The 55,626-nt window shown below is 67.3% G+C and carries 56 protein-coding genes and 3 pseudogenes (1 of these 59 only partly in view); 37 read left to right on the top strand and 22 right to left on the bottom strand.

What is annotated here, in order from left to right:
- Positions 1 to 403 carry the final stretch of an ATP-dependent Clp protease ATP-binding subunit gene (locus AB4Z47_RS09775; protein WP_441949667.1) on the top strand. 2,153 nt of this gene lie to the left of the window's left edge, so only the last 403 of its 2,556 coding nucleotides appear in the window; the start codon falls outside the window, past its left edge; its stop codon occupies positions 401 to 403.
- A gap of 536 nt (positions 404 to 939) precedes the next feature.
- On the opposite strand, the gene AB4Z47_RS09770 is transcribed toward AB4Z47_RS09775, so the two are convergent.
- Entirely contained in the window at positions 940 to 1,626 is a 687-nt protein-coding gene (locus AB4Z47_RS09770) for a response regulator transcription factor (RefSeq protein ID WP_441949764.1), read from the bottom strand.
- Between the two features lie 50 nt (positions 1,627 to 1,676).
- Positions 1,677 to 3,089: a histidine kinase gene (locus tag AB4Z47_RS09765; protein ID WP_441949666.1), complete on the bottom strand. Its 1,413-nt coding sequence runs from the start codon at positions 3,087 to 3,089 to the stop codon at positions 1,677 to 1,679.
- Between the two features lie 260 nt (positions 3,090 to 3,349).
- Here AB4Z47_RS09765 and AB4Z47_RS09760 point away from each other — a divergent pair, with 260 nt between their 5' ends.
- The 3 genes from AB4Z47_RS09760 (at position 3,350) to AB4Z47_RS09750 (ending at position 5,847) form a co-directional block, all read left to right on the top strand.
- Positions 3,350 to 4,252: an ABC transporter ATP-binding protein gene (locus tag AB4Z47_RS09760; protein ID WP_441949664.1), complete on the top strand. Its 903-nt coding sequence runs from the start codon at positions 3,350 to 3,352 to the stop codon at positions 4,250 to 4,252.
- Positions 4,253 to 4,275: 23 nt separating this feature from the next.
- The gene (locus AB4Z47_RS09755) at positions 4,276 to 5,112 is read left to right on the top strand and encodes an ABC transporter permease (RefSeq protein WP_441949662.1); all 837 of its coding nucleotides are present in this window, start codon (positions 4,276 to 4,278) and stop codon (positions 5,110 to 5,112) included.
- Positions 5,113 to 5,406: 294 nt separating this feature from the next.
- Positions 5,407 to 5,847 (top strand): OsmC family peroxiredoxin, encoded by a 441-nt coding sequence (locus tag AB4Z47_RS09750; protein ID WP_441949661.1) that lies wholly within the window; start codon positions 5,407 to 5,409, stop codon positions 5,845 to 5,847.
- A 73-nt stretch (positions 5,848 to 5,920) separates the two neighbouring features.
- On the opposite strand, the gene AB4Z47_RS09745 is transcribed toward AB4Z47_RS09750, so the two are convergent.
- The 4 genes from AB4Z47_RS09745 to AB4Z47_RS09730 all read right to left on the bottom strand — a co-directional run bounded on the left by AB4Z47_RS09745 (position 5,921) and on the right by AB4Z47_RS09730 (position 7,983).
- Positions 5,921 to 6,400 carry a hypothetical protein gene (locus AB4Z47_RS09745; RefSeq protein WP_441949659.1) on the bottom strand — a complete coding sequence of 160 codons (480 nt, stop codon included), beginning with the start codon at positions 6,398 to 6,400 and terminating at the stop codon, positions 5,921 to 5,923.
- A 36-nt stretch (positions 6,401 to 6,436) separates the two neighbouring features.
- The gene (locus AB4Z47_RS09740; protein ID WP_441949657.1) at positions 6,437 to 7,219 is read right to left on the bottom strand and encodes a CbtA family protein; all 783 of its coding nucleotides are present in this window, start codon (positions 7,217 to 7,219) and stop codon (positions 6,437 to 6,439) included.
- Positions 7,210 to 7,404, bottom strand: coding sequence for a CbtB domain-containing protein (locus AB4Z47_RS09735; protein ID WP_039794710.1), 195 nt, complete (start codon positions 7,402 to 7,404; stop codon positions 7,210 to 7,212). Before AB4Z47_RS09735 ends, AB4Z47_RS09740 begins: the two co-directional genes overlap by 10 nt.
- Before the next feature lie 264 nt (positions 7,405 to 7,668).
- Complete coding sequence (locus AB4Z47_RS09730; protein WP_441949655.1) at positions 7,669 to 7,983, bottom strand: antibiotic biosynthesis monooxygenase family protein; 315 nt, start codon at positions 7,981 to 7,983, stop codon at positions 7,669 to 7,671.
- 59 nt (positions 7,984 to 8,042) lie between these two features.
- On the opposite strand from AB4Z47_RS09730, the gene AB4Z47_RS09725 reads away from it, so the two are divergent.
- Positions 8,043 to 8,789: an alpha/beta fold hydrolase gene (locus tag AB4Z47_RS09725; RefSeq protein WP_441949654.1), complete on the top strand. Its 747-nt coding sequence runs from the start codon at positions 8,043 to 8,045 to the stop codon at positions 8,787 to 8,789.
- Between the two features lie 90 nt (positions 8,790 to 8,879).
- Here the strand turns inward: AB4Z47_RS09725 and AB4Z47_RS09720 are convergent, their stop codons facing one another.
- On the bottom strand, positions 8,880 to 9,776 hold the full coding sequence (locus tag AB4Z47_RS09720) for an A/G-specific adenine glycosylase (RefSeq protein ID WP_441949653.1): 897 nt from the start codon (positions 9,774 to 9,776) through the stop codon (positions 8,880 to 8,882).
- Positions 9,777 to 9,875: 99 nt separating this feature from the next.
- On the opposite strand from AB4Z47_RS09720, the gene AB4Z47_RS09715 reads away from it, so the two are divergent.
- On the top strand, positions 9,876 to 10,499 hold the full coding sequence (locus tag AB4Z47_RS09715) for a carbonic anhydrase (RefSeq protein ID WP_441949651.1): 624 nt from the start codon (positions 9,876 to 9,878) through the stop codon (positions 10,497 to 10,499).
- Between the two features lie 123 nt (positions 10,500 to 10,622).
- A complete protein-coding gene (locus AB4Z47_RS09710; RefSeq protein ID WP_441949650.1) occupies positions 10,623 to 11,297 on the top strand; it encodes a hypothetical protein in 675 nt (224 codons plus the stop codon).
- A gap of 370 nt (positions 11,298 to 11,667) precedes the next feature.
- On the opposite strand, the gene radA is transcribed toward AB4Z47_RS09710, so the two are convergent.
- Positions 11,668 to 13,068 carry a DNA repair protein RadA gene (gene radA, locus AB4Z47_RS09705; RefSeq protein ID WP_441949649.1) on the bottom strand — a complete coding sequence of 467 codons (1,401 nt, stop codon included), beginning with the start codon at positions 13,066 to 13,068 and terminating at the stop codon, positions 11,668 to 11,670.
- Positions 13,069 to 13,134: 66 nt separating this feature from the next.
- Positions 13,135 to 13,770, bottom strand: coding sequence for a hypothetical protein (locus tag AB4Z47_RS09700; protein WP_441949648.1), 636 nt, complete (start codon positions 13,768 to 13,770; stop codon positions 13,135 to 13,137).
- A 417-nt stretch (positions 13,771 to 14,187) separates the two neighbouring features.
- Here AB4Z47_RS09700 and carD point away from each other — a divergent pair, with 417 nt between their 5' ends.
- The 6 genes from carD (at position 14,188) to AB4Z47_RS09670 (ending at position 18,979) form a co-directional block, all read left to right on the top strand.
- Complete coding sequence (gene carD / locus AB4Z47_RS09695) at positions 14,188 to 14,676, top strand: RNA polymerase-binding transcription factor CarD (RefSeq protein ID WP_011206964.1); 489 nt, start codon at positions 14,188 to 14,190, stop codon at positions 14,674 to 14,676.
- 2 nt (positions 14,677 to 14,678) lie between these two features.
- Positions 14,679 to 15,404, top strand: coding sequence for a 2-C-methyl-D-erythritol 4-phosphate cytidylyltransferase (gene ispD / locus AB4Z47_RS09690; RefSeq protein WP_441949646.1), 726 nt, complete (start codon positions 14,679 to 14,681; stop codon positions 15,402 to 15,404).
- A 79-nt stretch (positions 15,405 to 15,483) separates the two neighbouring features.
- Positions 15,484 to 15,951, top strand: a complete 468-nt coding sequence (gene ispF / locus AB4Z47_RS09685) for a 2-C-methyl-D-erythritol 2,4-cyclodiphosphate synthase (RefSeq protein WP_441949762.1) — start codon at positions 15,484 to 15,486, stop codon at positions 15,949 to 15,951.
- Positions 15,952 to 16,015: 64 nt separating this feature from the next.
- A complete protein-coding gene (gene cysS / locus AB4Z47_RS09680) occupies positions 16,016 to 17,422 on the top strand; it encodes a cysteine--tRNA ligase (RefSeq protein WP_441949645.1) in 1,407 nt (468 codons plus the stop codon).
- Positions 17,422 to 18,402, top strand: coding sequence for a 23S rRNA (guanosine(2251)-2'-O)-methyltransferase RlmB (gene rlmB, locus AB4Z47_RS09675; RefSeq protein ID WP_441949643.1), 981 nt, complete (start codon positions 17,422 to 17,424; stop codon positions 18,400 to 18,402). Before cysS ends, rlmB begins: the two co-directional genes overlap by 1 nt.
- Before the next feature lie 298 nt (positions 18,403 to 18,700).
- On the top strand, positions 18,701 to 18,979 hold the full coding sequence (locus tag AB4Z47_RS09670) for a DUF4190 domain-containing protein (protein WP_441949642.1): 279 nt from the start codon (positions 18,701 to 18,703) through the stop codon (positions 18,977 to 18,979).
- Here the strand turns inward: AB4Z47_RS09670 and AB4Z47_RS09665 are convergent.
- Entirely contained in the window at positions 18,976 to 19,785 is an 810-nt protein-coding gene (locus tag AB4Z47_RS09665) for an enoyl-CoA hydratase/isomerase family protein (protein ID WP_441949640.1), read from the bottom strand. The genes AB4Z47_RS09670 and AB4Z47_RS09665 overlap by 4 nt on opposite strands.
- A 55-nt stretch (positions 19,786 to 19,840) precedes the next feature.
- Complete coding sequence (locus tag AB4Z47_RS09660) at positions 19,841 to 21,085, bottom strand: acyl-CoA dehydrogenase family protein (RefSeq protein WP_441949638.1); 1,245 nt, start codon at positions 21,083 to 21,085, stop codon at positions 19,841 to 19,843.
- 223 nt (positions 21,086 to 21,308) lie between these two features.
- On the opposite strand from AB4Z47_RS09660, the gene AB4Z47_RS09655 reads away from it, so the two are divergent.
- Complete coding sequence (locus tag AB4Z47_RS09655) at positions 21,309 to 21,815, top strand: hypothetical protein (protein WP_441949637.1); 507 nt, start codon at positions 21,309 to 21,311, stop codon at positions 21,813 to 21,815.
- Positions 21,816 to 22,038: 223 nt separating this feature from the next.
- On the opposite strand, the gene AB4Z47_RS09650 is transcribed toward AB4Z47_RS09655, so the two are convergent.
- The 5 genes and pseudogenes from AB4Z47_RS09650 to kstR form a co-directional block, all read right to left on the bottom strand.
- Entirely contained in the window at positions 22,039 to 22,887 is an 849-nt protein-coding gene (locus tag AB4Z47_RS09650) for a metal ABC transporter permease (protein ID WP_441949760.1), read from the bottom strand.
- Between the two features lie 395 nt (positions 22,888 to 23,282).
- A pseudogene (locus AB4Z47_RS09645) lies at positions 23,283 to 24,107 on the bottom strand (metal ABC transporter ATP-binding protein); the annotation flags it as partial.
- A gap of 40 nt (positions 24,108 to 24,147) precedes the next feature.
- Positions 24,148 to 25,029: a metal ABC transporter solute-binding protein, Zn/Mn family gene (locus tag AB4Z47_RS09640; RefSeq protein ID WP_441949636.1), complete on the bottom strand. Its 882-nt coding sequence runs from the start codon at positions 25,027 to 25,029 to the stop codon at positions 24,148 to 24,150.
- Between the two features lie 160 nt (positions 25,030 to 25,189).
- Entirely contained in the window at positions 25,190 to 27,766 is a 2,577-nt protein-coding gene (gene otsB / locus AB4Z47_RS09635) for a trehalose-phosphatase (RefSeq protein WP_441949634.1), read from the bottom strand.
- A 250-nt stretch (positions 27,767 to 28,016) separates the two neighbouring features.
- Positions 28,017 to 28,667 carry a cholesterol catabolism transcriptional regulator KstR gene (gene kstR / locus AB4Z47_RS09630; RefSeq protein WP_441949633.1) on the bottom strand — a complete coding sequence of 217 codons (651 nt, stop codon included), beginning with the start codon at positions 28,665 to 28,667 and terminating at the stop codon, positions 28,017 to 28,019.
- A gap of 181 nt (positions 28,668 to 28,848) precedes the next feature.
- Between kstR and AB4Z47_RS09625 the strand changes: the two genes are divergently transcribed.
- The 7 genes and pseudogenes from AB4Z47_RS09625 to AB4Z47_RS09595 all read left to right on the top strand — a co-directional run bounded on the left by AB4Z47_RS09625 (position 28,849) and on the right by AB4Z47_RS09595 (position 35,967).
- Entirely contained in the window at positions 28,849 to 31,032 is a 2,184-nt protein-coding gene (locus AB4Z47_RS09625; protein WP_441949758.1) for an acyl-CoA dehydrogenase family protein, read from the top strand.
- 25 nt (positions 31,033 to 31,057) lie between these two features.
- Positions 31,058 to 32,122, top strand: a complete 1,065-nt coding sequence (locus tag AB4Z47_RS09620; protein ID WP_441949632.1) for an acyl-CoA dehydrogenase family protein — start codon at positions 31,058 to 31,060, stop codon at positions 32,120 to 32,122.
- Positions 32,107 to 33,003, top strand: a pseudogene (locus AB4Z47_RS09615) (acyl-CoA dehydrogenase family protein); the annotation flags it as partial. The gene AB4Z47_RS09620 and the pseudogene AB4Z47_RS09615, both read left to right, overlap by 16 nt.
- A gap of 174 nt (positions 33,004 to 33,177) precedes the next feature.
- A complete protein-coding gene (locus tag AB4Z47_RS09610; RefSeq protein WP_441949756.1) occupies positions 33,178 to 33,423 on the top strand; it encodes an acyl-CoA dehydrogenase family protein in 246 nt (81 codons plus the stop codon).
- An 18-nt stretch (positions 33,424 to 33,441) separates the two neighbouring features.
- The gene (locus tag AB4Z47_RS09605) at positions 33,442 to 34,380 is read left to right on the top strand and encodes a bifunctional MaoC family dehydratase N-terminal/OB-fold nucleic acid binding domain-containing protein (protein WP_441949631.1); all 939 of its coding nucleotides are present in this window, start codon (positions 33,442 to 33,444) and stop codon (positions 34,378 to 34,380) included.
- The gene (locus tag AB4Z47_RS09600) at positions 34,377 to 34,796 is read left to right on the top strand and encodes a MaoC family dehydratase (RefSeq protein WP_441949630.1); all 420 of its coding nucleotides are present in this window, start codon (positions 34,377 to 34,379) and stop codon (positions 34,794 to 34,796) included. The genes AB4Z47_RS09605 and AB4Z47_RS09600 overlap by 4 nt, the downstream gene beginning before the upstream one ends.
- On the top strand, positions 34,789 to 35,967 hold the full coding sequence (locus AB4Z47_RS09595; protein WP_441949629.1) for a lipid-transfer protein: 1,179 nt from the start codon (positions 34,789 to 34,791) through the stop codon (positions 35,965 to 35,967). Before AB4Z47_RS09600 ends, AB4Z47_RS09595 begins: the two co-directional genes overlap by 8 nt.
- A gap of 67 nt (positions 35,968 to 36,034) precedes the next feature.
- On the opposite strand, the gene AB4Z47_RS09590 is transcribed toward AB4Z47_RS09595, so the two are convergent.
- A complete protein-coding gene (locus tag AB4Z47_RS09590) occupies positions 36,035 to 36,253 on the bottom strand; it encodes a hypothetical protein (protein ID WP_441949628.1) in 219 nt (72 codons plus the stop codon).
- Positions 36,254 to 36,887: 634 nt separating this feature from the next.
- On the opposite strand from AB4Z47_RS09590, the gene AB4Z47_RS09585 reads away from it, so the two are divergent.
- On the top strand, positions 36,888 to 37,559 hold the full coding sequence (locus tag AB4Z47_RS09585; RefSeq protein ID WP_441949627.1) for a hypothetical protein: 672 nt from the start codon (positions 36,888 to 36,890) through the stop codon (positions 37,557 to 37,559).
- Positions 37,560 to 37,883: 324 nt separating this feature from the next.
- The gene (locus AB4Z47_RS09580; protein WP_441949626.1) at positions 37,884 to 38,324 is read left to right on the top strand and encodes an NUDIX hydrolase; all 441 of its coding nucleotides are present in this window, start codon (positions 37,884 to 37,886) and stop codon (positions 38,322 to 38,324) included.
- Positions 38,325 to 38,371: 47 nt separating this feature from the next.
- Here the strand turns inward: AB4Z47_RS09580 and AB4Z47_RS09575 are convergent, their stop codons facing one another.
- Positions 38,372 to 38,950, bottom strand: coding sequence for a TetR/AcrR family transcriptional regulator (locus tag AB4Z47_RS09575; RefSeq protein WP_441949624.1), 579 nt, complete (start codon positions 38,948 to 38,950; stop codon positions 38,372 to 38,374).
- Between the two features lie 62 nt (positions 38,951 to 39,012).
- Between AB4Z47_RS09575 and zapE (AB4Z47_RS09570) the strand changes: the two genes are divergently transcribed.
- From zapE (AB4Z47_RS09570) to AB4Z47_RS09540, 7 genes are all read left to right on the top strand, one after another.
- The gene (gene zapE, locus AB4Z47_RS09570; protein ID WP_441949623.1) at positions 39,013 to 39,582 is read left to right on the top strand and encodes a cell division protein ZapE; all 570 of its coding nucleotides are present in this window, start codon (positions 39,013 to 39,015) and stop codon (positions 39,580 to 39,582) included.
- A complete protein-coding gene (gene zapE / locus AB4Z47_RS09565) occupies positions 39,542 to 40,129 on the top strand; it encodes an AFG1/ZapE family ATPase (protein ID WP_441949622.1) in 588 nt (195 codons plus the stop codon). The genes zapE (AB4Z47_RS09570) and zapE (AB4Z47_RS09565) overlap by 41 nt, the downstream gene beginning before the upstream one ends.
- A gap of 129 nt (positions 40,130 to 40,258) precedes the next feature.
- A complete protein-coding gene (locus tag AB4Z47_RS09560; RefSeq protein ID WP_441949620.1) occupies positions 40,259 to 41,167 on the top strand; it encodes a DUF4129 domain-containing protein in 909 nt (302 codons plus the stop codon).
- Between the two features lie 209 nt (positions 41,168 to 41,376).
- Positions 41,377 to 41,874 (top strand): hypothetical protein, encoded by a 498-nt coding sequence (locus tag AB4Z47_RS09555; protein ID WP_441949619.1) that lies wholly within the window; start codon positions 41,377 to 41,379, stop codon positions 41,872 to 41,874.
- Between the two features lie 28 nt (positions 41,875 to 41,902).
- A complete protein-coding gene (locus tag AB4Z47_RS09550; protein WP_441949617.1) occupies positions 41,903 to 42,865 on the top strand; it encodes an AAA family ATPase in 963 nt (320 codons plus the stop codon).
- The gene (locus tag AB4Z47_RS09545; RefSeq protein WP_441949615.1) at positions 42,862 to 44,136 is read left to right on the top strand and encodes a DUF58 domain-containing protein; all 1,275 of its coding nucleotides are present in this window, start codon (positions 42,862 to 42,864) and stop codon (positions 44,134 to 44,136) included. The genes AB4Z47_RS09550 and AB4Z47_RS09545 overlap by 4 nt, the downstream gene beginning before the upstream one ends.
- Positions 44,133 to 44,594 carry a hypothetical protein gene (locus tag AB4Z47_RS09540; RefSeq protein ID WP_441949614.1) on the top strand — a complete coding sequence of 154 codons (462 nt, stop codon included), beginning with the start codon at positions 44,133 to 44,135 and terminating at the stop codon, positions 44,592 to 44,594. The genes AB4Z47_RS09545 and AB4Z47_RS09540 overlap by 4 nt, the downstream gene beginning before the upstream one ends.
- A 173-nt stretch (positions 44,595 to 44,767) precedes the next feature.
- On the opposite strand, the gene AB4Z47_RS09535 is transcribed toward AB4Z47_RS09540, so the two are convergent.
- The 3 genes from AB4Z47_RS09535 to kstD form a co-directional block, all read right to left on the bottom strand.
- Positions 44,768 to 45,904, bottom strand: coding sequence for a helix-turn-helix domain-containing protein (locus AB4Z47_RS09535; protein ID WP_441949613.1), 1,137 nt, complete (start codon positions 45,902 to 45,904; stop codon positions 44,768 to 44,770).
- A gap of 111 nt (positions 45,905 to 46,015) precedes the next feature.
- Positions 46,016 to 46,882, bottom strand: a complete 867-nt coding sequence (locus AB4Z47_RS09530; RefSeq protein ID WP_441949612.1) for a MaoC/PaaZ C-terminal domain-containing protein — start codon at positions 46,880 to 46,882, stop codon at positions 46,016 to 46,018.
- Between the two features lie 236 nt (positions 46,883 to 47,118).
- On the bottom strand, positions 47,119 to 48,819 hold the full coding sequence (gene kstD / locus AB4Z47_RS09525) for a 3-oxosteroid 1-dehydrogenase (RefSeq protein ID WP_441949610.1): 1,701 nt from the start codon (positions 48,817 to 48,819) through the stop codon (positions 47,119 to 47,121).
- Positions 48,820 to 48,933: 114 nt separating this feature from the next.
- On the opposite strand from kstD, the gene AB4Z47_RS09520 reads away from it, so the two are divergent.
- The 6 genes and pseudogenes from AB4Z47_RS09520 (at position 48,934) to AB4Z47_RS09495 (ending at position 53,912) form a co-directional block, all read left to right on the top strand.
- Complete coding sequence (locus AB4Z47_RS09520) at positions 48,934 to 50,559, top strand: FAD-binding protein (RefSeq protein ID WP_441949609.1); 1,626 nt, start codon at positions 48,934 to 48,936, stop codon at positions 50,557 to 50,559.
- A 1-nt stretch (position 50,560) separates the two neighbouring features.
- Positions 50,561 to 51,346, top strand: a complete 786-nt coding sequence (locus AB4Z47_RS09515) for a 2-keto-4-pentenoate hydratase (RefSeq protein ID WP_441949608.1) — start codon at positions 50,561 to 50,563, stop codon at positions 51,344 to 51,346.
- Between the two features lie 16 nt (positions 51,347 to 51,362).
- Positions 51,363 to 52,268 (top strand): acetaldehyde dehydrogenase (acetylating), encoded by a 906-nt coding sequence (locus tag AB4Z47_RS09510; protein ID WP_441949754.1) that lies wholly within the window; start codon positions 51,363 to 51,365, stop codon positions 52,266 to 52,268.
- Positions 52,269 to 52,278: 10 nt separating this feature from the next.
- Positions 52,279 to 53,216: pseudogene (locus AB4Z47_RS09505) on the top strand (4-hydroxy-2-oxovalerate aldolase).
- 82 nt (positions 53,217 to 53,298) lie between these two features.
- Complete coding sequence (locus AB4Z47_RS09500; protein ID WP_441949607.1) at positions 53,299 to 53,502, top strand: type II toxin-antitoxin system VapB family antitoxin; 204 nt, start codon at positions 53,299 to 53,301, stop codon at positions 53,500 to 53,502.
- On the top strand, positions 53,499 to 53,912 hold the full coding sequence (locus AB4Z47_RS09495) for a PIN domain nuclease (protein ID WP_441949605.1): 414 nt from the start codon (positions 53,499 to 53,501) through the stop codon (positions 53,910 to 53,912). The genes AB4Z47_RS09500 and AB4Z47_RS09495 overlap by 4 nt, the downstream gene beginning before the upstream one ends.
- 208 nt (positions 53,913 to 54,120) lie before the next feature.
- On the opposite strand, the gene AB4Z47_RS09490 is transcribed toward AB4Z47_RS09495, so the two are convergent.
- Complete coding sequence (locus AB4Z47_RS09490) at positions 54,121 to 54,390, bottom strand: hypothetical protein (protein ID WP_441949604.1); 270 nt, start codon at positions 54,388 to 54,390, stop codon at positions 54,121 to 54,123.
- A gap of 547 nt (positions 54,391 to 54,937) precedes the next feature.
- On the opposite strand from AB4Z47_RS09490, the gene AB4Z47_RS09485 reads away from it, so the two are divergent.
- Positions 54,938 to 55,429, top strand: a complete 492-nt coding sequence (locus AB4Z47_RS09485; RefSeq protein ID WP_441949603.1) for a hypothetical protein — start codon at positions 54,938 to 54,940, stop codon at positions 55,427 to 55,429.
- The last annotated feature ends 197 nt before the right edge of the window (positions 55,430 to 55,626 follow it).

Here is a 55,626-nt window from a genome sequence, read left to right as displayed (position 1 = left end):
CCAGCTCACGACCGACCAGATCGTGCAGATGGTGGACCTGATGATCGGCCGCGTCGGCAGGCAGCTGAAGAACAAGGACATGGAGATCGAGCTGGCTCCGCAGGGCAAGGCGCTGCTGGCCAAGCGCGGCTTCGACCCCGTGCTCGGTGCCAGGCCGCTGCGCCGGACCATCCAGCGCGAGATCGAAGACCAGCTCTCGGAGAAGATCCTCTTCGGCGAGATCGGTCCCGGACAGACCATCGTGGTCGATGTCGAGGGCTGGGACGGCGAAGGTTCCGGCGAGGACGCCAAGTTCACCTTCACCGGCAAGGCGAAGTTGACCAAGGCTCCCACCGAGGAGAAGCCCGAAGTCGTGCTGACCGGCGCGGCCGAAGGCTCCGCCGAGGCCGCCTCGGGCGAGTAAATCACAACGGAAAGGCCCGTGTACACCGACATCCGGTGTGCACGGGCTTTTCTGTGTTCTGGCGCTGAAATTCTGCGGCCCGGCCTCGAATCCTGCGCAACTCACCCGCCGAGAACGTTCGTGCGCAGTCGTACTGTCGTGCTGACAGCGGCGGCGAGCGCGGGTAAGGGCGCTGGGGTGTAGACGGTGTGTCCGCGAGCAGGATGTCCGATGGCCCTGCTGATCAGCGGCGCGTGCGGCGCGGACCCATTCGGTTCCCGAACGCGGACGACCAGGGATGCCACGCCTGTCGTAGCGGTCGGCCAGGACGCTCACGGCTTCGGGGTGAGTGAAAATATTCATGCTCAAAAACTGCGCCGCGCGGCATCGGTCGCGCGTGGTTACTTGCGATACGCCTGGACGCGTAGGTCAGCTGCCCGGAACAGCGCTGTTCGCAACGGTTTACCCAATACTTGCCGAGAAGGCTGTCCGCTCACCGGTGTGCGATTGCTGGAATATTGCCCGCTGTACGCGGTCGGCTCCGCTCTGCGCAGATTCTATTGCCACCCCGGCCGGACCAGCCCGGATTCGTAGGCCATCACCACCAGCTGGGTCCGATCGCGGGCATCGAGCTTGGTGAGAATACGGCCGACGTGGGTGCGCGCGGTGGCCGGGCTCATGAAGAGGCGTTCGCCGATCTCCCCGTTGGTCAGGCCCTCGGCGACCAGGGTCATCACCTCGCGCTCGCGGTCGATGAGTTCGGACAGGGTGGCCTGCGGCGGTGTCTTCGCGCGCGCGGAGAATTCCGCGATCAGCCTGCGGGTGACGCCGGGGGACAAGAGGGCGTCGCCCGCCGCGACCACGCGGACCGCGCGCACCAGGTCGGCCGGTTCGGTGTGTTTGACCAGGAACCCCGTCGCGCCGGAGCGCATCGCCTCGAAGACGTATTCGTCGAGTTCGAACGTGGTCAGCACGACCACACGCACGTCGGTCGACCTGGGGTCCTCGGCGATCATGCGGGTGGCGGCCAGGCCGTCCAGGATCGGCATGCGGATGTCCATCAGTACCACGTCGGGCCGGAGGCTGCGGGTCAGCCGCACGGCTTGTTCGCCGTTGTCCGCCTCGCCGACCACCTCGATGCCGTCCTGTGCGTCCAGCAGCGCGACGAAACCGCCGCGCACCAGTGCCTGGTCGTCGGCCACCAGTACCCGGATGCTCGCCGTGGCGTCGGACTGCCCAGCCATGGCCTCCAGCCGCGCGCTCTCGTGATGGTCGTGCATCGAAGCCTCCTCCGTCATCGGCCGGTCGGTTCGTGCTTCCCGGCGCCGCCAGAGGCGGTCGGCTGCTCGGCGGCGGTTTGCTCAGCGGGGTCGCTCGGCTCCGTCGTGCCTGACTCCACCGCACGCGCGGGCAGCCGGGCAGCGACCCGGAATCCGCCGCTGGGGCGTGGGCCTGCCGTGAGCGCGCCACCGAGTGCGTGCGCCCGCTCCCGCATGCCGATGATGCCGTTTCCTCCGCTCGTGCCGAACCGCGACGGTGTACCTGTCGGCCGGGTGTTGTCGACGGTGATGTCGACCGAGTCCGTGGCGTAGCGCACGGTCACCGTGGCATCGGCGCCGGGCGCGTGCCGCAGCACGTTGGTCAGCGACTCCTGGATGATCCGTGCCGCCGCCACATCGATGACGCTGGGCAGCTGCTGCGGGGTGCCGAGCACCCGGGCACCTACCGTCCGTCCGGTCGCGCGGGCGCGCTGAAGCAGCTCGTCCAAGTCACAGATGCTCGGCGCGGGAGCATGCGGCGCACGCTCGGGTTCGGCGGTTTTGTCGACCTGTTCGGGCCGGCCGTTGTCGGTCGACCCCTGTTCGCTCGCAGGCGAATTGCGTCCGTTGTGCTCGGTCCCCCGCCGGTTCCGCCGAGGGCGCGGGCCCTCGTCGGCGGCGGCCTCGAGCTCAGACGGGGCGACCGCGTTACCGGAGCGAATCGTATGCAGGAGGGCGTGCACCTCGGCAAGTGCGTCGCGGCTCGCGGTCTTGATCGCGGCCAGCGCCGACTCCGCCTGCTCCGGTTTCTTGTCGAGCAGTTCCAGTGCCACCGAGGACTGCACGTTGATCAGCGAAAGACTGTGCGCCAGAACGTCATGCAGCTCGCGCGCGATGGCGAAGCGCTCCTCGCTGGCCCGCCGTTCCCGCTGCGCCTCCTCATCCCTGCGTGCGGCCTCGGCCCGCTGCCGGCGCGCGACGAGCACCGCCTTACGCTGCCGAATCCCTTCGGCCACCGAGAGCAGCACGGCCAGCCATGCCATCAGCGCGAATATCTGCCACATATCGGCCGGCCTGCCGAGCAGCGCGGGCAGCGGCCAGACCAGGGCCAGGTAGCCGAGTGGGATGAGCGGGTAGGTCCACCACCGGGATCCGATGCTCGCCGCGGTGAGGAACGCGATAATCAGCGAGACGAAGATCGGTCCGTACCCGTAGCCGCGCAGGAAGTACGCCAGGCACGCGGCGAGGACGACGACCAATACCGGCATCGGCTGTGCCCGCCGCCAGACCAGCGCCACCGGCCCGGCGAGCAGCAGCAGGTAACCGAGAACATCGAGGGAGTGCGCCCCCATCTGCCGCGTGTTCGCGAACGTGCCCCCGACCAGCTGAATCGCGGCTACAACAAGCGCGACCCCCCAGTCCCGGCCGACCGAGCTCCGATCCGTCATCCCTGCCACCCGCACCCACGTAGCCTATGCGGCTGAACAATGATTCGACGTCCGCCTCGGAACGTATTTCGCGGATATAGGACGATCCGCATCGGGCGGATCGGATCCGCGCGGACGGAATTCTGTCGCCGTTGCCGCATTTGCTACCGGCTGCCGCGTCCGTCGGCCGCGCGCGGCGGTGCCTGTCGGTGTCGATACGTACGCCGAACGTCGCCCCGCTACGGATGTATGAACCATGGTCGGCGGCGGATTCTCAGAACATGACAGATTCGATCGTGGTCACCCGAGGGCTGACGAAACGCTACGGCGCGCACACCGCCGTCGACGGCGTGAGCATGAACGTCGCCTCTGGGCAGATCTACGGATTCCTCGGTCCGAACGGCGCGGGCAAGACAACTACGCTGCGCATGCTGGTCGGGCTGCTCCGTCCGAGCGACGGCACGGCCACAGTGGCGGGGCACCGCCCTGGTGATCCCGCGGTGGTCCGCCGGATCGGCGTGCTGATCGAGGGCCCCGGCTTCTATCCCTACCTGTCCGGTCGGGACAACTTGCGGGTGCTGGCGAACTACCGCGGCCTCGACCGAGCCGCGGTGACGTACGCGCTGGACCGGGTCGGGCTGGCGCCGCGTGCTGACGACAAATTTCGCACCTATTCGCTGGGCATGAAGCAGCGGCTCGGAGTTGGTGCGGCGCTGCTCGGCGGGCCCGATCTGCTCATCCTGGACGAGCCGACCAACGGCCTCGACCCGGCGGGCATGGCCGAGATGCGGGAGCTGATCACCGATCTCGCCGCTGACGGCCACACGGTGCTGCTGTCGAGCCATATGCTCAGCGAGGTGCAGGAGATCTGTGACCGCGTCGGCGTGATCTCGCAGGGCAAGCTGCTGGTCGAGGCCGCGGTCGCCGAACTGCGGGGCGCTTCGTCGCTGCTGCTGCGGGCCGAACCCCTGGAAGTGGCGTTTCCCGCGGTGCGCAGGGTGGTCGGCGCGCATTCGGCGCTGCTGACCGCGCATCGCATCCGGATCGAGTCGGACACCGCGACCGCACCGGCGGTGGCGCGTGCCGTCGTGGAATCGGGCGCGGATCTGCTGGAGCTGCGCGTCGACGAAAAATCTCTGGAAGAAGTGTTCTTCGAAATGACGCAGCTGGAGGCGGTGCGATGAACCGGCAGGCGATGACAGACCTTATGGCGAGTACAAAAGCGGAAATGCTGCGGCTGCGCAAGTGGCCCGCGTTGTGGATCATCCTGGGAACCTGGATTCTGCTGAATCTCACATTCGCCTACCTGTTCAATTATCTGGCCTATACGTCGGGCGAATCGGGCCGGATGTCGAACGGACTGCCACGCGACGTGCTCCTGCAGCAGATGCTGCCCGGCGCGGTGCCCGAAGTGTTCACCCAAGGCATGGCGATGTTCGGCGGTGCGCTGATGCTCATCCTCGGCGCGCTGGCCGTCGGGAACGGGTACGGCTGGGGCACCTGGAAAACGGTGTTCACCCAGGGGCCGTCGCGGGTGAACGCTGTCGCCGCCGTGGTAGTCAGCCTGGTGATCGTGGTGGTCGGGCTGGTGTGCGCGGCGTTCGTCGCGGATGTCGCGGTCGCCGGACTGATCGCGGTGTCCCAGTCCCAGTCGCTGGCGCTGCCCTCGCTGGACCGGGCGCTGCTCGGAATCCTCACCGGTATCGCGATTCTCGGCATGTGGACGTTGGCGGGGGTGCTCATCGGTGCATTCGCTCGCGGCCCCGGGCTCGCGGTCGGGTTGGGCTTGGTCTGGGTGCTGGTGGTGGAGAACTTGCTACGCAGCGTCGCGGGCATTTTCACGCCGATCCGAGCGCTCACCGACCATCTGCCTGGTACGGCCGCCGGGTCGCTGGCGGGGGCGATGCGCACCGTGGATGGTCCCGCGGCCCCGGGCGTGCTCCATGTGCTGTCGCGTACCGAGTCGCTGGTCGTGCTGGCGATCTATGTGATGCTATTCGCGGGCGGCACCATTCGGCTGATGCGGAAACGTGATCTGGTGTGAATTGTCGATGACGCCGAAAACCGTTGGTGGACAGGGTTCGCCGACGGTTTTCTGCTGGGATCCTCGGTGGCATCGTGCTGGCCGGAGTGACGAATCCGGAGTGCGGTGGTGGAGCGGTCTGTGCACCCGATTCGCTTGGTGCGCTCCGGTTTCCCGGCGCGGCGGCCCCATGCTGGTAGAGCGGGTGCGGTCCGGCCGATGGAGCAGTGCGATCCACGAACCGGTGCGCCGGGCTGAGCAGACCGGGGTAGGTTCGAGCTGAATCGTCAAACGATCATCAGCGAAAGGACCGTGATGCCCACACGTACCGCGCGTACCGCTTGGACCGGCACTCTGCAGGAGGGTTCGGGACAGGTCGAGCTGGCCAGTTCGGGGGTCGGCAAGTACGACGTATCGTTCCCCAAGCGTTCCGCGGAGGACGCCGGCGGAACGACCAGCCCGGAGGAACTGATCGCGGCCGCGCACTCCTCTTGCTACGCGATGGCCCTCTCGGCGCAGATCGGCAATGCGGGTGGCACCCCGGAGAGCCTGGACATCACCGCCGACGTGACCCTCGGACCGGACCCGGCGGGCGGCTTCCGGATCACCGGGATCAAGCTGACCGTTCGCGGTCGCGTCTCCGGCATCGACGCCGACGCCTTCCAGGCCGCCGCCGAGGCCGCCAAGGCAGGCTGCCCCGTCAGCAAAGCCCTAGCTGGAGTCGATCACATCACCCTGGACGCGGCGCTGGCGTAGTTCCCATCGCGGCTTGGTTCTTCGCACACTTTGCGTGCAGGGTGTGTGGAGAGCCATGCGGTGATGTGATGGCTCACCCTTTCCGGAAGTAGCGGCGTGCGGGGCGAGTGTAGAGGGCCGGGATAGCGACAAGGATGGCCGTTACGTGGACTGCCCGGAAAGCGCCGAGTAGGAACGATTCGGGTGTGAGGTCGATGAACAGGTCGCCGAATTCGTTCGCCGACAGCGCCGCGGCCAGTGGTTCGATGATCAGCGAGAGCAGACCGAGTACGCCGATGCCAACGGTGAGCAGGAGGCGGGCCCAGCGGCGGCCATGCGTCATCCGGATGGCGACGGCCAGAACCAGCAGGTAAATCGCCATGCGCAGGCCGAACCCGGTCGCCAGGCCCGCGATGTCGGCCTCGTCGCGTTCGAGGGCCGGCATGACCCGTGCGACTGCCTCGGCGACGCCCGCCAGCAAGGCGACGGCGAGCCCGACGAAGGCGACGCGGACAGCGCGGGGTGGGGTGGCGGCCGCCCGTGCGGCCCGGACGGAGAAGGCAGAGCCGGTCATGAGAACCGACACTGCCTTGCGAATTCCGGACGCGGATCAGCCCGCGGTAGCGATCATGTCTCGTACCGCGGTATCGCTGCGCGTAGCGAATTCGGTGAGGGCCGCGAACCCGAGGGCCAGACAGGCCCACAACGCGGCTGTCTCGGCCAGCGACGCCACCCGGAACTGCCACAGCAGAGTGGCCGGGAAGTCCGCGCTCACCTCGTTCACGCCGGGCAACAGGATGTAGCCGAGGGCCGTCACGACAACGAACGCGGCAAAGCCCCCGATCAGCCGGAACGTGGACAGTTGCGCGCGCAGCACCTTGAATACGGACACCGCTGCCACGACGGCCACGATGCCGAGTAGCACCGCAGCCAGCCAAAGCAGGGTGCGTTCGTTGATGGTGTCCGGATCGCCCACCGCCGGTGGGTTGGCCGGGTATTTGAAGAACGGCACCGCGACGATTGCGGCCCAGCCGCCCATACCGAGCACCAGTGCAAGCTTCGACCCGGACAGTGTGGTGTAGCGACGGGCGACGTGCGCGACCGAGGCGTAGATGGCGCCGAGCGCGAGGCCGGCCAGCCCGAGCGCGAGGAACTGTCCGGCCTTCTGTCCGCTGCGGCTCACCAGTGGATCTTCCTCGTCACCGTGCGAATGCCCGCCCGCCGGTTCGGCATGAGTGTGCCCGGCGGCGGAGTCGGCTTCCTCGATGGCGATCGCGGCGTCCACCTTGGGTTCGCCCACGACATAACCGACGGTCGCGGCCAGCAAACCGGCGACGAGGCCGGCCAGCAGGCCGCGAAGCAACAGGGTCCGAAGCGAACCGATCAGTGGCACGGCAGCCCCAGCAGGTGGCGTCCGTCATGCATCAGCTCGTGCAGGTACATCCCGCTGCGCGAGATGACGCCCTGGTCGAAACCGACCAGGTACAGCGTGAGCAGTGCGAGAAGAACGACACCAACCGTGACGAGCACGGTGGCCAGGGAGTCGGTTGCCCGGCTGGGTGAATGCGCGATGGCCATTCGAGTCCTCCTTGGGATACGCGTCCCGTTGGGTGGTGACGCGACGGTGCCGGTGTCTGGCTTTCCGGCACCGGGGCTCGGTGCATGGAACACAGTGGCGCGACCGCTCCGGAATCACACCGGAATTACCGCATCACCCTCGCGTTTGTCCTTCGAACTGTGGCACTCGGAGGTACCCGGCGTCAACCGAATCGGCACGGCGGTACCACGACGTCGGGCGAGTCGCCGGGCAGGGCGAACCGTGCCCGGCGGTAGGCATTCAGGTCAGTTCGAAGGCTTCGCGGCCACGTCGAGCACGACCTCGAATTCCAGCAGCGAGGCACCCGTCGAGACCGGCTTCCGGTGCTCGCCCGCGTGCGCCTCGCGCGCGGGTCCGTCCCGCCATGCCGCAAAGGATTCCTCCGAATCCCACTGGGTGACAACGAAATATCGGTTGTCCCCAGCGACTGGGCGCAGCAGCTGGAACCCGAGGAAACCGGGCGATCCCTCGACCGCGTGCGCACGGTGGGCGAACCGCTTCTCCAGCTCGGGGCCCGCGCCCTCGGGAACCTCGATCGCGTTGATCTTCACAACAGCCATGTGATCCAAGCTAGCCGCTGCCGCCGAGCGGTTGCTCGGTGCCTCGTATTGTCGAACCGATGTTGCACGACGAAGGCGGAGCAGGCGTGCCGATCCTGCTGCTGCACGGACTGATGGGCAGCGCGCGCACCTGGCGCGACCAGCTGGGCTGGCTGCGGGAATACGGCCACGTCTACACCTTCGACGCCGCAGGGCACGGCAGGCGCGCGCCCGAGGAACTGACCACCGAGGCCTTCGTGGCGGACCTGGCCGCGAGCACGGCGGAGATCACCGATCCGATGGTGCTGATCGGGCACTCGATGGGCGCGCTGCACGGCTGGGTGTTCGCCGCGACGTACCCCGAGCGAGTGCGGGCGCTGGTGATCGAGGACATCGCACCGGATTTCACCGGCCGCACCGCCGCGAACTGGGCCGCGATGATCGAAGCATGGCCGCAGCCGTTTCCCGACGCGGATGCGGTGCTGTCATTTTTCGGGCCGGTGGCCGGGCGGTATTTCCTGAATTCGTTCGAGCACGGGCCGGACGGATACCGGCTGCACGGCTCGGTCGCGACCTTCCGCGATATCTCCGAGGAGTGGGGGGCCCGCGACTTCTGGGAGCAATGGCGCGCCGTCCGGGTCCCCGCCCTGTTGCTCGAAGGCGAGAACACCATCACTCCACCGGGGCAGATGCGGCAAATGGCCGCTGCGCATCCGGACGCCGACTACGTGGTGGTCCCGAACGCAGGACATCTGGTGCACGATGACCAGCCGGAGCGCTACCGGACGCAGGTCGAGCGCTTCCTACGGCGTGTACTCGGTAGCTAGCCCTCGACCGGACTCGGCCGAGTCCACGCCTGTCAGGCCTGCTGCCGGCGTGTACTCGGACCGTCGGTGGTCGGGCCGGGCGGGCTCGGCTCAGGCGATTCCAGCGCCGTGCCCACCTTCGCCCGCGAGCGCGAAAAGCCCATCGGCGGTCTGTTCGATCAGGCCGTCGACCAGCAGGGAATCCAGGGCACGGTCGCGCTGGCCCGGGTCACGGGTCCAGGCGAGATCGAGCCGCACGCGCTCGACCGGTCCGCTGGCGTCGCGTAGGACGTCCAACAGGCGACCACGCGCCTGACGGTCGGTGCCCTCGTACTTCTGGGTGCGGCGGACGACGTCGGTCACCGGTCGGCCCGCGACGACCCAGGCGCAGCGTGGCAGCGGGCAACGCGAGCAATCGGGGGTGCGTGCGGTGCATACGGTCGCGCCGAGTTCCATCAGGGCCGCGGAGAACACTGCGGCGCGGTCGATCCGGCGCGGCAGCAGCGCTTCGGTCTCGGGCAGGTCGCGCGAGGACGGGTTGCCCGCTTCAGCACGTCCGTGCACGGCTCTGGCAACCACCCGCCGGACGTTGGTGTCGACCACAGGAACCCGTTGGCCGTAGGCGAAGCACGCGACGGCACGGGCTGTGTACGCGCCGATCCCGGGCAGACCGAGCAGGACCTCCACGTCGGCGGGCACCGCGTCGTCGTGCTCGGCCGCCAGCACCCGCGCGCACTCGTGCAGCCGCAGTGCCCGGCGCGGATACCCGAGCTTGCCCCAGGCCCGCAGCACTTCGGCCGATGACGACGCGGCCATCGCCGAGGGAACCGGCCAGCGCGCCACCCACTCTCGCCAGATCGGTTCAACGCGAACGACCGGGGTTTGCTGCAGCATGATCTCGCTCATCAGGATCTGCCACGCGGTGACACCGGGCCTGCGCCACGGCAGGTCGCGCGCCGTCTCCCGGTACCAGTTCAGCAACGTGTCCGCGTCGATCTCGTTCCGCACTGCCCTCACTGTTCCTGTCCTACTGCCGCCAGTCGCTATTTGCCGACTCGTAACCAAACGAACTCGCTGGTAACACGACTCATGTGCACAATGGTCGGTATGCCTGATTCCAACCCGATCAGCGCCTGGAAGTCCCTGCGAGAGGGCAACGAGCGTTTCGTCAACGACGCGCTGCTGCATCCTAGCCAGGGCGCTGCCGACCGGGCCAAACTCGTCAGCGGCCAGCACCCGCACGCGATTCTGTTCGGTTGCGGTGACTCCAGAGTCGCCGCCGAGTTGATCTTCGACCAGGGTCTCGGTGACATGTTCGTGGTGCGTACCGCGGGCCATGTGGTCGACAGCTCGGTGCTCGGTTCGATCGAGTACGGGGTGCAGGTGCTCAACGTTCCGCTGATCGTAGTGCTCGGGCACGACAGCTGCGGAGCGGTGAAGGCGACCATCGACGCGCTCGACGGCGGCGAGGTTCCCGGCGGTTTCATCCGCAGCGTAGTCGAGCGGGTCACGCCATCCATTCTGGTCGGACGGCGCGAGGGCCTGTCCACCGTCGACGAGATGGAAGCCAGACATGTGGTGGAGACCAGTCGCCTGCTCATGCAGCGGTCGATGATCATCTCGCAGCGAGTCGCGACCGGTGAGTGCGCGATCGCTTGCGTGACGTACAAGCTCGCCGAGGGCAGGGTGAAACTACATCGTGTCGTCGGCAACATCGGCGAGGTGGTCTGAGCGGGGCGCGCGCGGAGTCTTCCCAGCATGCGGGCCGTAATTCACCCGCGACGAACACGTGCGCAGGACCGACACGCCGTGCGCATGAGGCGCTGCACCTGATCATGCGCTTACCGTTGAGTCGTGCTGGAACCGAATGGACCGCTGCCACCGGAGATCTACTGGCGTCGACGCGCATTCGCCATCGGAATTCTGGTCGTCGCGCTGGCGCTGATGATCTGGCTCGTGCTCGCGGTCGCGCGCGGAGGTGACTCGCCCAGCGATGCGAAAACCTCCGCGACGAGTTCATCGGTGGACAAGCCCGCCGACGCTCCGACGGCGAAGCCCGCCGGCACCGGTGAGTCCAGCGCGCCCAAGTCGCCCTCCGGCAGCATCGCGGCCGTCCCGAGCGGGGTATCGGGCGCGGGCCAGTGCCCGGACCAGTCGCTCGCGGTCAAAATGACGGTCGATCAGCCCACCTACAAGGCCGGCGAGCAACCGGTATTCGGGATCGTGATCACCAATATCTCCTCGGTGCCGTGCACCCGCGACATGGGCTCCGGTCTGCAGCAGGTTTCGGTATACACTCTCGACGGCCAGCGGCGGCTGTGGTCGAGCACGGACTGCTATCCGGACGGCCAGCCCGACGTCCGCACCCTGAATCGGGGCGAGCAGGCGGCGTTTACGGTGACTTGGTCGGGCTTCACCTCGCAGCCCAACTGCGCGGGCGAACGCGTCCAGGTGCCGCCGGGCGCGTACAACGTTGTGGCGCAACTGGGTTCGGTGCGCAGCGCGGCAGAGCCGTTCAACATCGCTTGATGAGGTTTGTTGGTTTGCTGTGTTCGATTTGCAGCGCCTTCGGCGCTGCGTGTTCGCGGCCCCCTTTTGGCTCGCGTCCGAGCGATCGAGACTCGCGGCTGCGTCGCATGCGCTTCGATCGCGCGGACGCGAGCCGGGCCGCGAACGTGCTCGTAAGACTCGCACTCGACGGGGCTGGGAGTGCTGCGGTGAGCGGGGGTTCGTGTTTTGCGTTGGCCAGCGGTGAACGGGACTCGCGTTTGCGTGCATGCGCTCGGGCCGCTCGGATGCGAGACGCCGCGAACGGTGCTCACGCGACGTGCAGTTGCCGGGGCGGGGTGAGCCCGGTGACCGGAGGATTTGTCGCTGGTAGGGCGCACGTGGCCGGAGGTCAGCCTGCCGCCTCCTCCGGTGCTGCGCGCAGTCTGCGCAGGCCCGCGATGCGGAGGGCGGAACGGAGGTCGGTGACCTCGTGGATTTTCATGGTGCTGCTCGGCACGGGCGCCAGACCGGGGGGTACCAGGGCGGTGGTGAAGCCGAGGCGCTCGGCTTCGGCCAGTCTGCGGGCGACGCCGGTCACCTTGCGGACCTCGCCCGCGAGACCGACCTCGCCGAGAATCACCCAGCCCGCGGGGATCGAGACGTCGGATTCGGCGCTGGCGATGGCCAGCGCGATGGCCAGGTCGGCGGCGGGCTCCACCAGCCGCATGCCGCCGACCGTCGCGGCGTAGACGTCGCTCTTGCCGAGAAACACCCTGCCGCGGCTCTGCAGGACGGCCAAAACCATGGCGACCCGGTTGTAGTCCAGTCCGCTCACCGCCCGGCGGGGCTGCGGGATCTCGGTCTTCACGGTCAAGCCCTGTACCTCGCCGACGAGCGGTCGCTTGCCGTCCATCGCGACGGTCACCGCGGTGCCCGGCACCGCATCGGTCCGGTGGTGCAGGAAAAGGCCGGAAGGGTCGTCGACGCAGGCGATGCCGTCCTCGTGCAACTCGAAGCAGCCCACCTCGTCGGCGCTGCCGAAACGGTTCTTGATGCCGCGCACCATCCGCAGCGTGGAGTTCTTGTCGCCCTCGAACTGCAGCACCACATCGACCAGGTGCTCGAGCGTGCGCGGGCCCGCGACGTTGCCGTCCTTGGTGACGTGCCCGACCAGCAACACCGCGATCCCGCTAGCCTTGGCCAGCGAGGTCAGCGCGGCGGTCACCGCGCGAACCTGCGTGACGCCGCCGATCACACCATCCACGTCCGGGACGAGCATGGTCTGCACCGAGTCGACCACCAGCAGCGTCGGGCGCACCTGCTCGACGTGTCCGAGCACGATCGACAGATCCGACTCCGCCGCGAGGTAGACCCTGTTATGCACCGCGCCGGTGCGATCGGCCCGCAGCCGGACCTGGCCCGCGGACTCCTCGGCGGTGACATACAGCGATTTCTCGTCGCGCTGGGTTACCCAGCGGTGCGCCACCTCGAGCAGCAGCGTCGATTTGCCCACCCCCGGCTCGCCGGACAGCAGCACCACAGATCCTGGCACGACGCCGCCGCCGAGTACCCGGTCGAGTTCGCTCACCCCAGTCGGCCTGGCCTTTGTGACCTGCGAGTCGATCGCTGAGATCGGGGCCGCCGCGGTGCTCGGCAGCATCGCCTTACGACCAGGGGCGCCGACAACACCCGCCGAGACGACCACCTCTTCGACAGTGCCCCAAGCGCCGCACTCCGGGCATTTTCCTACCCATTTGGCAACTTCATGGGAGCACGCGGAACACCGAAAAATCGGCTTGGTCTTTGCCACACGCGCACCCTACGCACCGCGTCCGACAGTGTTCGATTGGCAGCGCCGAAGGCGCGGCCAAAAGATTCAGTGTCCGGCTTCGGCCGGGCCGGACTTGTCGGACTCGTGCCGCTCGGTGTCTGTGCCTGCGTCGACCGGGATCTGCACCTGGACGGTGCCGTTCTGCTTGAAGTTGAACGAGACGTTGTAGGTCAGGCCAGGGGTGATGTCCTTGGTCAGTCCGGTGATCTCGATCAGGATCGGGTTCGCCGCGGGGTCGTCGGCCGCCGGCTGGGAGCCGTGGTCGTCGTGTTCGCTTTGCTTGGGGGCGGCGACCACGGTCTGCTGCGGGGCGAGTTCGACGGCGGACTTGCCTGCGGCCGGGGTGATCTTCACGGTGCCGAGGTCGGTGGTGATGCTGGTCAGCTGGTCCGAGACGGATTCGCCGTTGTTGACGATGGACAGGGCGATGGCTGCCTTGCCGCCCTTGGCGTTGGTGTACCCGCCGCCCTCGGTGGGGTACACGATGTGCACGTTCCGCAGTGCGATGCGGCCGACGTCCGCGTGGTTGCCGTTCACTGCGGCAACCTGGCTTGCGGTCTGCGCAATCTGACCCGCGCCGCAGCCGGACAGCGCGATCGCCGCTCCAGCGGCGAGTACGGCAACCGTCACCATGCGACGTCGCGCCCCCCTCGGGGCGGTCACAGCGTTCAGGGCAGTCACGGGTTGTCCCTCCATGTCGACCGGGCTCGGCTCCGCAGGGAGCGTAGTAACTAGGGAGCGTAGTAGTTCCCTTACCGACCCGGGCGTGGGGGCTGTGCTAACTTGCCCCCGGCCGCCGCGCGAACCCTCCGGAATGCCGGGCTCGTGGCCTCGCGAACGGTGTGCTCGTTCCGACACCCCCGCGCCGGGTAACAGTTCGGTCGAGCTTCGAAGATTGCGGAGAAAGTGCCATGTCGCCGCAGGGGCCGAGAGGGCGATCAAACCAGGAGATAACTCGTTCTGGCGCAACGTAATGCACACCGTCCAGCTTCTGTCAAGCCGAGCGGTTGCTTCGTTGTGGCCCCTGACCTGCACAGTTGATCGCGCCGTTATCGAGTCGCATGTTAAACTGTGAACATCGAAAGGGGCACGGGACACATGATTTTTAAGGTCGGAGACACCGTCGTTTACCCCCACCACGGAGCGGCGCTGATCGAAGCAATCGAGACTCGCACCATCAAGGGTGAGCAAAAAGAGTATCTGGTCCTGAAGGTCGCCCAGGGCGATCTCACTGTTCGGGTTCCCGCTGAGAACGCCGAATATGTCGGCGTTCGCGACGTCGTGGGCCAAGAGGGTCTCGATCGGGTCTTCCAGGTGCTGCGGGCGCCACATACGGAGGAGCCGACCAACTGGTCTCGCCGCTACAAGGCCAACCTGGAGAAGCTCGCCTCCGGCGATGTGAACAAGGTGGCCGAAGTCGTCCGCGATCTGTGGCGCCGGGAGCAGGACCGCGGTCTGTCCGCAGGCGAGAAGCGCATGCTCGCCAAGGCTCGTCAGATCCTCGTCGGTGAGCTCGCGCTGGCCGAGGGCACCGACGACGGTAAGGCCGAGACGCTGCTCGACGAGGTTCTTGCAGCGGCTTCCTGACCGTGAACACACCTGACAACGGTGTCCGTCCCAGCGGCGGGCCCGTCGTTGCTTTGGTGCCTGCCGCCGGTCGTGGCGTGCGTCTGGGTGAATCCACACCCAAGGCGTTCGTCACGGTCGGCGGCACACCTATGGTCCGGCTCGCTGTGGAAGGCCTGATCGCCTCCGGCGCGGTCGACCGGATCGTCGTGATGGTTTCTACCGAACTCGTCGACAGCGCCGTTGCCCTGCTGCCGCCCTCGGATTCGGTACGCGTGGTCGTCGGCGGTCCCGAACGCATCGACTCGGTGCGGGCGGGCATCGCCGCCGCGCCCGACGCCGCCTTTTTCCTCGTCCACGACGCCGCCCGGGCCCTCACCCCACCCGCGCTGATCGCCAGGGTGGCGGCGGAGCTGCGTGCCGGCCATCGGGCGGTGGTTCCCGGACTCCCGGTCGCCGACACCATCAAGTCCGTCGACGCGGCGGGCGCGGTGACCGGCACTCCGGACCGCGCGCAGCTGCGCGCCATCCAGACGCCGCAGGGTTTCGCCGCCGATCTGCTGCGCTCCGCGTACGCGACGGAGGGCATTCCGGCCACCGATGACGCGGGGCTGGTCGAAAAGCTCGGCATCCAGGTCCGCACGATCCCCGGCGACCCGCTGGCATTCAAGATCACCACTCCGCTCGACCTTCTGCTCGCCAATGCGGCGCTGGACGGCGCGAGTATCGGCCGGGCGGTGGCGCCATGAGCGAGCATGCGAGCGAATCATCGACGCAGCGCGCCATGCGCACGGTGGCGCCGAGCGCCAGCGAGGTGGCGCTGTGAGTATGCGCGTCGGCATCGGTAGCGATGTCCATCCCATCGAGTCCGGTCGCCCCTGCTGGATGGCGGGTCTGCTGTTCGACAGTGACGACGGCTGCGCGGGCCATTCCGATGGCGACGTCGCGGCGCACGCGCTCTGCGACGCCTTGCTGTCCGCGGCAGGTCTCGGTGACGTCGGTGCGGTGTTCGGCGTCGGTCGCCCGGAATGGGATGGTGTCACCGGCGCGGCCATGCTGAAGGAAGTGCGCAGGCTACTCGGCGAAGCGGGCTTCGAGGTCGTCAACGCGGCGGTCCAGGTGATCGGCAATCGGCCCAAGATCGGGCCGCGTCGAGCCGAGGCCCAGCAGGTGCTCGGTGAGCTCCTCGGCGCACCGGTTTCGGTGTCCGGCACCACCACCGACGGGCTCGGGCTGACCGGCCGCGGCGAGGGCGTCGCCGCGGTGGCGACTGCCCTGCTGCAAGCCTGTCGTTGATCCTGCTCCCGCGGACCGGAGCCGGTCCGTGAACGCCCCTATATACCAGCTAGGATCGACTGCCGTGACTCTGCGCCTCTTTGACACCGACACGCGGACCATGCGCGATTTCGCGCCCTTGGTCCCCGGCTGTGCTTCGGTGTACCTCTGTGGCGCCACCGTGCAGGGTGAGCCGCACATCGGCCATATGCGCAGCGGAGTCGCGTTCGACGTGCTGCGGCGCTGGCTGCTCGCGCACGACTACGACGTCCGGTTCATTCGCAACGTCACCGATATCGAGGACAAGATCCTCACCAAGGCCGCCGAGGCCGGCAGGCCGTGGTGGGAGTGGGCCGCCACGCACGAGCGCGCCTTCGACCGTGCCTACGAACTGCTCGGCGTGCTGCCGCCGTCCGCGGAACCCCGCGCCACCGGCCACATCACCCAGATGATCGACATGATGCAGCGGCTGATCGACCGCGGCCACGCCTACGCTTCGTCGGGCAACGTCTACTTCGACGTGGTCAGCTACCCGGACTATGGACAGCTGTCCGGCCACAAGCTCGACGATGTGCACCAGGGCGAGAGCGCGGGTGCGGGCAAGCGCGACCCGCGCGACTTCACGCTGTGGAAGGCCGCCAAGCCGGGCGAGCCGACGTGGCCGTCGCCCTGGGGACCCGGTCGTCCCGGCTGGCATCTGGAGTGCTCGGCGATGGCCGGTTTCTATCTCGGCTCCGAGTTCGATATCCATTGCGGCGGCATGGATCTTGTGTTCCCGCACCACGAGAACGAGATCGCCCAGTCGAGGGCGGCGGGCGATGGCTTCGCCAGGTACTGGCTGCACAACGGCTGGGTGACCATGGGCGGGGAGAAGATGGCCAAGTCGCTGGGCAACGTGCTCTCGGTGCCGAACATGCTCAAAGAGGTTCGTGCCGTGGAACTTCGGTTCTACCTGGGTAGCGCGCATTACCGCTCGATGTTGGAGTACTCGGACAAGGCGCTGCACGATGCCGCGCAGTCCTATCAGCGCATCGAGGCCTTCGTGAACCGTGTCGTGGATCGGGCGGGCGAGATCCCGGTGGGCAAGTGGACCGACGCGTTCGCCGCCGCCATCGATGACGATCTCGCGGTGCCGAAAGCGCTCGCCGAGATCCACCGCGTGGTGCACGAGGGCAACAAGGCGCTCGAGGTGGACGCGATCGACTCGGCTCGCGATCTGGCGAGCCAGGTGCGTGCCATGCTCGGCATCCTCGGCGTTGACCCGCTCGACCCGCACTGGTACATCCCGAGCGACTCCTCGGCCGCGCTCGGCGCTTTGGACGTGCTGGTGCGCGCGGAACTGGATCGTCGCCAGCGCGCGCGGGCCGAGAAGGACTGGGCGAGCGCCGATGCCGCCCGTGATCGCCTGCAGGTCGCGGGCATCGAGGTCACCGACACCGCCAACGGCCCCGAATGGGCGCTCGGCACACCGCAATCCGGAAAGGCCAACTGATGGCAGGCAATTCGCAGCGCCGAGGTGCGGTTCGCAAGGGCGGGACCAAGAAGGGCGCCGTGGTCGGCTCCGGCGGCAAGCGCAGACGGGGGCTGGAGGGTCGTGGCGCGACTCCGCCCGCCGAGAAGCGCACCAAACATCCGGCCGCCAAGCGCGCGACCGCCAAGGCCAAGACCACGCAGGGCCGTGCGGCCACGCGTGGCGGTACCACGTCCCGTCCCGCGGGTCGCAAGAACGACGACGGCCCGGAGTTGGTGCTCGGGCGTAACCCGGTGGTCGAGTGCTTGCGCGCCGGCGTGCCCGCGACCGCTCTGTATGTCGCGGTCGGCACCGAGAACGACGACCGGCTGACCGAGAGTGTGCGACTCGCCGCCGACAAAGGCATCTCCATCCTGGAGGTTCCGCGCACCGACTTGGATCGGTTGAGCGCCAACGGAATGCACCAAGGCGTCGCGCTGCAGGTGCCGCCGTACCGCTACGCCCATCCGGACGACCTGCTCGCCAAGGTCCGGGATTCGGGCGGACCGGCGCTGCTCGTCGCGCTGGACAACATTACCGATCCGCGCAACCTCGGCGCCGTGATCCGTTCGGTGGCGGCTTTCGGCGGCCAGGGTGTGCTCATCCCGCAGCGCCGCAGTGCGAGTGTCACCGCGGTTGCCTGGCGTACCAGCGCCGGCGCCGCGGCACGGCTTCCGGTCGCCCGCGCGACGAATCTGACCCGCACGCTGAAGGATTGGGCAGAAAAGGGGATCCAGGTCGTCGGCTTGGACGCGGGCGGCGACACGACGCTGGATGAGTTCGACGGCCGCGAGCCCACCGTCGTCGTGGTCGGTTCGGAGGGCAAGGGCCTGTCCCGCCTGGTCCGGGAGACCTGCGACGCGGTCATCGGGATCCCGATGGCCGGCCCGGTGGAATCGCTGAACGCCTCGGTCGCGGCGGGCGTAGTGCTCTCCGAAATCGCCCGCCAGCGCCGAATTTGATCCCGGGTGGTGTCTGCCTCTGGTCCGCACCAAACCGCTGGTGTGGGCATGAACCCGAATAGCGGATCGCAACAATAGATTTCGCAAGAACATGGGTAACTCGCCGGGTACGCCCAAGACTCGAGTGGCACCAAACGCAGGACCTGAACGTAAATCTCGTGCCACCTGACTTGTACGGCCTAGAGATCCGGAGTGGCGGTACAGCATCAAACGCAGGACCTGAACGCAAATCCCATACCACCCAACTCGTACGGCCTAAAGACCCGGAGAGGCGGGCGAGCGCAGTAGAATTCGGCTGGTGGTGATACCGAACCAGCCCATCGGGCAGTCGATCGAACATCCGAATGCGACGGCGGTGTTGTTCCTCGGCGCGGCAAGTGTCCTGTGCTGCGGTGTGCTGGGACCGGTGGCGTGGGCGCTGGGCAAGCGGGCGCTCGATCAGATCGAGGAGTCCGGCGGCGCGTATGGTGGCCGCGCCCAGGTGCTGGTCGGCTATATCCTCGGCATCATCGGCACCGTCTTGATGATCATCTTCGCTGTGCTGTTCCTGCTGATCCTGATCGGCGGCAACGCTTAGTCCAAACTGGGCCGTTCCTGTTCGCCCTCGACCTCCCATGCAGGCCACTCAGAGCTGACGCTGCCGGTCCAATTGGGCTGTCTGCGATCCCTGAACGCCGCCATGGCCTCGCCGCCGTCGATGCTCTTGGTGACGTGCTGGTTGAGGTCGTGTTCCAGGTGGCCGACCATGGTGGAGCTCATCCCGATCCCCTCCCACAGCAGCCGCTTGGACAGCGCCACCGGTAACGGCGCCGAACCGTTCGCGATGTCGTGCGCGACGGCAAGCGCCGTCGCGAGCACCTCGCCCGCGGGCAGGCAACTGTTGGCCAGGCCCATCGCCTTCGCCTCGTCGCCGTCGAAGGTGCGGCCGGTCAGCATGATGTCGGCCGCGTTGGCGATGCCGACCAGGCGGGGCAGCGTCCAGTGCGCGTAACCGTCGGCCACGACGCCGCGACGGACCTGATTCAGCCCATACACCGCGTCCTGCGCCATGTACCGCAGGTCGCATTGCAGGGCGATGGCAAGCCCGACGCCGACCGCATGCCCGTTCACCGCCGCGATCACCGGTTTGCGCACCCGCCACGGCGGCGGGTCCAGGGTCGCGCTGACCTCCCCGACCCGGTTGGACAGGTCGGCGCCGGCGCAGAACGCGGGCGGTGTGCCGGTGATGATCACGGCACGAATGGCGTCTTCGACATCACAGCGCTGCAGCGCGGCACTCAGTTCGGCGGCCATCGTCGGGGTGAAGGCATTCTGCTGAGCGGGCCGGTTGAGCGTGAGCACGGCGATGCCCGCGGAGACATCGACATGCAGTTCCGAACTCATGCCACAGCATGTTAGCCGACCGGCGCCACCCTGACCTCGGGCCGAAAGACCTCTGCTACCCGCGCAGGACCTTGCGTCCGATGGCGTACTTGTGCACCTCGGTGGGCCCGTCGTAGAGCCGGAACGCGCGCATGTCCCGGAAGATCATCTCGACCACCGTCTCGTCGCTGATGCCGATGCCGCCGAGCACCTGTACGCACCGGTCGGCGACCTTGAACAGTTCCTCGGAGACGAACGCTTTGGCGATCGAGCTCTCGTGCCGCGCCTTCGCGCCGTTGTCCATCAGCCAGCATGCGTGCCAGGTGGTGAGCCTGCACTGGTGCAGCGCGATCTCGTTGTCGGCCAGCATGAACGACACGCCCTCGTGCTCGCCGATCGGCTTGCCGAACGCGGTGCGGGTGCGCGCATGCTCGACCGCGATGCTCTGCGCCCGCTCGGCCGCGCCGAGCCAGCGCATGCAATGGGTCAGCCGAGCTGGGGCGAGCCGCAGCTGGGCGTAGCGCAGCGCCTGGCCGGCCTCGCCCAGCAGTGCCTCCTTGGGTAGGACGAGGTTCTCGAAGCGGACCACCCCGTGCCCGGCGACGTAGTTTCGGTCCATCGTGTTCATCGTGCGTTCGATGACGATGCCCTGCCTGATCCGGCGTTCCCGGCCCCCTTCGTGGTTACGCGAGCTACCGCCTCCGGGCCCGTCGCTCTCGCCGGTCTGGTCGCCGTCCGTGAGAAACAAGGTGGGGCCCTCGGGTAGGTGCGGGTTGGCCGCGAGCCGGGCCATGATGATCCAGGTCTTCGCGCCGTTCGCGCCGGTGATCAGCCACTTGCGGCCGTTGATGGTGAAGTTCGCGCCGTCGAAGGTCGCCTCGGTGGCCAGCTGGGCGGGGTCGGAGCCCGCGCCGTCCGGCTCGGTCATGGCGAAAACCGAGCGCTGGTGTCCGCCGACCACCGGGACCAGATAACGCTGCACCTGGTCCGGGTCGGCGACCTTGGACAGCAGGAACATGTTGCCCTCGTCGGGCGCCGCGCAGTTCATCGCGATCGGGCCGAGCGTGGACCAGCCCGCCGCCTCGTAGATCACCGCCTGCTCGACGTGGGTCAGTCCGCGTCCGCCGAGCGACTGGGGCGCCTGCACGGTGAGCAGCTGCGCGGCGCGGGCGAGTTCGACCAGTTCCTGCCGCAGCTCGTCGGTCGGGCCGTGTGCTGTCAGGCGTGGGTCCCGCTCGTACGGAACGATCTCGTCGATGACGAACTGGCGGACTCGGTCGCGTTCGGCGGCGAGTTCGGCGGGAATCGCGAAATCGATCATCGTTGGTCACCATTCGTTCGGGGGCGCGATGGGTCGAGCATACGAAACCGATCCGAAAAGACTGATGGCGGCTGCCATCGGCAAGCTTCTTGCGCATGGAGTGCGGCTGAGCTGCGCCGATCTCGCTGACGTCCGGTACCAGCGCCGTGTCAGCGCGCCTGGGCATCGTTGCGGTCATCGAGAACCAGGGCGCACAGCCCCGCACCGAACGAGGAGAATCTCAATGACCGTCGCCGCTGTCGCCCAGCTGTTGATCGCGCTCGCCTTCGTCAGCATCCCTGTGGTGCGGCACCGCTATGGAGCGGCCGCCAAAGCCGCCGCCGAGGCGGAGCTGGTCGGTCAGGGTGTGCGTCCGACCATCCTCGAGGAGAACAAGATGCGTTTCGACGCGGGGGGCCACGAAACCGCCGTGCCCCTGATCATGACCGTCGTCGCTGCGCTCGAGCTGTCCGGCAATTACTCGGGCACGGTGCTGGCCTGGGTCTTCCAGCCGTTGGTCTTCTTGGGAAACGCCGTCATCCTGTACACCAACCGCACCGCGGCCAAGGGCGTACAGGCCGCTTTCGGGCGCAAGGGCGATCCGATGTTGGCGAAGATCGACGTGCGTGCGCTGCTCGCCGCGGCCGAGGGCGCGTTCCCCCGCTGGGTGATGCCGTACCTGCAGAACGTCCGGCACGCGGTGGTGTTCGGCGGTTCGATCCTGGTGTTCATCGCCTTGCTCGCGAGCTGATCCTGATCGTCCGCGATCTACCAGAATATCGCTGCGCAACAACTGATTTCGCGACAACATCGGTAACTCACCGGGTACGCCCAAGGCTCGGGTGAGACCGAACGCAGGACCCGAACGGAAATCTCGCGCCACCTGACTCGTACGGTCTGAAGTCCCGGGGTGGCGGCGCAGCACCGAACGCAGGACCTGAACGCAAACCCCGTGTCACCCCAACTCGTACGGCCTAAAGAGCCGGAGCGGCGGGCGAGCCAACCTGGCGGCGTCGGGTGCCGACCACCCGGCAGCAGAGGTAGATCAGGAACGAGATCGTGGTGACGAACGTCGAGACCGGAACACCTGGGGCGAGCGACAGCAGAATGCCGCCGACGGCGGCGATCTCGGCGAACACCACCGCGAGTACGGTTGCCCGGATCGGATTCGCGGTGAGCTGCGCCGCGGCGGCGGCCGGTGTGATCAGCAGTGCGAGCACGAGCAGCGCCCCGACGATCTGCACCCCGAAGGCCGCTGTGATGCCGAGCAGTACGGCGAACACGATGGACAGCGCCCGCACCGGAACCCCGCGCGCCACCGCCACCTCCGGATCGGAGCTGGCGAACAGCAGCGGACGGTAGACGAACGCGAGCACCGCGAGCACGCCCACGGTGCAGGTGGCGAGCAGGCCGAGGCCGTTGTTGCCGACGCTGACCACCTGCCCGGTCAGCAGCGAGAACTTCGACCCCGCGCGGTCGGGACCGAGCCAGAGGAACAGCACCGAGAGCCCGAGCCCGAACGAGAGCACCACCGCTATCACCGAATCGCGTTCCCGCGCACGAGTTCCCAGCAGACCGAAGAGCACGGCCGCGACCACCGAGCCCATGATGGCGCCGAGGCCGACTCCGATTCCGGCCAGCAGCGCGGCGGCCGCGCCGGTCAGCGACAGCTCGCTGGTGCCGTGCACGGCGAATGACATCTGCCTGCTGATGATCAGCGGGCCGATCACGCCGGACAACAGCCCGAGCAGCGCCGCTGCCAGTACCGCCTGCTGCACGAAGTCGTAGGAGAGCAGGTTCGCGGTGGTGGCGAGGTCGAACATCTTCGTAACGACGCCGGAGAGCTTGTCGGTCACGAGCGCACTTCCCTCGGATCCTGATGGGCGGCCGACAGGGTCGCGCCGTTGCCGTCGGCGTGAATGTGGCTGTCGTCGTCCGCGTGACCGTGGTCGTGGCTGTCGGCGTCACCGCGACCGTCGCCGTCGGTGCGGCCGTGGCAGTCTAGGTCGGAGTGGCTGTGGTTGTGGCCGTCGGTGTGGCCGTTGCCGTCGAGGTGACGGTGGCTGTGGTTGTCGCTGTCTCCGTCGCGGGGGTCGAGGGTCGCCAGGCCTCCCGCGTCCCCGGCAGAAACGTGCGCCGCCGCGTCGGCGGATGGCAGCGCGACGTCCTGAGCGGAAACGCCGGGCGCGAATCCGTCACCCGCCGCGCCATGGCAGTGCCCGCCCGCCGCGCCGAGGGCATCCATCGTATCGCCGGTCCCGACGACCACCAGTCGCCCACGCACGCGCAGCACATCCACCTGGGTCCGATACAGCTCCGAGAGCACCTCCGAGGTCATCACCTCGTCCGGCGTCCCGATCCGGAACTTTCCGTCGACCAGGTACAGCACCCGATCCACCAACGGCAGAATCGGATTGATCTCGTGTGTCACGAAAAGCACTGCGGTGTTGTGGGTGCGCCGCCGCCGATCGATCAACTCCGCGACCAGCCGCTGATTGGCCAGGTCCAGGCTCAGCAGTGGCTCGTCGCACAGCAGCACCTTCGGATCGCCGACCAGCGCCTGCGCCACTCGCAGCCGCTGTTGTTCACCACCGGACATGGATTCCAATGGCGCGTAGGCGAACCGCTCCGCTCCGACGTCGGCGATGGCCGCCGCCACCTTGCGTTTACGTTCGACGCGGGAGCGCAGCCCCAGCCCCCAGCGATGCCCGTCGACGCCGAGCCCGACCAGGTCGACGCCGCGCAACTGCACGCCGGCATCGATCGTCTTCTGTTGCGGCACATAGCCGATGTCCGGATTGCCCTTCCGGGTGGGTGCGCCCGCGATCCGCGCCGTTCCTGCGCTGAGGCCGAGCTGGCCGAGCAGCACCTTCAACAGTGAAGTCTTGCCCGACCCGTTCGGCCCGAGGACGGCGACGAATTCGCCTGCGGCGACCGTGAGATCCAGTTCCTGCCAGAGCGTGCGGTCACCGAACGACAATCGGGCGGCTTCCAGCCGGACGGCGGCCGAACCACTTGCGAGGCGCGGTGGCCGCCGTTCCATCCCAGTGTGCTCGGTCAGCGCCGCTCCCTTGCTCATCTGGTCAGTCCAGCGCGGCAGCGAGTGCCTGCGCGTTCTTGGTCTGCCACTGAATGTAATCCATGCCGTCGGGCAGGGTTTCGGTTATTTCGACTACGGCGATGCCCGCGCTCTGCGCGCTGGCCCGCAGGTCCTTGGTGATCTTGTCCTGGGTCTGCACGTTGTAGACCAGCGCGCGCACCCGTTTGCCGGCGAGCAGGTCCTGGGTTGTCGCGACGGCCGCGGGCGCCGGGTCGGTCTCCTGCTCGATGGCCTCTTGGAACTCGTGCGGGGTCAGATCCTCGGCCGCGGCGGCGACCAACAGGTAGTGCGCGAGCGGTTCGGTCTGCAGCACTGGTGTTTTCGGGTGTTCGGCGGCGAGCTTGCCGGTGATCGCGGTGATCGCGCCGAGTCGGTTCTCGAACGCGGCCGCACGCTCGGTGTAGGCCGCGGCCTTGTCCGGGTTCAGCTCGCCGAGCTGGGCGGCGATCCGGTCGGCGACCACGCCGACGGTGCGTACGTCGTACCAGACGTGCTCGTTCTCGTCGCTCTTGTCGACCCGGGACTCGAACGCGTCGACAGTGCGCTTGTTCCGGCCCGCCACCGCCTTCTCAGCGAACTCGTCGTAACCGCCACCGTTGTAGACGACCAAGTCGGCGTCGCTGAGTTCGGCCGACTCCACGGCAGAGGTCTCGTGCGAGTGTGGGTCGGCGTTCGGATCGGTGATCAGGGACCGGACTGTGGCGTCGGAGCCCGCGATGGCGGCGGCGATATCGCCCCAGACGTCGGTGGAGGCGACTACGGTCGGCCGGTCCGAGTCCTTCGAGCTGCCGCAGGCGGTAAGCGTCAGCGCGGCGGCAACCCCCACGGCGATGCCTGCATGTTTCAGGGGGAATCGAGTTCTCACGCGGGGTACTCCTGGCAGTGCTCTAGATCATAATGGAAATCGTTCCCGTTTAACTCTAGCAGTAGCCGTCAACGGGAACGATGCGACGCCGATCTGAAGTTCGAACGCGAAGGGCCCGCGAACGATTCCTCGTTCGCGGGCCCCGAGTGGTTTCGCGTCACTAGGCCATGGCTTTGGCTTCGGCCGGCTGTCCGAGCAGTTGCGCGCAACGCAGCAGGCCGAGGTGGCTATAGGCCTGCGGGTGGTTGCCGAGCGACCGTTCGGCAACCGGGTCGTACTCCTCGCTGAGCAGTCCGGTCGGGCCCGCGACATCGACCAGCTGGGCGAACAGCGCCTCGGCGTCCGAGCGCTTCCCGATCAGCAGGTATGCCTCGACCAGCCAGGCCGCGCACAGGTGGAAGCCACCTTCGCCGCCGGGCAGACCGTCGTCGTGGTGGTACCGGTACACGGTCGAGCCGCTGCGCAGCTCGGCCTCGGTCGCCACGACGGTCGCCGCGAAGCGCGGATCGGACGGATCGATCAGGCCGCTCAATCCGATGTGCAGGGTCGCCGCGTCCAGGTCGGTGCCGTCGTAGGCCGCCGTGTAGGACTGCACGTCCTCGTTCCAGCCCTTGGCCTTCACCTCGTCGGCGATGGTGTCGCGCAGCGTCGTCCAGGCCGGATCGACCTGGCGATCGAACTTCCGGGCCAGGGTCAGTGCCCGGTCGACCGTCAGCCAGCCCATCACCTTCGAGTACACGTGGTGGCGCGGGTTGCCGCGGATCTCCCAGATGCCGTGGTCGGGTTCCTGCCAGCGGCGCTGCACCGCGTGCACCATGGCCTGCACGAGTTCCCAGTCGGCGTCCGGCAGCGCGTGCGCCGGATCGGTGATCCCCTTCAGCTCCCTGGCGTGCGCCAGGGTCGAGATGAGGTCGACGATCGGGCCGAAGACGTCCAGCTGCACCTGCATGTTCGCCGCGTTGCCGATGCGCACCGGCCGCGAGCCCGCATAGCCGGGCAGCTGGTCGATCGATGCCTCGGGCGGCAGCGTCTCGCCGTACAGCGTGTACAGCGGGTGCAGTCGCTCCGGGCCGGGCAGCGTCTCCAGCACGCGGTGCACCCAGCCGAGGAAGTCCTCGGCCTCGGTCAGCGAGCCGAGCGAAACCAGTGCCTGGGCGGTCAGCGACGCGTCGCGCAGCCAGCAGTAGCGGTAGTCCCAGTTGCGTACGCCGCCGATGTCCTCCGGCAGCGATGTGGTGGCGGCCGCGAGGATCGAACCGGACGGCACGTGCACCAGACCGCGCAGGGTCAGCGCGGAGCGCTTCATCAGATCGGGCTTCAGCGGCGGCAGCGTGAGTTGGGAGGCCCACTGTGCCCAGTAGTTCTCCGCCTGCCGCCGCCGCTCCGGCTCGCTGCTCATGGCCGGCGCGAAATCGACGGTGCCGCAGCGCAACTCGAGCACGACCGGGCCCCGAGACGGATCGACCACGGCCCGGGCGGACTCGTGTATCCCGTCGGAGACGATCTGCCACTGCACGCCGGGTGAGCGCAGCACGATCGGATCGTTGGTGCCGTGCACCCGCAGCCCGGTTTCCTGCGCCTCGAGGGTCACCGGCACCTGACCGAACTCCGGCCGCGGCGCGAACGTGACGACGGCCCTCGCGTCGCCGGTGATCACCCTGGTCAGGTCGGTGCGGGTCGCCGCGATGTCGTGCGGCAGGTAGTCGACCACTTGCAAGCTGGCCCACCGTGTTTCGACGGTCATCGTGCCGTCGACATAACGCTGCGAGAGCGGAAGTCCCGGCCGTTCCGGCTCGATGGTGAAATGACCGGCCTGCGGGCCGCCGAGTAGGTGCGCGAACACCGCGGCCGAATCCGGCTCCGGATGGCAGAACCAGGTAACCGTCGCGTCGGGGGTGAGCAGCGCGACCGAGCGTGGACTGGCCAGCATGGTCAGCCGTTCGATGCGCGGCGCGCTCGCGCCGGCCAGCCAGGTGCGCCGCTCCTCGAGCAGGAAGGCCAGCGCCCAGGACACGGCCTCGGTGTTGTCCACCCGGAACCTGGCCACGCTCTCGCCGTCGCCGACCTTGATGCCGACGTCGGGACCGGACAGCACCCGGAACGCCTTCTCGTCGGTGACGTCGTCACCGAAGAACACTGCTGCCGACGCGCCGGCCTGATGCCGGACGGTGTCCAGCGCGGTGCCCTTGTCCGTCTGCACCACGGCCAGTTCGATGACGGACTTGCCCTCGGTCACCTGCACGCCGATCCAGCACGCCGGGCCCTGCCGGACCTGTGACAGCGCGCGATGCCCGATCTCGGGGCTCGCATTGCGCACGTGCAAGGCGACGCTGGCCGGTTTTATCTCGACGGAGACGCCGGGGTTCTCCGTGGCGATCCGGCTCAGTGCCGTCTGCACCTCCTGGAGCAGGTGCTTGGCGTCGTTGTCGATCGCGTGCACGAAGCCCACGTCGAACTCCGAGCCGTGGCTACCGATCAACTGCACCTCGACCGGAAGGCGGGACAATGCCGCGAGATCTCGCAGTGCACGGCCGGAGATGACGGCAGCGGTGGTCCCGGTCAAGCCGGCGAGTGCTCTTAACGCGCTCACCGATTCCCGATGGGGAAAGGCTTTGGTCGGGTCGGACACGATGGGCGCGAGCGTCCCGTCGTAATCCGATGCGACCAGCAGCCGTGGCACGCGCGCGACCGTCGACAGTGCACGGCGAAATTCCAGTGGCAGATCCTGTGCGCTCACGCATCCAACCTAGTGATGGGAGGAGTTTTTTCATGGGGCGGCCAAAACAATACTGTGTTGAATTCGCCGCACAGAAGCGCGCTGGTACGCGTGCGCACGATAACGCTCGCACGGGCACCGAATCGGCAAGATCTGCCCAGTTGACGGCCTCGGGTCCGGAGCGGGTGAGTTGCGTCGCACACCGGGGCCGATCGCCTCGGCGCGGCGGAAAGGGCTCCGATTTGCCAGGAGGTCGCTGACGGTCGCAGGTCTACGTGTCCCGGTCCCCGAGCAGGAGATCCACCGTCAGCTCCAGCCGTTCGGTGACATCGGTGGCCGAGGCGCGCCGGGTCAGCCAAGCGACCAGGTTCGACAGCCAGACATCGCTGATCACCCGCGCGATGGCCAGCTGGCGCTCGCTGGGCTCGCCATCGTTCATGGCGCGTGCGAAAACGCGGTCCATCACCTTGCCGACGCGGTCCACCTCGGCAGCGGCCGACGCGTCGGCGAACATGAACGCGCGGGTCATGGCCTCGGTGAGCAGCGGGTCGCGCTGCATCATTCTGGTGATCTGAGTGAGCAGCAGGTGCATGCGCTCGCGCGGGGACTGTCCCGCGAGCGGCTTGCGCTTGCCCTCAATTTGCTCGAATTCGCGCGCCAGCGCGGAGACCAGCAAATGCACCTTCGACGGGAAATACCGGTAGAGCGTGCCGACCGCGACATCGGCGCGCTCGGCTACCGCGCGCATCTGGACCGCGTCGTATCCGCCTTTGGAGGCCAGCGCCAAGGTTGCGTCCAAAATCCGCTTGCGCCGCTCCCGCTGCGCCGCCGAGCTCAGGTCGTCCTCACTGAGGGTGGTGACGGTAGCGGTCGGCGCCGCCGAGCTCGGATCGGTCGGCTGCGATCGGGAGGGACTGGCCATTGATGAGAGTCCTTTCCGGAAACGTTGTTCATCGGCGTGGTCTGCCAGGGCGGTGATCGTGTCTTGACTTACGCCCAGCTAGGATATTAGAACATGTTCTAGGTGTGGGAGTCACGCCGGAAAGGCGGTATGGACTGTGACCATCGCCACCACTGACGAGCATAAAGCCGTTCAGGAGTCGATGCGCGGATGGGCGGCGTCGGTCCGTCCAATTGCAACAATGCGGGCCGACCCGGCGGACTTCTGGCGCGCCTACTGGCCGGCGCTGGCCGAGATCGGAATCTTCCGGGTCGCGGTGTCCGAGGATGCGGGCGGCGCGGGCGGTTCGGTCGCCGATCTCGCCGTCCTGATGGAGCAGGCGGCGCACGACCTGGTCGGTGGCCCTGTGCTCGCAACGGCTTTGGCCAATCTGATCACCGAGGGACGGCTCGACGAGGACCTCCCCTGCGGTGTCGCGCTCGACTTCGTTGTCGGTTCGGCGGTGAGCGTACCCGCCGCGAGCGGCGAGTTGATGCTTACAGGTATCTGGGATTCCGTCCTCGGTGCGGCGCCGGGAACCGCGGTGCTGCTACCGGTATCTCTTCCGCAGGGACAGCGCTGGTGCGTGGTTGCGCCGGATGCCGCCGGTCTGCGGGTCGAGCCGCTGCCGCCGCTGGACCTGAGCACGCCGCTGGCGCGGGTGCACTGCGCCGACGTGCGCGTGCCCGCCGAGCAGGTGTTCGCCGCGCCGTACGCGGCCGAGGACCTACTCGTCGCCCTCGCCGCCGCCGAGCTGGCCGGTCTCACGGGTTGGTGTCTGGAGACGGCGGTCGAATACGCCAAGGTTCGTGAGCAATTCGGACGCAAGATCGGATCCTTCCAAGCGGTCAAACACATCTGTGCCTGGATGCTGTGCCGGACCGAGCTCATCCGCGCCGTCGCGGCCGACACCGCGGCCGCCGTAGACGAAGGCGGCGCCGAACTGCCGATCGCCGCCGCGATCGCCGCCGCGATCGCCCTGGACGCTGCGGTCGAGACCGCCAAGGATTGCATCCAGGTGCTCGGCGGCATCGGCTTCACCTGGGAGCACGACGCGCACCTGTACCTGCGCAGGGCGGTGGCGTTGCGCCAGCTGCTCGGCGGCTCGGCGCGCTGGCGGGCCAGGGTCACCGAGCTGACGCGCTCGGGGCAGCGGCGCACCACCGGCGTCGACCAAGTGTTCGCTGCCGATTCTGTTTCTCGTACGAGCGGAGCCCTCCGTGGTGACGCTTCGCTGCCGCCTCCCGGCCTGGCTGCTCATGCTGGGGGCGCGGCCGTCGTGGACGACGGCAACGCGCACGAGCTGGCCGCCGAGGTCGCGCGGATCGCGGCATTGCCCGCTGACGAGCAGCGTATCGCGCTGGTCGAGGCGGGACTGGTCATGCCGCACTGGCCACGTCCCTATGGCCGCGCCGCGGACCCGATGACCGGTCTGATGATCTCCGAGGAACTGCGCCGCGCGGGCCTTACCGCACCGGACCTGGCCATCGGCGGCTGGGCGGTCCCCACCCTGCTGCAACACGGAACACCGGAGCAGATCGACCGGTTCGCCTGGCCTACGCTGCGCGGCGAAGTGGTCTGGTGCCAGCTGTTCAGCGAACCCGAGGCGGGCTCGGACCTGGCGGCGCTGCGCACCACCGCGAAGAAGGTGGACGGCGGCTGGGTGCTGCGCGGCCAGAAGGTGTGGACCTCGCTCGGCGACAAGGCGAACTGGGCGATCTGCCTGGCCCGCACCGACCCGGACACGCCCAAGCACCGCGGCATTTCCTACTTCCTTGTCGACATGCACAGCGCGGGTCTAGAGGTCCGGCCGCTGGTGCAGATCACCGGCGAGGCACGCTTCAGCGAAGTGTTCCTCGACGATGTGTTCGTGCCCGATGACTGTCTGGTCGGCGCACTGAACAACGGATGGAAGATCGCCCGCTCGACCCTGTCGACAGAGCGCGTCGCAATGGGTGGCAACGGCATCGGGCCCGTGCTCGAGGAGCTGATCGCGAAATCGCCCGCCACGGGTCCCGGTGCGGAACTGCTGAACGACCGGCTCGGCGGGTTCGTCGCCGAGGCGATCGCCGGAATTTTGCTAGAGCAGCGCGCCGCGGTCCGAATGTTGGCGGGCGGTGACCCCGGCGCGCAGGGTAGCGTACGCAAGTTGCTCGGGGTACGCCACCGCCAGGCGGTCGCGGAATTCGCTGTCGAGACGGCAGGGCCCATCGGTGCGCAGGATGCCGAAGTGGCGAAGGAGTTCCTGCTCACGCGCTGTTTATCGATCGCTGGTGGAACCGAGCAGATTCTGCTCACCGTGGCCGGTGAGCGGATTCTGGGGCTGCCTCGTGACGCTGACAGCTAGTCGCCGAGACAACTGGGAGAAAAGCGTGGACTTCACCAGGGAAGAGGGCCAAGATGCCGTGGCCGAAGTCGTCGTGAGCTTGATGGAGCGCGAGCCGGCCCGCGATATGGAACTATGGCCGAGACTGGTCGACTCCGGACTTCTTTCGATCGCGCTGCCGGAGCGGCACGGCGGCGATGGTATGGGCCTACTCGAAGTATCGGTGCTGCTCACCGAGCTGGCTACGGACGCGGTCGCGGTGCCGGCCCTGCCGACGCTTGGCTTCGGCGTGCTGCCGCTGTTGGCCTCTGCGCCGGAGAGCATCGGGGAGCAGGTGCTGCCCGAGGTCGCCAAGGGCACGGTGCTCACCGCCGCGCTGAGCGAACCGGCGGCGCCGTTCACGGTGAAGCCGGAGACCACCGCGGTTATCAGCGGTAACACGGTGCGCATCACCGGGCACAAGGTTGCCGTGCCCTACGCCGAGCAGGCGCGCTGGTTGCTCGTACCGACCAATTCCGGTATCGCCCTTGTTGATTCGGAAGCCGAGGGACTCACCACGACACCGACTCCGGTCTCCGGCGGCATCCCGGAATGCAGCGTGCGGCTCGACCAGGTGAAGATACCTGCCGACCAGCTGTGGCCGACCGGTCTCGCCGACCTGCACCGGCTGGCGCTTGCCTCGATCGGATCGGTCGCCGACGGTTTGCTAAAGGGTGCGCTCATCCTGACCGCCGAGCATCTGCGGACCCGTCGCCAATTCGGTAGGCCGCTGGCGGAGTTCCAGGCGGTGGCCCAGCAGATCGCCGATCTGTACGTCGTCTCGCGCACCCTGCACGTGGCCGCGTTGTCGGCGACCTGGGCGCTGGCGCAGGATGGTCCGAGCCAGGAGCATCGCAGCCGAACCGACGACGATCTGGATATCCTCGCCTACTCCGTCGCCGCGGAATTACCACAGGCCATGCAGAAGTGCCATCACCTGCACGGCGGCCTCGGGGTGGACGTGACCCACCCGATGCATCGCTATTACTCACAAGCCAAGGACATCGCTCGCTGGCTCGGCGGGCCGTCGTTCCGACTTGATCGATTGGGGGCCAGATGTTCATCGACCTGACTACCGAGCAGCGCCGATTACGTGACGAACTGCGCCTGTACTTCGCCGATCTCGTGACTCCTGAGGAGGAGGCCGAGATGGCGGTGAACCGCCATGGCGACGCCTACCGTGCGGTGGTGCGCAGGATGGGACGCGACGGCTGGCTCGGCGTCGGCTGGCCGAAGGAGTACGGCGGCCAGGGCTTCGGGCCGGTCGAGCAGCAGATCTTCTTCAACGAGGCCGTCCGTGCCGATGTCCCGCTTCCGCTGGTGACCCTGCTGACGGTCGGACCGACATTGCAGCAGTTCGGTACCGAAGAACAGAAGAAGCAGTTCCTGCCCGGAATCCTCGCAGGCGACATTCACTTCGCGATCGGCTACTCCGAGCCCGAGGCGGGGACCGATCTTGCGTCGCTGCGAACGTCCGCGGTGCGCGACGACGCCGGGGACTGGATCGTCAACGGGCAGAAGATCTTCACCACGGGTGCGCACGAGGCAGACTATGTCTGGCTGGCCTGCCGCACCGGGTCGGTCGAGTCGCGTCACCGCGGCATCACCATCCTGATCGTGGACACCACCGATCCCGGCTACTCGTGGACGCCGATCATCACCTGCGACGGCGCCCACCACACCAACGCGACCTACTTCGACAATGTGCGTGTTCCGGCGAACATGCTGGTCGGCGAGGAGAACCGAGGCTGGAAGCTGATTACGACGCAGCTCAACCACGAGCGGGTGAGCCTCGGACCCTCCGGCAAGATCGAGCAACTCTACGACCGGGTGCGCGACTGGGCGCAGCCCCGCGGCGTGCTCGGCGAGAGCGATGTGCGTCGATCGCTCGGCCGCATCCACGCCATGGCCCGACTCAACGAGCTGCTGAACTGGCAGGTCGCCGCTGAATCCGACGGGCGGCGCTCGCGGGGCCCCGGGTGGTCACGCTCAACTACCGCCTCCGGACCCGTCGCGCGCGCCGCTGCGTCTGATAGTCGGCGTTCGCGGGGCCCTGCGTGGTCACGCTCCGCTACCGCCTCCGGGCCCGTCGCGCCCGCCGCCGATGTCGACGGTGACCAGTCCCAGGTGATCGCCGATGCGTCGGCCACCAAGGTCTACTCCACCGAATCGCTCCAGGAGGCGGGCAGGCTCGCCGAGGAGATCATCGGCCGCTACGGCGACCCAGCCGAACCCGACACCGCTGAGCTACTCACCTGGCTCGACCGCAGGACCAAACAGAACCTCGTGGTGACCTTCGGCGGCGGCGTCAACGAGGTGATGCGCGAGCTGGTCGCCTCGTCGGGACTGCGCTTGCCGCGAGTACCCCGATAACGAGTTAAGGAGCCGCGCGTGCCGGAAACCACCACTCCGGAAGCCATCATCGCCGCAGCCGAGACAATCAAGGCCGCGGGCGAGTGCGCGCCCCGTTTCGGGCGCGATCCGGTGAACCAGCCGATGATCAACAACTGGGTGGAGGCGCTGGGCGACACCAACCCCATCTACGTCGACGAGGAGGCCGCCCGCGCTTCCGGGCACCCCGGCGTCGTCGCGCCGCCCGCCATGGCACAGGTGTGGACCATGTTCGGGCTCAACGGTTCTCGGCCCGCCGACGACCCGATGGGTGCCGCCACCGAACTGCTCGACGCGGCGGGCTACACCTCCGTGGTCGCCACCGACTGCCAGCAGACCTATTACCGGTATCTCAATGTCGGGGAAGAGCTTTCGGTCACCAGCAGGTTGTCGGACATCCGCGGTCCCAAGCGAACGGCGCTCGGGGATGGTTGGTTCGTCACCTTCCTGACCAGCTGGCACGTGGGCGACGAGGTCGTCGCCGAGATGCTGTTCCGTCTGCTGAAGTTCGCGCCGGGCACCGGCGCGGCAGCGCAGCCCGACGCCGGTGCCCGGGTCAAGCCGTTGGTCTCGTGGGACACCGAATTCTTCTGGGAGGGAACCAAGGTCGGCGAGCTGCGCATCCAGCGGCTGCCGGACGGATCGCTGCGGCACCCGCCTATTCCGGCCATCTGGCAGGACAAGTCGAAGCCGACCGACTACGTCGTCGCCTCCGGGCGCGGCACCGTGTTCAGTTACGTCGTGCACCACGCGCCGAAAGTGCCGGGACGGCAGCTGCCGTTCGTGGTCGCGCTGGTCGAATTGGAGGAAGGTGTGCGCATGCTCGGTGAACTGCGCGGCATCGACCCAGCCGAGGTGCGGGTCGGCCTGCCGGTCCAGGCGGGCTTCGAGAAACTCGATGACGACGTGATCCTGCCGATCTGGCAGGTGATCCCATGACCGCCCCCGTGGAACCGGATGCCGTGCGGGTCGGCACCGTGTTGCCCGAGCTCGTGATCACCGCCGATCCGACCTTTGTGATCAGTACGGCATTGGCCACCAGGGATTTCCAGGACGTACACCACGACAGGGACAAGGCTGTCGCGCGCGGCTCCAAGGACATCTTCGTCAACATCCTCACCGACACCGGGCTGGTGCAGCGTTTCGTCACCGACTGGGCAGGGCCGCGCGCGATCGTGAAGTCGATCGCGCTGCGCCTCGGCGTTCCGTTGTACGCGGGGGACACGTTGACGCTCACCGGCACGGTGACCGCGCTGGAGGGCGACGACATCCATATCGACGTGGTCGGCACGGACAGTCTCGGCGATCACATCACGGCTACAGTCGTCATCGCGTTGCGGAGGGCCAATGACTGAGCAGACCATTTCGGGTCACGCGGCCGTCGTCGGCATCGGCGCCACCGATTTCTCCAAGGACTCCGGCCGCAGCGAGCTGCGGTTGGCCGCGGAAGCGGTCACGGCGGCGCTGGCGGACTCGGGACTTACGGCGGCCGATGTCGACGGCCTGACCACGTTCACCATGGACACCAACACCCAGGCCGCGGTGGCAAGGGCGGTCGGCATCCCGCAGCTGAAGTTCTTCAGCCACATCGGGTACGGCGGCGGCGCGGCCTGCGCCACCGTCCAGCAGGCCGCCATGGCGGTGGCCACCGGGATCGCCGACGTGGTCGTCGCCTATCGCGCGTTCAACGAGCGTTCGGTATCGCGGTTCGGGCAGTTCTCCACGTCGCTGGCGGCGGCGCCGACGTCGTCGGGCATCGACGCGGGCTGGTCCTATCCCCAGGGCCTCGGCACACCTGCCGCGCAGGTGGCGATGGTGGCCTGCCGCTACATGCACGTCTACGGCGCCACCAGCGCGGACTTCGGCGCAGTGGCCGTCGCCGACCGCAAGCACGCCGCGGTGAACCCGGCCGCCTTCTTCTACGGCAAGCCGATCACGCTGGAGGATCACCAGAATTCGCGCTGGATCGCCGAGCCGCTACATCTGCTGGACTGCTGCCAGGAGTCCGACGGCGGCGTTGCGATCGTGGTGACCAGCGTCGAGCGCGCACGCGATCTGCCACAGCGGCCGGCCGTAATCGCCGCGGCCGCCCAGGGTTCCGGCGCCGACCAGTACGTGATGACCAGCTACTACCGCGACGCTATGACCGGACTTCCGGAGATGGGCTTGGTCGGCGACCAGCTGTGGGCGCAGAGCGGACTTGGCCCCGGCGACATGCAGGCTGCCATCCTCTACGACCACTTCACCCCCTTTGTCCTCATGCAGTTGGAGGAACTCGGCTTCTGCGCGCGCGGCGAGGCGAAGGACTTCATCGCCGACGGAGCTATCGAACTCGGCGGCCGTCTGCCACTGAACACCCATGGCGGCCAACTCGGCGAGGCCTACATCCACGGCATGAACGGCATCGCCGAGGCGGTCAGGCAGATCCGCGGCACCTCGGTCAACCCCGTGGAGAATCTGGAGAACATTCTGGTCACCGCAGGCACTGGCGTTCCGACCTCCGGGCTGGTGCTCAGTGCTCACTGAAATCCTCATCCCCGTGCCGCGCCGAGTGCGTAGCGGGTCAGGGGTTCCGGCCCCAGAGCGCTGGTCGTCACATGAGCACATAGAGTGAGAGCGCAATGACGGTGCTGCTGAGGACTCCGCTGACGACTTCCACGACGAGGTAGCGGTTGGAATATGTACCCTGCATCCACAGAGCCCACACCGGGGCGCAGGTCCGCAATGCCGCGAATAACACGGCCAGTGCAATCGCTCCGGCCAGTCCGTTCGACGGCAGCAGCGGATGCAACCAGACGTATCCGATTGTCACGACGTACACCTCGAGTTGGGTGCCCAGAAAATGAGCGATGAAATTACGCGGACCGGATCGACTGCTCTGCGTTGCAACACTCGTCCTTTTGTGGTCGGTATGGATCCGCGCTACCAACGGATTTCCGTACAGGGCTGCCATTGCGGCCGAGTGGACGAGCCCCGCAACCAAGCCCCACACAAGTATTCTTACGACAACCATTTCCTCGCTCCGATGGTTCACCACGCGGCCGAGCCAACTTGTAGCCGCACTACATCGTCACCGCAGCCAGGCTATTTGTCCTTCTGTGCCACAGAAACCGATCACATGGGTGCGGTCTCCGCGCCCGGGTAACAGTACATCGGCAGATCGCCGAACTGTTCTCAGAATCGGCGGTCGCCTACCTTGCAAACGAGGCGACCGTTCGGTTTCAGCGGTTCAGCGGAGCCGTTCGCGAGCCACGCAACCCCGCGCGGCGTGCTTTTTCGTCGTGGGACCGTCATGGTCGGCCGCATCGCCACCCAGAGCCGAAAACCCGGGCACGACCCGCCTGATGGCATTGCCAGCAGGAGGGACAGCCTCGAGCCGCCACTGGCTTTACAGTAGGTACTCACGAGGCAGTGCTGCCGGGGTATTCAACGAAGTGGAATCCAGCATGAATGAAGGACCTCAAAACTGGCTGTACACGCCGAGAGTGTCTGGCGATCCCCAGGTCACCGCCCTGGGGAAGACTCCTGTCGTTGCCTACCCATTCGGGCGATCAGCGGAGCCGGAATCGTCATCCAGCGACAATATTACGGATGTACCGAACGCCCGCAGTCGTGTCTCGGTGGAAGATCCGAGAATTATTCACGGCCGAATCGCGGCGTCCGCAGAGGTGGATACCGCCGGAAATGGTGAACAGAACGAGCTCGACGCAGCCTCCCAGGCAGACGTGGATTCCGTGCTCGACTCGCCGTTGTCGCTTCTCGGACACGATCGCGTCGAGGGGGCGAACCCCATGGAAGCTCCAACTGCCAGGGGCGATAATACCGCCGAAGATTCCGTTGAACCCATGCCGGAGGCGCAGGCAGTTGCGAAGGTGCGCAAGCATATACTCGGCTCCGATTCCGGCAAGGATAGAGGCTCGTCGGGAAGACTGGTGGCCGAGCGATTCAGTGTGGGCTGGATTGTGTACACACCCGCGGTCGGGCGTCAGCGCAACAATGAGATCTACTACGTCGCGGACGACGGAGAGCTCGAAGAAACGTCATCCGCCGCCGAACCATCCGAGTACATCAAATCCGTCGAACAGCGGTTCTGGCAACGCCGGGCCTTGTTTGGATAGGCTGATCCAGTCGCGACGTCGTTGCGCCGGTCGCGAAGAGAAACAAGTCCGCGTCCACATCGATGGCCGCTACCGAAGGCTTCTGGACCCAGCTGTAGGGCGGCGCGGCCGATCCGCGACGAGATCCGAACCCTCGTCGAAGAACTTATTGCCGAACCGCTGTCCGTGACCAGCTAGGCATCACCGGAGATTCCGTGCTGGTCACGGTCAGAACAGGGTGTCGCGCATCCGTCGGGGGCCGGTAGCCGGTGGGGCCGAGTTCGGCGTGTGGTCGGTGGGGCGGCCGGACGTCGGCGTCCGCGCAGCTGTACGGAGAGGAGTCCCATGATCACCAAGCATCTGGTCGACGTGCACGTTCTGCTCGTCAGCGGAGGCGACCTGCTGCTGAGCAAGCGCCGCAGCGGAGACGAGTTCGACGGTCTCTGGCACCTCCCTGCGGGCAAGCTGGAGGCGGGCGAATCCGCTACCGCCGCGACTGTCCGCGAAGCGTACGAGGAGGTCGGTGTGGTGATCGACGAGGCCGACCTGCACCATATCCACACCGCTCACGTCGTCGGCTCCGGGCTCGAACCCCGCCTCGGCCTCTTTTTCGAAACCCGCCGCTGGTCCGGTGACCCCGTCAACCGCGAGCCCGGCAAGTCCTACGAACTGCGCTGGTTTCCCCTCACCGCACTCCCCGAATCGACTCTCATCCCCTACTCGAACGCGGGCATCCAAGCCCACCGCACCGGCCGCGCCTACAGCCAACTGGGTTGGCGCCGCTGAGCGGCACATGCGTCAAAAAGTGAGGCCCCTCCACCATGTGTCACTCGTCAGCCCGTCAGGTAGGGGGTCAGGAGGCAGGCGAGTTGGTGGGTGCTGGCGGGGGTGTTGGGGGGAAGGGTGCTGCGGTTGCCTGCGAAGCGGTCGAAGACGGCGCCTTCGATGATGGCGACGAAGTTGGCGGCGTCGGTATCAGGGTCGGTAAATCCATTGGCGTGGAACAGAGCTCGGGCATTTTCGATGGAGAAGAGGCTGCGGGCGAGCTGGGGATGCAGGTCGGGATCGTCCAGCAGATCGATGAGCAGGGCGTGGCGGGCGATGAGGTGGTTGCGACGCTCGGTCAGTAGCCGGTCGAGCCAGGCGGCGATGGCCTCGGCGACCGACCGTGGTTCCAGGGGGCTGGTCGTCACCAGCTGGGCGGCGCCGAAGTCTTCCCGGGAGCGGGTGGTGATCAGGTCGACGATCGCCTCGATGAGCGCGCGTTTCGTGCGGAAGTAGTAGGAGGCCGACCCGGCGGGCAGGTCCAGCGTGGTGTCCAGGGCCCGGTGGGTGAGCGCCCGGATGCCCTTGGTGGCGATCAGGTCGATGGCCGCGTCGACGAGCAGTACGCGCCGGTCGGTTGTGGACATGGTCACCTTTCCTGGCTGCCGCTTCGGGTGCCCTCTACAAATGTAGAGGACGAGGAGGCGTGATGGAACCCGATGCGATCGAATTGGACGCCGACCAAGTGCATGCGGCGGCGCGATTGCGGCAGCTCCTCGACCGACACGGCAAACCGGCCACACGGCATCGCGTCTATTTGCGCGACAAGCCGTTCCGGTATCGCGGCCTCTACCTGCACGGCAGGCCGGGGCGCGGCAAAACCATGTTGATGGACCGGTTTTTCGCCGAGATCGCCTCGAAGCACAAGCAGCGCTATCACTTTCACCAATTCTTCGCCCGGTTGCATGACGCGGTGCGCGAACTCGGCTCGATCGACGCTGCCGTGCACGGGCTGCTGGGCGACACGCGCCTGGTCTGCTTCGACGAGTTCCACGTGCACGACATCGGTGATGCGATGTTGATCGCGCGCCTGTTGGACGCGTTGTTCGCCCGCCGCATCGTGCTGGTGGTGACCTCGAACTACCCTCCGCGGGAGCTGCTGCCCAATCCGCTGTTCCACGACCGTTTCGTACCGACGATCGAGCGCATCCTCGCGCACCTGGACGTGGTGTCGGTTGGTGTCGGTCGACGGCCCGACCGACTACCGCACGCGGGGTAAGCGTAGTTCGCACACCGGATTCGCGGCCGGGCGATACGTCGTTGTGGGCGCCGCGCGGCAGCCGCACTCGAACGGTGAGCGTTTCAGCGGTGTGGGCGATCAACCTGCGGGGCAAGGCGCGAACGAACCATCCGTCCAGATATCCATCGGGCCCCGCCGACTGCACGCCGCTACCGCCGACAGTCGCACTCTCACCATCGATTTCGTCGCATTGTGCGGCGCCCCGACCTCGGCCGCCGATTATGTCGAACTCGCCCAACGTTTTCGGCGCTGGGAAATCCGCAACGTTCCGCTTCTGCGTGAGGTTCCACCGGACTGGGCGATGCGCTTGGTGAACGTGATAGATGTTCTCTACGACTCCGACCGCGAACTCACGGTGTGCGCGTGTGCCGCGCCGAGTGACCTTGTCGAGGGCGTGCGCGAAGTACCGGATATCCCACGTTTGACCAGCCGCCTTTGTGAATTGTCCCAATCGACCCCCGCCTCGGTCGGTCAGCCCCCAGTTCGGCGGTCGACCTGCGACGTCACCGCTACGGCCGCCGATTAGGAGGAGGGCCTGGCGAAGTATTCGATTCCATCCCGAGCGGACCGCTCGGCATGTAACTATGTGGCTGTTCTGTGCAGTAGACAGATTTGGTGGTAACGAGTGGCCCGGGCGCGAGCGCCGATATCGCGCGTGATCGTGCTGATCACGTTGCTTGCGTTTTCCGCTGTCGCGTTGCACGGATACATCCCAGGAGTTGTCGAATCCACCCCACACAAGGCTGGTCCTTCCGCGATATCGGTGGCGCTCATGCCGGTACTGCTCACCGTGTCGATGGTGATCCTGCTGGCCGGGGTGATCGCGAGCCAGCACCGGCTTCCGCTGGCCATACCGGAGCCGGAACGCGAGGACGAGCACCAGCAATGGCGTCTCGGGCGCGTGGGCTCGGCGGTGCTCGGGGCGCTGGCGATGCTCGTGCTGGTGCTCGCCGCCGCGTCCGCGATTTTCTTCATCGGTGTGGACCGTCCGAGCGAGCTCGCGCCGCCCGCCGCGACCACAGGTGCACCTCCGGAACAGGGAACTCCTGCGCCGACCGATTCCGGCGAGCCATCCTCGGAGCTGACCGGCACGGCGCTGCTGCTGGCCGGCATCGCGGCGGCCGGTCTGGTCGGGGTCGCGATGACCGGTCTGGTCGTTGTCGCGGTGGTGTCCCGGCGCAAGCCCGTGCCTGCTTCGGCTCCCGCCGTCCCGGCGGCGCCCACCACCATGGACTCGTTGGCCCGCGCGGCCGAGATGGGCCTGGCCGCGATGAACGTGCCCGGCCAGGACCCGCGGACCGCGATCATCGCTTGCTACGTCGCGATGGAGCGTGGCCTCGCCTTCGACCGGGCTGCCGCGCCGTTGGCCTCGGATACCCCGATGGAGGTGCTGGCCCGCGCGTTCGAGCGGGGTGCGCTGCACGACGCATCGGCCCGGGAGCTGGTAGCGCTGTTCGAGGAGGCCAGGTTCAGCCCGCACGCCATGCTCGAGTGGCAGCGCATGCGGGCCGAACAGTTGTTGCGTATTGTGCTCGCCGATCTCCAAGGGGAGGTGCCGGCATGAACGTCAGGCCCGGAGGCGGCAGCTTGCGTAACCACGTAGGGCCCGGGAATGCCGAAAAGGGCACAGCATGAACGTCAGGCCCGGAGGCGGCAGCTTGCGTAACCACGGAGGGCCCGGGAATGCCGAAGAGGACACAGCATGAACGTCAGGTCCGAAGGCGGCAGCTTGCGTAACCACGTAGGGCCCGGGAATGCCGAAAAGGGCACAGCATGACCAGACTGGCGGCCGTGATCAGTTGCTTGATCGTCGTCGCGGTGGTCGAGGCTGTCGCATTGGAGCGCGCGCGGGATGCGCTGCTGATCGTCGCCGGTATCCCGGTAGCCGTGGCGCTCGGCTGGTTGGTCTGGTCGCTACTCGACCTCTCCGACGCCCGAACCGAGCGCGAGATCGATGAGATGGAGAACGGTCCCGCGGAAATGTTGCGGCGCTGGCATGCCAAGGCGGAGATGCTCGCCGACCGGGCGGACGGCACCCGCGCCGATTGGGACCGGCACCTGCGGCCGCTGCTGGCCAAGGAGTTCGAGCTGTGCAGCGGGCAGCGGGTCGCGAAGAACCGGAGGGCGGTCGAAGCGGCGGGTATCCACCAATTCGGGCCGGAACTGTGGCGATGGGTGGATCCGGCCGATTCGGCATTGCGTGATCAGGCCAATAGGGCACCGGGACGTGCGGCGCTGGACGAGATCCTGAGCCGCCTGCAGAGAATGTGAATAGGTTGAGGCAAGTGCGAGTACACAAATGACGATGCCGATGGAGGCGACCATCCAACGCAGCGAGGCCGTGCTCCGGGAGCTGTCCCGGGTGGTGGTCGGCAAGCAGGACGAGTTGCAGTTGATCATGATCGCGGTGCTGTCCGGCGGGCATGTGCTGATCGAGGATCTGCCCGGTCTCGGCAAGACGCTGATCGCGCGATCGTTCGCCGCCGCGCTCGGGTTGGAGTTCACCCGCGTGCAGTTCACGCCCGATCTACTACCCGCCGACCTGCTCGGATCGACCATCTACGACATGTCGACGGGCCGGTTCACCTTCCGTCGCGGGCCGGTGTTCACCAACGTGCTGCTGGCCGACGAGGTGAACCGCACCCCGCCGAAGACGCAGGCGGCGCTGCTGGAGGCAATGGCGGAGGGACAGGTCAGCATGGACGGCGAGACCTTCCTGCTGCCGCAGCCGTTCGTCGTGCTGGCCACCGACAACCCGATCGAGTACGAGGGCACCTACCCGCTGCCGGAAGCTCAGCTGGACCGGTTCGCCATCCAACTTCGGCTCGGGTACCTGTCCGAGCACGACGAGACGCAGATGATCCGGCGCAGGCTGGAGCGTGGCTCGCAGCAGCCGCAGGTGGGTCAGGTCGTCGACGCGAACGGGTTGCTGGAGATGCGGCAATCGGTGGAGTACGTGACCGTGCACCCCGATGTGGTCAGTTACGTCGTCGCATTGGCCGCGGCCACTCGTGGACATCCGCAGGTCGAGGTCGGCGCGAGCCCACGTGCCGAGCTCGATTTGGTGCAGATGTCCAGAGCGCGTGCCCTGCTGCTCGGCCGCGATTACGTGATCCCCGAAGACGTGAAGGCGCTGGCCATTCCGGCTATGGCACACCGGATCACGCTGCGGCCGGAGATGTGGGTGCGCCGCATCCGTGGCGAGGATGTGATCACCGAACTGCTGCGCCGTCTGCCGGTCCCGCGCGCCACCGGGACATGAGACATCGCGACGCCGGCACCGCGGTCGACGCCGAATTGCGGTGGCGGCCCGCACCGCTGGTCTTCATGCTCGCGGTGTGTGCCGCGGCGGCCCTGGTGCTGGCGGTGGTGCTCGGCAGATGGACCCTGATCGTGTTCGCCGCGCCGCTGCTCGGGGTGCTCGCCACCGCGCCGTGGCAGCAGTCCTCGACCAGAATCCAGGTCGACGGCGGAGACACGCTGCGCTGCTTCGAGGCCGAGGAAGTGGTGCTCACCATTGCCGCCTTCGTCGAGAAGGGGCACGCGCTGCTCCGCCTGAAGCCGGAGAGCGTGGCGGGGCTCGGCATCGACGTCGAGGAGGCCGGCGATTCCGGCGTCGCGCCCGCCGGGTTGCGGCTGGCCCTCTCCGCTGATCGGTGGGGGCGCTACCCCATTTCGGTGCGAGTGTCCGCGCTCAGCCCGGCCGGGCTCGCGATCGCCACCGAGGTGCTGCCCGTGGGCCAGCTGTTCGTCTACCCGGTCACCGATCCACAGCGAATGCGCTTGCCGCGCATCGAACTTCCGGAGCGGCTCGGCACTCATCTGACCCGCAGGCACGGCCCCGGCGTCGAGTACGCGGACATCCGCGCCTACGCGCCCGGAGACCAGCTGCGCATCGTGAACTGGCCGGTGAGCGCGCGGCGCGGGCGGCTCTACGTCACCGAGCGGCTGACCAACCGCTCTGCGGATGTCGTTGTGCTGGTGGATACTTCGCAGCAGGCACCGGGTCCGGCCACCGACTCGCTGGAGCTGTCGGTGCGCGGCGCGGCGCAGGTGGTGCAATCCACCCTGCAGGCGGGCGACCGGACCGCGGTGGTGTGCCTCGGGGACGCGCCGCGCTGGCTGCGACCGGATATCGGACGCCGCCAGTTCTACCGCATCGTCGACACGGTGCTCGGCGTCGGCGACGAGCACATCGAAACTACCGGCACCCTCGCGCCGCACGCGGCTGTGCCGCTCGGTGCCATCGTGATCGCGTTCTCCACGCTGCTGGACACCCAATTCGCGCTCGCCCTGATCGACCTGCGCAAACGCGGGCACGTGGTCGTCGTCGTGGACGTCCTGCGCGGTACGCCGTTCCGCGACGGCCTCGACCCGACTTTGGCCAGGATGTGGCAGCTCGAGCGCGCCTCGATGTATCGGGACATGGGTACCGTCGGCGTCGATATCGTGGCCTGGCCGGAAGACACGCGACTGGACCAGATCATGCGGGTGCTCCCCGAGCATCGCAGGACCGTGCGGGTGCGCCGATGACAAAATTCCTGGCCGTCCTGTCCGGTGTGCTGCTGGTGGCGTCGGTGGCGCTGGCGGAGCCGTGGATGGGCATCCCCGCCCTGGTGCTCGTCGCGCTCGGCTGGTGGTTCCGGCCGCTGGCGGTCTGCGCCGTGCTGCTCGCCGTCGCCGCGCTCGCGGTCGCCGACTCGGGTGTCCTCGCCGCCGCCGCAACCGGATTGGTGGCAACCACCTACGTGTTGAACGCCGCGACGGTGACCGCGCCGCGCGGCGTGGTGCCCACCACGATCCCGTCCGTGGTCGGCGCGCTCGGCTTCGCGGCAGCCGCGGTCGGCGCCGCGCTCGTTCCGCTGCGGCTCGCTTGGGCGCCGTTGGCGGCGCCGGTACTCGTGGTGGTGCTGTACGCATTGGTAATCCAAGGCGTCGCGGTGCGTCGAGCACGGCGCGGTCCGGAACCGCAGCCGTCCACCGGCGCTTGATGGGGCCCGATCCGAATGCCATCGGGTCCGGCGGACGTCCGACCGGCGCAGCGTGCACCGGCAAGCCCGCCGCGAACACCTCCGTGAAGGAGGACGGCCAGGTGGGAATTACACGGTGGCGTGCGAAGGCTCGACAGCGAATCAGGCGATATCGGCCCCACGCACAGCTGGATTCACGCCTTCGTTGCGGAAACAGGTCTTTCGATCTCGCTCATCAGCATTCGCAACGTCAGCGAATGTTTCTCCGGCGGAAGTGCGTTCAACGCAGCCCGTGCCATCTTGACACCTTCCGCCTGGTCACCTGCACGCGCGAGCATCAATCCCTGATGCATATCCAGATGCGTCCGGAACCGCGGCAGCGAGTCCGGCAGATCCGCCCGAGCCGCCTCCTGTGCCGCCGACGCGGTCCGCTCGTCACCCAAACGAGCCGCCAGAAGAGATAGGAAGACGTTGACCCTCCACCACGGCACCGCGTAGTCACTCGACTGGTCCTCGGACCCTGACCGATCGAACTCCCGGCGGCCCACGGCGATCAGGCCCTCCGCCGTTTCTTTGTCGCCCAGGATTGTGGCCGCGTGCGCCTTCCCCCACAGCGCGTTGAGCCGACCCAAACCAGGCCGGTCACTGATCGCCAACGCCTCATCAGCGAAACGGTGCGCCACGGGCAGTGCCGCGCCCTCGTAGCCCAACGCGATCGCCGCCCGCCCACGCACCCACACCCGGATATCGGTGTCCTCGGATCGGTCGGCCGCTTCGGCCGCCATCGAGTACCAGTTGATCGCCTTACGGCCGTCGAGGCCCGGAAAAGTCTTGGCGTACAGGGTCATCAGGCGCGCGGCGATCGACCACATCCGCGGTGTATCCAACTGCTGTTGCAGCACCACCATGTCGGCTGCCAGCCGACGCTGAATCTCCGCGGCGCCAGCGCTCATGTAATCGCGGCCATAGGTGACAAGCCGGTCTTCCCACTCCTCGATATCGGGCTGAGCCGCGCTGAGCCGCGCGGAGAATCCTTGGGCAAGGAGGTCGGACGCTACGACAGGCGCGACGGACGTCGCGGCTAGGTGGCTCAGGAATTCGCGCCGGTTCACATTTGCCTCCAACAACTCAGAGGGACAATCGAGTACCGCCGCTAGATGACGCAGCCAAAACGCTGATGGTTCGGTGGCGTTGGATTCCCAACGCCGGGAGATGTATTCGCGGTTGATATTGGCACCAGATGCTTTGCATAGTTCATCGGCCAGTCTTCCCTGCGACCAGCCCTTAGCCAAGCGACGTTGGCGGATCAGGGCGCCGGTCCCGCTGCTCATACTTCGATCATCCCCCGGAATATGAGTTTCCCGCGAGGTGGGCAGTAACTGAACACATCGGTAGTCGGTGGTCCGGTGGGCTTGTCGACGTTCGGCGGGAGGTGTCGGTCGTCAGGCCGGCAGGAAGCGCAGCGTGACGTCGCCGAGGACCGGTGCGTCATCGCGTTCGACAACGGTAGCCGCGATGGTCAGCTCGTCGTTCTTCCGCCAGATCCGGGTCCGGATCGTCTCGCCGGGAAACAGCACGCCCGCGAACCGGGCGCGGAAGCCGGCGACCCGGCTGGCCTCGGCGCCGAGCACAGTGTCCGTCGCGGTCTTGCAGACGATGCCGTAGGTGCACAGCCCGTGCAGGATAGGCGCGGGAAAGCCTGCCGCGCGGGCGAATTCCGGGTCGGAGTGCAGCGGGTTGCGGTCGCCACACATCCGATACAGCAGCGCCTGCTGCGGCAGCGTCGGCGTCGTCACGTCGAAATCCGGTGCGCGGTCCGGTAGTTCGGACTTGGTGCTCGGGCCGCGCTCGCCGCCGAAGCCGCCCTCGCCCTTGGCGAAGATCGAGGAGCGCGCGGTCCACAGCGGCGCGCCGTCGGAGCCGGTGATGGTGTGCTCCTGCACGACCACCGCGGCCGAGCCCTTGTCCCAGATCTCCGCGATCCGGCCGGTGCTGGTCGCCTTGCCCACCGCCGGGATCGGCCGGTGAACTTCGACCTCCTGGTGGCCGTGCACGACTTTCGCCAGATCGATATCGATGCCGGGAAAGCTCACCTTCGGCGGTTCGGTCTCGTGCAGCGTCTGGGCGACAGTCGCAAAGGTCGGCAGCACCTGGGGTTCCCGATCGTCCAGGTAGCGCAGCTCGGCGGTGTCGGCCCAGCGTGCGCCCGCTCCGAGACCGAGCTGGTAGAGCTGGATATCCGACTGCGTCCAGGCGAACTCCCGGCTCGGCAGTGTCGCGCCGAGCGCGATCTTCGGGTCGATGGGCATCGGTACTCCTCGTTCATGATTGTGGACGGGTCGGAACGGTGTCGGATTTCGAGGTCGCAGCGGACGTCGGGGTCGCCGACCCGCCATCCGCAGGTTGATCCCGCGTGCGGCACAGGCACTCGGCAATGCCGCGTCCAGGCCGTGGGATAAATCGATCGCGGGGACGGGCCCGTAACATGTCCTGGACAGTCACCCAGGGCACCGGTGTCGATGGAGCCTGCGCCCGTGCCGTCACATCATGCCTCCGCTGACGCGGTCGCGGGCTGTTCCTTCCTGCGCTTCACGATGTCGAGCACGGCCAGATAGCCGAAGGTGAGTGCGGGGCCGATGGTGGCGCCAGGACCGGCGTAGGTGTGGCCCATCACCGGGGCGCTGACATTGCCGGAGGCGTAGAGGCCCTCGATGACGGTCCCGTCCTCCCGCAGCACCCGGCCCGCGGTGTCGGTGACCAGGCCGCCCTTGGTGCCGAGGTCGCCGGGCACCATCTTCGCCGCGTAGAACGGTCCCTCCACCAGCGCAGCCAGGCACGGGTTCGGCTTCACGGTGGGGTCGCCGTAGTACCTGTCGTAGGCGCTGTCGCCGCGGTGGTAGTCCTGGTCCACACCCGTGGCCGCGAAGGCGTTGAACCGTTCGATGGTCGCGGAGAGGTTCTGTTCGGGCACCCCGATCGCGGTAGCGAGTTCGGCGAGGTCCGGTGCCTGCACGATGAGGTCGTTTTCCATCCAGCGGGACGGAAAACGCTGACCAGGCTGCAGGCCCGCGAAGATGTAGCGGTTGCGGTAGCGCTGGTCGAACACCAGCCAGGCGGGCACGTTCTCGCCGGGACCGTCACCCTGCCCGTGCTCGCCGCCATACATGGTGTGCACCGCCTCGACGTAAGGAGCGGACTCATTTCCGAATCGCTTACCGTCGGCGTTGACGATGACGCAGCCGGGCAGATTGCGCTCCGCCAGGCAGAACCAGGGCTTTCCGCCCTTGAAGATCGTCGGCCCCCACCAGGCGTCGGCCATGATGTCGACGGCCGCGCCGAGCTCGAGACCGGCGCGGATGCCGTCGCCGGTGTTGGCGGGCGCGCCGGTGGTCCATTCGGTGGTGATCGGCTCGCGCTGGTATTTCCGCCGCATCTCGTCGTTGTGCTCGAAGCCGCCGCTGGCCAGCACCACGCCGTGGCGGGCGGTGAAGCGGACGGTCCGGCCCTCGTGCTCGGCCTCGACGCCGGTGACCCGGTCGTTCTCGATGATCAGCCCGGTCAGCGGGGTGTTCAGCAGCAGTGGCACGTCCGCGTCCAGCAGTCCTTTGCGGAGGGCGGCGGCCAGCGCCTGCCCCATGCCGAGCAGATGCTTGCCGGTGAGCCGCGCCCAGGTGGTGCGGGCGCCCACCCGCATGGCGCGCAGCATGCCGCGCGGATGCCGCCGGATGAGGTTGAGCTGCTTGAAGTCGGCCTGGGTGACCACGACGTTCAGCGGGGCCTTGCTGTAGGGCGGCTCCAGATTGAAGCGCTCTGCGCCGAGGATCTTGGCGTTGAACGGTTTGGGTTCGCACGAGCGTCCTTCGGCGCGGCCGCCCGGGGCCTCGGGGTAATAGTCGGAGTAGCCGGGCACCCAGCGCATCCGCAGCGGCGTGTTGTCGAGCACGAAGTCGAAGGCCTCGGCGCCGCGGTCGATGTAGGTGTCGATCCGATCCTTGGGCACGACGTCACCGATGATGCTGTGCAGGTAGGTCCGCGCGTCTTCACGGTCGTCGGGCCGACCGGACGCGCGCAGCGCCTTGTTTCCCGGGATCCATACGCCACCACCGGAGCGCGCGGTCGACCCGCCGTAGTGCGCGGCCTTTTCGATGAGCACCACGCTCAGCCCGTGGTGGGCGGCGGTGAGGGCGGCGGTCATTCCGGCGGCGCCGCTGCCGACCACCACCACATCGTATTCCCGATCAGTCATGTAGAACACGTTATAGAATGGACGCGCCATTGGTCTATGTTGTGTGGCAGAAGACTTGCTCGGCGTTCAGTTTGTCGAGGAAACTTGTTTCAGTTTCGGACCGGAGTGAAGTACATGGACCTCGAATGGGACCTGGCAACCGATGTTGTCGTGGTCGGATACGGCGCCGCGGGTGCGGCCGCCGCGCTGGAAGCCACCGCGGCGGGCGCGCAGGTGCTTGTGCTGGAGCGGTTCGCCGGGGGCGGCGCGTCAGCGCTGTCCGGCGGAATCATCTACGCGGGTGGCGGCACCTCGGTGCAGCGGGAGGCCGGGGTAGAGGACACCCCCGAGTCGATGTACGCCTACCTGGAGCGCGAGGTCGGCGATGCGGTCACGTCCGAGACCTTGCGTCGGTTCGTCGACGAGAGCCCCGCGCTGATCGAGTGGCTGAAGGGCCACGGCGTGCCGTTCGAGGCGTCGCTGTGCCCGTACAAAACCTCCTATCCGAACGATCGCTACTACCTGTACTACTCCGGCAGTGAGATCTCCGGCGCGTTCCGGGACATCCCGGCCGCGCAGCGCGGACATCGAGTGAAGGGTAGGGGCACCTCGGGCAAGAAGCTCACCGGCCCGCTCGCCGCCTCCGCTTCCCGGCTCGGTGTTCGGGTAGAAACCCTCACGCGGGCAACGCAATTGCTCACCAACGACGTGGGCTCGGTGATCGGCGTCGAGTGCCACACGCTGCGCGATGCGCCCGGCCGGATCCGCGACCGCTACACCCGCATGGCGTCCATCGCGGCCAAGCCGGGCATCTACTATCCACCGCTGCGGCGGGCGCTGGAGAAACGGCTAGCGGGCATGGAACGCCGATACGGCACGACGATTCGAGTCCTGGCACGCAGGGGTGTGGTGGTCAGCGCGGGCGGGTTCATCGCCAACCGCGACATGGTGCGGCAGTACGCGCCGCGATATCGGGGTGGTCTCGCGCTCGGCACCACCGGTGACGACGGCAGCGGCATCCTGATGGCGCAGCGCGTCGGCGCGGCAGTCGACCGGATGGACAACGTGTCGGCGTGGCGTTTCCTTCTGCCGCCCAGCGCCTTCACCGGCGCGGTGCTGGTGGACGCGGACGGCCGCCGGGTGATCGACGAGACCCGTTACGGCGCCGCGGTGGGCCACGCGCTGATCACTGAGCACGGCGGCAAAGGCTGGCTGCTCGCCGACGACGCCCTGATGCGCACCGCGATCGGCCAGATCGGCAAACAAGGCGCCTGGTTCCAGCGCGGACAGTTCGAGGCCATGCGGCGCACCGCGATTCGCGGCGCCACCCTGGAAGAGGTTGCGGCGAAAGCCGGGATCGGTGCCGCCGGTCTGCGCGCCACAGCCGAGGCCAACAACGCCGCGATCGACACCGGCGCACCCGATCCGGTCGGCAAGCCGGCCGAGTTCACGAAACCCGTCCGCATCGGCCCGTTCTGGCTGTTGGATGTGGGTATAAAACCGAGCCTGACGAACCCGTGTCCGATGCTCACCCTCGGCGGCGTCGTCGTGGACGAGCGCACCGGCGCGGTGAAGTCCACAGAGGGAAACGATATTCCCGGCCTCTTCGCGGCCGGCCGGACCGCGATCGGCATCTGCTCGAAGTCCTACGTCAGCGGTCTTTCGCTGTCCGATTGCATTTTCTCCGGGCGCCGGGCCGGGCGATCCGCGGCGGGCGAGCAGGTCCCGGCGCTCGATCAAGCAACAGTGGAAGGAAACTAGCGTGCTGTCCGACGCGGTACGAACCGAACTTGCCGACGAACTCGAGCGCGCCGAGCGCGACCGGGTCGCGATCGATCCGCTGGTCGCCAGGTACGCCGGCATCGACGTGGTCGATGCCTACCGGATCCAGCTGATCAATATCCGGCGCAGGCTCGACAGCGGCGCCCGGGTGGTCGGCCACAAGGTGGGCCTGTCGTCGAAGGCCATGCAGCAGATGATGGGCGTCGACGAACCCGACTACGGGCATCTGCTCGCGGAAATGGAAGTCTACGAGGACGTTCCGGTCGCGGCGGGCCGCTATCTTTTTCCGCGCGTCGAGGTGGAAGTCGGGTTCGTGCTCGGCGCCGACCTACCTGGCGTGGACTGCACCGAGGAGGACGTGCTCGCCGCCACGGTCGCCTTCGCGCCGGCGATCGAACTGATCGACTCGCGGATCAAGGACTGGAACATCGGCCTGGCCGACACCATCTCCGACAACGCATCCTCCGCCGGTTTCGTGCTCGGCGCGCAGCGCGTCGCGCCGAAGGACATCGACATCAAGGCGATCGACGCGGTGCTCACCCGCAACGGCGAGGTCGTCGCCGAGGGCCGCAGCGACGCGGTGCTCGGCGACCCGGTGATCGCGGTGGCCTGGCTGGCACGCAAGGTCGCGAGCTTCGGGGTGCGGCTGAAGGCGGGCGACATCGTGCTGCCCGGCTCGTGCACCCGTGCCATCGACGCCCGCCCGGGCGACGCATTCCACGCCGAGTTCGCCGGACTCGGTTCCGTCCGTCTGCAATTCACCTAGGAGGCCTGTCGTGTCCGTGAAGGGGACCGTCACCGCCGCGATCGTCGGGTCCGGCAACATCAGTACCGATCTGCTCTACAAGCTGCTGCGTTCGGAGAAGGTCGAGCCGCGCTGGATGATCGGCATCGACCCGGACAGTGAGGGTTTGAAGCGGGCCCGCGGCCTCGGGCTGGAAACCTCGCACGAAGGCGTCGATCGGCTGCTCGGGCAGTCCGAGCTGCCGGACATGATCTTCGAGGCGACCTCGGCGTACGTGCACCGTGCCGCGGCGCCGCGCTACGCCGAGGCGGGCATCCGCGCGGTGGATCTCACGCCCGCCGCCGTGGGTCCCGCCGTGGTGCCGCCGGTCAACCTGGGCGCGAATCTCGACGCGCCGAACGTCAACATGATCACCTGCGGCGGCCAGGCGACCATCCCGATCGTCGCCGCGGTGTCCCGGGTGGTATCGGTGCCATACGCGGAGATCGTCGCGTCGGTGTCGTCGGTCTCGGCCGGCCCCGGCACCCGCGCCAATATCGACGAGTTCACGAAGACCACCAGCCGCGGCGTGGAAACCATCGGCGGCGCGCAGCGGGGCAAGGCGATCATCATCCTGAACCCCGCCGAGCCGCCGATGATCATGCGCGACACCATCTTCTGCGCCATCCCCGAAGACGCCGATACCGACGTCGTGGCCGACTCCATCCACCGGATGGTCGCCGACATCCAGCAGTACGTCCCAGGCTATCGGCTGCTCAACGAACCACAGTTCGACCAGCCGTCGGTGGTGTCCGGTGGCATGGCGAAGGTCTCGGTGTTCGTCGAGGTCGAGGGCGCAGGCGACTTCCTTCCGCCGTACGCGGGCAACCTCGACATCATGACCGCCGCCGCGACCCAGGTGGGCGAGGTCATCGCCGACCAGATCGTCTCGGCCCGGGTGTAAGGAGCGAAAAATGGCCTATTCAGCAGAACTAGACATCCGCGTCACCGACACCTCGCTGCGCGACGGGTCGCACCACAAGCGCCACCAGTTCACCGCCACGGAGGTGCACGACATCGTCGCGGCACTGGATGGCGCGGGCGTTCCGGTGATCGAGGTGACCCACGGCGACGGCCTGGGCGGCTCGTCGTTCAACTACGGCTTCTCCAAGACGCCTGAGCAGGAACTGATCACCATCGCCGCCGAGACGGCAGAGCGGGCCAAGATCGCCGTGCTGATGCTGCCTGGTGTCGGCGTCAAGGAAGACATCAAGGTCGCGCAGGACAACGGCGCCTCCATCTGCCGCGTCGCCACCCACTGCACCGAGGCCGACGTGTCCATTCAGCACTTCGGGCTTGCGCGCGAACTCGGTCTGGAGACCGTCGGATTCCTGATGATGTCGCATACCCAGCCTCCCGAGGTGCTGGCCAAGCAGACGCGCTCGGCAACGACGCCCAGGTCGGCTTCCACGGCCACGAGAACCTCGACCTCGCGGTCGCCAACTCGGTCTATGCGATTCGCGCGGGCGCCACCCAAATCGACGGCAGCGCCCGCCGTTTCGGCGCGGGCGCGGGCAATACGCCGGTGGAGGCCCTGGTCGGTGTCTGCGACAAACTCGGCATCGAGACCGGCATCGACTTCTTCGCCATCGCCGACGCCGCCGAAGACGTGGTCCGTCCCGCTATGCCGCAGGAATGCCTGCTCGACCGCCAGGCCCTGATGATGGGCTACGCGGGCGTGTACTCCAGCTTCCTCAAGCATGCCGAACGCCAGGCCGAACGCTACGGCGTCTCCGCCGCCGAAATGCTTGTGCGCGCGGGCAAACGCAAACTCGTCGGCGGCCAGGAAGACCAACTCATCGACATCGCCCTGGAACTCCAGCGGGAAGGCGCGGCCGCGTCGGTGGGCTGATCGCATCGCGAATGTAGTATATCTCCGGTGATATCATGTATTCAATTCAAGATATCACCGGAGGTGCGCCCTGACTCGGACAGTGATCGACCTCGATGACCAACTGGTTGCCGATGTGTCCAAGGCGCTCGGCACCGGAACGAAAAAGGAAACGGTGAACGCAGCCCTTCGTGAGGTGCTGGAGACTCGTCGTCGGGCGCTGGCTCTCACCCGTCTTCAGGATGCTGTCGCCGATGGCGCATTCGACCTGGATGTCCTCGAGGACAAGCGGAAATATCGTCGGTGAGCGCGGCTCAGTTCCTCATCGACACGAGCGCTTTGGTCCCGCTGGTCAGGCGGGATAACGAGGCCCTCGCGTGGCAGCGCGCCGCCGCTGCCGGACTTATTGCGATCTGCCCGATAACCGAACTCGAGTTCTTCTACAGTGCACGCTCCTTAGCTGACCGTCAGCGAGCGATCGAGGATATGCGGTCGCTGTTCGGCGGGGAGCCGGTCGATGATCGCGCGTATGACCGGGCCTGGGAGGTGCAGGGAGAGCTGACGAAGCGAGGGCGACATCGCAGCGCGGGCCCGGTCGATCCGGTCGTGGCCGCCACCGCCGAGCTCCGTGGGCTGACGTTGCTGCATCGGGATCACGACTTCGACTGCATCGCCGCCGTGACCGGCCAACCGCATCAGTGGCTTGGCTCGAGCTAGTGGTCGCTGCGCAGCGCCCACCCTCGATACATCGCCTTACCAGGCGACTGCACTCGGTGCACAGCTTCGTTGACGTCAACGGGCCATGGTCGACCAGCGCGACATCCATCCCCACGACACGGGCGGCATCCGCCTCAGCGGCGAAATGCTCATCGACTCGGTGGGGCGAAGTACGTCAGCAGATACCATCATGCGGTAGGACGGGTTGTTACCAGGGACGGCAGCGGCCGTCCCAGTGGCCCCACCCGTCGTGTTCGTCGTCGTGCCACGCTCCGTGCCGGTCACAGTGCCAGTCGTTGCGGAAGGGATCGGCCGGGTCGTGCCACCCCGGACGATTCCAGCCGCCCCAGTCGCGATCCTGATGGGTTGGGAACTGTGCGCCCGGCACTGCGGCGGTGGCCGATCCGGCGAGCGGCCCGACGAATGCGGCACCTGCGGCGGCGACTACCGCCAACGTGCTGGCGAGTTTCATTTTCATGGCAGGAGCCTTTCGGAGGACGAGATATGTGCTGTGACAGGACCATTCCAGAACATCGGTGGCGCGATGACAATGGAGTCCAGGGGATTCTCAGCACACTCCCACCTGCGTTCTCAGCACATTCCCACCCGGGGAACAGAACCGCCCAAATCCGACACTAGCGCGTTCGAGCAGGGGCTTTGCCTCCAAAATGCCCATCACCCCCCCGGATGGGACCTACGGGCCGGCGACGATGATCGGGATTATCCCCATGTGGGCGCGGTCGACACGTTTGCTGTAAATCTGCCTGGAGTCCCTAGACGATTGATTTCAAGGGGTCGGTGATCGTATGGTGGGCTGTCCGATCCGGTCGTTGTGCCAGATCGCGGTGGTCAGCGCGAGAATGCGCTACAGGCCTCGGACCATCACTCCGCCCAAGTGCACACGGCGCAGATGGAGTGCGGGTTTGGAACTGTGACGGGTTGGTCGAAGGTGCTGATGCTCGTAATCAGGATGCCACTTGGCGCGGTCAATTGGAGCGTGTCACAGGGGCGGAACGGAGTCTGTAATGCAAACCAGTTTGCTGCTCGGCAAACTCAACCAGATCTTGGGTCCACCCGTGCGGCAGGACGAAGCCGGCAAGGTGGCACAGATCGGTCGGGAATGGGGAGTCCGTCTTCCCCCAGACTTCGTTGAGGTGGCGGGAGCATATGGGCACACCATGATCGGAGAGTTCATCTTCCTTGCTGGAGCGTCGAGCATCAGTTCCTACGCCGAAGAGATGGGAAAGCACATGGATGAGAACCCGACCGTCCCCTGCACGGTATTGCCGACCCCAGGTGGTGCACTCCTGTGGGGCAACACGATCGAAGGCGATCAGCTTTTCTTGCGGCACCAAGATGATGAACGCTGGACGGTATCGGCCTTCCGCCGAAACGATCACGACTGGCTCGATACTGATCACGAGTTCGGTGAATGGTTCGTCGGCGTGCTGTCGGGCGAGTTGGAGACAACTTGGATGCCTGAATGGCCGCCGTTCCCTTTGGATGTGGAGACCTGAGGTTCACGCCCAGCTCCGTGCGTGGCGATTTCAGCCGCCGCTACCTAGTGTGTCGGTCCCGAAATTGCAGCTCTAATTATCTATGGTGTTGGGGTGGCGGGTTTCGGGCGTAGTGATGTCGAGTTCGTACTGGCCGGTGACGAGCGGGACCAGCTTGTCGCATGGTCGCGGGCGGAGTCGTCGCGGTTGGCGTGGCG

Source organism: Nocardia sp. 2TAF39 (assembly GCF_052114905.1).
GTDB lineage: Bacteria > Actinomycetota > Actinomycetes > Mycobacteriales > Mycobacteriaceae > Nocardia.
This window is presented reverse-complemented; position numbering and strand designations above follow the sequence as displayed.

What these genes read in the sequence shown, in the direction of transcription:
- AB4Z47_RS09650 (WP_441949760.1), bottom strand. Translation starts at nt 22,887, where the DNA reads ATGTTCGACCTCGCCACCACCGCGAACCTGCTCTCCTACGACTTCGTG.
- AB4Z47_RS09550 (WP_441949617.1), top strand. Translation starts at nt 41,903, where the DNA reads ATGACGATGCCGATGGAGGCGACCATCCAACGCAGCGAGGCCGTGCTC.
- AB4Z47_RS09540 (WP_441949614.1), top strand. Translation starts at nt 44,133, where the DNA reads ATGACAAAATTCCTGGCCGTCCTGTCCGGTGTGCTGCTGGTGGCGTCG.
- rlmB (WP_441949643.1), top strand. Translation starts at nt 17,422, where the DNA reads ATGGCAGGCAATTCGCAGCGCCGAGGTGCGGTTCGCAAGGGCGGGACC.
- AB4Z47_RS09625 (WP_441949758.1), top strand. Translation starts at nt 28,849, where the DNA reads ATGCGCGGATGGGCGGCGTCGGTCCGTCCAATTGCAACAATGCGGGCC.
- AB4Z47_RS09575 (WP_441949624.1), bottom strand. Translation starts at nt 38,950, where the DNA reads ATGTCCACAACCGACCGGCGCGTACTGCTCGTCGACGCGGCCATCGAC.
- AB4Z47_RS09655 (WP_441949637.1), top strand. Translation starts at nt 21,309, where the DNA reads ATGACCGTCGCCGCTGTCGCCCAGCTGTTGATCGCGCTCGCCTTCGTC.
- AB4Z47_RS09745 (WP_441949659.1), bottom strand. Translation starts at nt 6,400, where the DNA reads ATGACCGGCTCTGCCTTCTCCGTCCGGGCCGCACGGGCGGCCGCCACC.
- AB4Z47_RS09545 (WP_441949615.1), top strand. Translation starts at nt 42,862, where the DNA reads ATGAGACATCGCGACGCCGGCACCGCGGTCGACGCCGAATTGCGGTGG.
- AB4Z47_RS09485 (WP_441949603.1), top strand. Translation starts at nt 54,938, where the DNA reads ATGCAAACCAGTTTGCTGCTCGGCAAACTCAACCAGATCTTGGGTCCA.
- AB4Z47_RS09520 (WP_441949609.1), top strand. Translation starts at nt 48,934, where the DNA reads ATGGACCTCGAATGGGACCTGGCAACCGATGTTGTCGTGGTCGGATAC.
- kstR (WP_441949633.1), bottom strand. Translation starts at nt 28,667, where the DNA reads ATGGCCAGTCCCTCCCGATCGCAGCCGACCGATCCGAGCTCGGCGGCG.
- AB4Z47_RS09735 (WP_039794710.1), bottom strand. Translation starts at nt 7,404, where the DNA reads ATGGCCATCGCGCATTCACCCAGCCGGGCAACCGACTCCCTGGCCACC.
- AB4Z47_RS09585 (WP_441949627.1), top strand. Translation starts at nt 36,888, where the DNA reads ATGAATGAAGGACCTCAAAACTGGCTGTACACGCCGAGAGTGTCTGGC.
- carD (WP_011206964.1), top strand. Translation starts at nt 14,188, where the DNA reads ATGATTTTTAAGGTCGGAGACACCGTCGTTTACCCCCACCACGGAGCG.
- AB4Z47_RS09755 (WP_441949662.1), top strand. Translation starts at nt 4,276, where the DNA reads ATGGCGAGTACAAAAGCGGAAATGCTGCGGCTGCGCAAGTGGCCCGCG.
- AB4Z47_RS09555 (WP_441949619.1), top strand. Translation starts at nt 41,377, where the DNA reads ATGACCAGACTGGCGGCCGTGATCAGTTGCTTGATCGTCGTCGCGGTG.
- AB4Z47_RS09490 (WP_441949604.1), bottom strand. Translation starts at nt 54,390, where the DNA reads ATGAAAATGAAACTCGCCAGCACGTTGGCGGTAGTCGCCGCCGCAGGT.
- AB4Z47_RS09600 (WP_441949630.1), top strand. Translation starts at nt 34,377, where the DNA reads ATGACCGCCCCCGTGGAACCGGATGCCGTGCGGGTCGGCACCGTGTTG.
- AB4Z47_RS09760 (WP_441949664.1), top strand. Translation starts at nt 3,350, where the DNA reads ATGACAGATTCGATCGTGGTCACCCGAGGGCTGACGAAACGCTACGGC.
- AB4Z47_RS09530 (WP_441949612.1), bottom strand. Translation starts at nt 46,882, where the DNA reads ATGCCCATCGACCCGAAGATCGCGCTCGGCGCGACACTGCCGAGCCGG.
- AB4Z47_RS09535 (WP_441949613.1), bottom strand. Translation starts at nt 45,904, where the DNA reads ATGAGCAGCGGGACCGGCGCCCTGATCCGCCAACGTCGCTTGGCTAAG.
- AB4Z47_RS09580 (WP_441949626.1), top strand. Translation starts at nt 37,884, where the DNA reads ATGATCACCAAGCATCTGGTCGACGTGCACGTTCTGCTCGTCAGCGGA.
- ispF (WP_441949762.1), top strand. Translation starts at nt 15,484, where the DNA reads ATGCGCGTCGGCATCGGTAGCGATGTCCATCCCATCGAGTCCGGTCGC.
- AB4Z47_RS09725 (WP_441949654.1), top strand. Translation starts at nt 8,043, where the DNA reads ATGTTGCACGACGAAGGCGGAGCAGGCGTGCCGATCCTGCTGCTGCAC.
- kstD (WP_441949610.1), bottom strand. Translation starts at nt 48,819, where the DNA reads ATGACTGATCGGGAATACGATGTGGTGGTGGTCGGCAGCGGCGCCGCC.
- AB4Z47_RS09665 (WP_441949640.1), bottom strand. Translation starts at nt 19,785, where the DNA reads ATGAGTTCGGAACTGCATGTCGATGTCTCCGCGGGCATCGCCGTGCTC.
- AB4Z47_RS09715 (WP_441949651.1), top strand. Translation starts at nt 9,876, where the DNA reads ATGCCTGATTCCAACCCGATCAGCGCCTGGAAGTCCCTGCGAGAGGGC.
- AB4Z47_RS09770 (WP_441949764.1), bottom strand. Translation starts at nt 1,626, where the DNA reads ATGGCTGGGCAGTCCGACGCCACGGCGAGCATCCGGGTACTGGTGGCC.
- zapE (WP_441949623.1), top strand. Translation starts at nt 39,013, where the DNA reads ATGGAACCCGATGCGATCGAATTGGACGCCGACCAAGTGCATGCGGCG.
- AB4Z47_RS09750 (WP_441949661.1), top strand. Translation starts at nt 5,407, where the DNA reads ATGCCCACACGTACCGCGCGTACCGCTTGGACCGGCACTCTGCAGGAG.
- AB4Z47_RS09595 (WP_441949629.1), top strand. Translation starts at nt 34,789, where the DNA reads ATGACTGAGCAGACCATTTCGGGTCACGCGGCCGTCGTCGGCATCGGC.
- AB4Z47_RS09730 (WP_441949655.1), bottom strand. Translation starts at nt 7,983, where the DNA reads ATGGCTGTTGTGAAGATCAACGCGATCGAGGTTCCCGAGGGCGCGGGC.
- AB4Z47_RS09660 (WP_441949638.1), bottom strand. Translation starts at nt 21,085, where the DNA reads ATGATCGATTTCGCGATTCCCGCCGAACTCGCCGCCGAACGCGACCGA.
- AB4Z47_RS09765 (WP_441949666.1), bottom strand. Translation starts at nt 3,089, where the DNA reads ATGACGGATCGGAGCTCGGTCGGCCGGGACTGGGGGGTCGCGCTTGTT.